Source organism: Rhodanobacter lindaniclasticus (genome assembly GCF_004799035.1).
GTDB classification, from domain to species: domain Bacteria; phylum Pseudomonadota; class Gammaproteobacteria; order Xanthomonadales; family Rhodanobacteraceae; genus Rhodanobacter; species Rhodanobacter lindaniclasticus.
The window spans coordinates 1-57,118 of the sequence record NZ_MWIO01000014.1; the positions used below are offsets into that span (position 1 = coordinate 1).

Annotated in this window: 50 protein-coding genes, 1 pseudogene and 2 riboswitches (1 of these 53 cut by a window edge); of the genes and pseudogenes, 36 read left to right on the plus strand and 15 right to left on the minus strand. The window is 67.3% G+C overall.

Annotated elements, in window-relative coordinates:
- Window positions 1-203: 203 nt before the first annotated feature.
- From B1991_RS04440 to B1991_RS04455, 4 genes are all read right to left on the minus strand, one after another.
- A complete protein-coding gene (locus B1991_RS04440) occupies window positions 204-815 on the minus strand; it encodes a peroxiredoxin (RefSeq protein WP_136257507.1) in 612 nt (203 codons plus the stop codon).
- Between the two features lie 255 nt (window positions 816-1,070).
- Window positions 1,071-1,580, minus strand: coding sequence for a single-stranded DNA-binding protein (gene ssb / locus B1991_RS04445; protein WP_136257508.1), 510 nt, complete (start codon window positions 1,578-1,580; stop codon window positions 1,071-1,073).
- 163 nt (window positions 1,581-1,743) lie between these two features.
- Window positions 1,744-2,733 carry a DedA family protein/thiosulfate sulfurtransferase GlpE gene (locus B1991_RS04450; RefSeq protein ID WP_136257509.1) on the minus strand — a complete coding sequence of 330 codons (990 nt, stop codon included), beginning with the start codon at window positions 2,731-2,733 and terminating at the stop codon, window positions 1,744-1,746.
- 149 nt (window positions 2,734-2,882) lie between these two features.
- Window positions 2,883-4,085 carry an MFS transporter gene (locus tag B1991_RS04455; RefSeq protein WP_136257510.1) on the minus strand — a complete coding sequence of 401 codons (1,203 nt, stop codon included), beginning with the start codon at window positions 4,083-4,085 and terminating at the stop codon, window positions 2,883-2,885.
- Window positions 4,086-4,217: 132 nt separating this feature from the next.
- On the opposite strand from B1991_RS04455, the gene B1991_RS04460 reads away from it, so the two are divergent.
- The 5 genes from B1991_RS04460 (at window position 4,218) to B1991_RS04480 (ending at window position 8,504) form a co-directional block, all read left to right on the plus strand.
- Window positions 4,218-5,219: a polyprenyl synthetase family protein gene (locus B1991_RS04460; protein WP_136257511.1), complete on the plus strand. Its 1,002-nt coding sequence runs from the start codon at window positions 4,218-4,220 to the stop codon at window positions 5,217-5,219.
- Between the two features lie 184 nt (window positions 5,220-5,403).
- Window positions 5,404-6,015: a YceI family protein gene (locus tag B1991_RS04465; protein WP_136257512.1), complete on the plus strand. Its 612-nt coding sequence runs from the start codon at window positions 5,404-5,406 to the stop codon at window positions 6,013-6,015.
- Entirely contained in the window at window positions 6,012-6,590 is a 579-nt protein-coding gene (locus tag B1991_RS04470; RefSeq protein WP_136257513.1) for a cytochrome b, read from the plus strand. The genes B1991_RS04465 and B1991_RS04470 overlap by 4 nt, the downstream gene beginning before the upstream one ends.
- Window positions 6,587-7,135, plus strand: coding sequence for a YceI family protein (locus tag B1991_RS04475; RefSeq protein WP_136257514.1), 549 nt, complete (start codon window positions 6,587-6,589; stop codon window positions 7,133-7,135). The genes B1991_RS04470 and B1991_RS04475 overlap by 4 nt, the downstream gene beginning before the upstream one ends.
- A gap of 7 nt (window positions 7,136-7,142) precedes the next feature.
- Window positions 7,143-8,504 carry a GTP-binding protein gene (locus B1991_RS04480; RefSeq protein ID WP_136257515.1) on the plus strand — a complete coding sequence of 454 codons (1,362 nt, stop codon included), beginning with the start codon at window positions 7,143-7,145 and terminating at the stop codon, window positions 8,502-8,504.
- Window positions 8,505-8,647: 143 nt separating this feature from the next.
- Here B1991_RS04480 and B1991_RS04485 read toward each other — a convergent pair whose 3' ends face one another.
- Window positions 8,648-8,878 carry a glutaredoxin family protein gene (locus B1991_RS04485; protein WP_136257516.1) on the minus strand — a complete coding sequence of 77 codons (231 nt, stop codon included), beginning with the start codon at window positions 8,876-8,878 and terminating at the stop codon, window positions 8,648-8,650.
- A 67-nt stretch (window positions 8,879-8,945) separates the two neighbouring features.
- On the opposite strand from B1991_RS04485, the gene B1991_RS04490 reads away from it, so the two are divergent.
- From B1991_RS04490 to B1991_RS04530, 9 genes are all read left to right on the plus strand, one after another.
- Entirely contained in the window at window positions 8,946-10,328 is a 1,383-nt protein-coding gene (locus tag B1991_RS04490; RefSeq protein ID WP_136257517.1) for an L-serine ammonia-lyase, read from the plus strand.
- 122 nt (window positions 10,329-10,450) lie between these two features.
- The gene (locus B1991_RS04495) at window positions 10,451-13,546 is read left to right on the plus strand and encodes a type I restriction endonuclease subunit R (RefSeq protein ID WP_246031052.1); all 3,096 of its coding nucleotides are present in this window, start codon (window positions 10,451-10,453) and stop codon (window positions 13,544-13,546) included.
- 73 nt (window positions 13,547-13,619) lie between these two features.
- Window positions 13,620-13,889: a YlcI/YnfO family protein gene (locus B1991_RS04500; RefSeq protein WP_136257518.1), complete on the plus strand. Its 270-nt coding sequence runs from the start codon at window positions 13,620-13,622 to the stop codon at window positions 13,887-13,889.
- On the plus strand, window positions 13,886-14,185 hold the full coding sequence (locus B1991_RS04505; protein WP_008213279.1) for a type II toxin-antitoxin system RelE/ParE family toxin: 300 nt from the start codon (window positions 13,886-13,888) through the stop codon (window positions 14,183-14,185). Before B1991_RS04500 ends, B1991_RS04505 begins: the two co-directional genes overlap by 4 nt.
- A gap of 41 nt (window positions 14,186-14,226) precedes the next feature.
- On the plus strand, window positions 14,227-15,882 hold the full coding sequence (locus B1991_RS04510) for an HsdM family class I SAM-dependent methyltransferase (protein ID WP_246031053.1): 1,656 nt from the start codon (window positions 14,227-14,229) through the stop codon (window positions 15,880-15,882).
- Window positions 15,869-17,116 carry a restriction endonuclease subunit S gene (locus B1991_RS04515; RefSeq protein ID WP_136257520.1) on the plus strand — a complete coding sequence of 416 codons (1,248 nt, stop codon included), beginning with the start codon at window positions 15,869-15,871 and terminating at the stop codon, window positions 17,114-17,116. The genes B1991_RS04510 and B1991_RS04515 overlap by 14 nt, the downstream gene beginning before the upstream one ends.
- The gene (locus tag B1991_RS04520; RefSeq protein ID WP_136257521.1) at window positions 17,113-17,670 is read left to right on the plus strand and encodes a DUF6933 domain-containing protein; all 558 of its coding nucleotides are present in this window, start codon (window positions 17,113-17,115) and stop codon (window positions 17,668-17,670) included. Before B1991_RS04515 ends, B1991_RS04520 begins: the two co-directional genes overlap by 4 nt.
- A gap of 122 nt (window positions 17,671-17,792) precedes the next feature.
- The gene (locus B1991_RS04525; RefSeq protein ID WP_136257522.1) at window positions 17,793-19,457 is read left to right on the plus strand and encodes an APC family permease; all 1,665 of its coding nucleotides are present in this window, start codon (window positions 17,793-17,795) and stop codon (window positions 19,455-19,457) included.
- 141 nt (window positions 19,458-19,598) lie between these two features.
- Window positions 19,599-20,186: a YceI family protein gene (locus tag B1991_RS04530; protein WP_136257523.1), complete on the plus strand. Its 588-nt coding sequence runs from the start codon at window positions 19,599-19,601 to the stop codon at window positions 20,184-20,186.
- 9 nt (window positions 20,187-20,195) lie between these two features.
- Here the strand turns inward: B1991_RS04530 and B1991_RS04535 are convergent, their stop codons facing one another.
- From B1991_RS04535 to metX, 3 genes are all read right to left on the minus strand, one after another.
- Complete coding sequence (locus B1991_RS04535; protein WP_136257524.1) at window positions 20,196-21,278, minus strand: homoserine dehydrogenase family protein; 1,083 nt, start codon at window positions 21,276-21,278, stop codon at window positions 20,196-20,198.
- Window positions 21,275-22,465, minus strand: coding sequence for a cystathionine gamma-synthase (gene metB, locus B1991_RS04540; RefSeq protein WP_136257525.1), 1,191 nt, complete (start codon window positions 22,463-22,465; stop codon window positions 21,275-21,277). The genes B1991_RS04535 and metB overlap by 4 nt, the downstream gene beginning before the upstream one ends.
- 92 nt (window positions 22,466-22,557) lie before the next feature.
- Entirely contained in the window at window positions 22,558-23,568 is a 1,011-nt protein-coding gene (metX, locus tag B1991_RS04545; RefSeq protein ID WP_136257526.1) for a homoserine O-succinyltransferase MetX, read from the minus strand.
- Between the two features lie 86 nt (window positions 23,569-23,654).
- A riboswitch (SAM riboswitch) is annotated at window positions 23,655-23,771 on the minus strand.
- 178 nt (window positions 23,772-23,949) lie between these two features.
- Here metX and B1991_RS04550 point away from each other — a divergent pair.
- The 9 genes and pseudogenes from B1991_RS04550 (at window position 23,950) to B1991_RS04590 (ending at window position 34,593) form a co-directional block, all read left to right on the plus strand.
- Complete coding sequence (locus tag B1991_RS04550) at window positions 23,950-24,699, plus strand: 2OG-Fe dioxygenase family protein (RefSeq protein ID WP_136257527.1); 750 nt, start codon at window positions 23,950-23,952, stop codon at window positions 24,697-24,699.
- Window positions 24,700-24,787: 88 nt separating this feature from the next.
- Window positions 24,788-25,141, plus strand: coding sequence for a DUF1304 domain-containing protein (locus B1991_RS04555; protein ID WP_136257528.1), 354 nt, complete (start codon window positions 24,788-24,790; stop codon window positions 25,139-25,141).
- A complete protein-coding gene (locus tag B1991_RS04560; RefSeq protein ID WP_246031054.1) occupies window positions 25,138-25,821 on the plus strand; it encodes a M24 family metallopeptidase in 684 nt (227 codons plus the stop codon). Before B1991_RS04555 ends, B1991_RS04560 begins: the two co-directional genes overlap by 4 nt.
- A gap of 217 nt (window positions 25,822-26,038) precedes the next feature.
- Window positions 26,039-26,485, plus strand: a complete 447-nt coding sequence (locus B1991_RS04565; RefSeq protein ID WP_136257529.1) for a hypothetical protein — start codon at window positions 26,039-26,041, stop codon at window positions 26,483-26,485.
- A gap of 176 nt (window positions 26,486-26,661) precedes the next feature.
- Window positions 26,662-28,791 (plus strand): elongation factor G, encoded by a 2,130-nt coding sequence (gene fusA, locus B1991_RS04570; RefSeq protein ID WP_136257530.1) that lies wholly within the window; start codon window positions 26,662-26,664, stop codon window positions 28,789-28,791.
- A gap of 267 nt (window positions 28,792-29,058) precedes the next feature.
- Window positions 29,059-30,936, plus strand: a complete 1,878-nt coding sequence (locus B1991_RS04575) for a potassium transporter Kup (RefSeq protein WP_136257531.1) — start codon at window positions 29,059-29,061, stop codon at window positions 30,934-30,936.
- Between the two features lie 87 nt (window positions 30,937-31,023).
- A pseudogene (locus B1991_RS04580) lies at window positions 31,024-32,409 on the plus strand (sensor histidine kinase); the annotation flags it as partial.
- The gene (locus tag B1991_RS04585) at window positions 32,406-33,128 is read left to right on the plus strand and encodes a response regulator (RefSeq protein WP_136257533.1); all 723 of its coding nucleotides are present in this window, start codon (window positions 32,406-32,408) and stop codon (window positions 33,126-33,128) included. The pseudogene B1991_RS04580 and the gene B1991_RS04585, both read left to right, overlap by 4 nt.
- A 76-nt stretch (window positions 33,129-33,204) precedes the next feature.
- Window positions 33,205-34,593 carry a M20/M25/M40 family metallo-hydrolase gene (locus B1991_RS04590; protein ID WP_246031055.1) on the plus strand — a complete coding sequence of 463 codons (1,389 nt, stop codon included), beginning with the start codon at window positions 33,205-33,207 and terminating at the stop codon, window positions 34,591-34,593.
- A gap of 39 nt (window positions 34,594-34,632) precedes the next feature.
- Here the strand turns inward: B1991_RS04590 and B1991_RS04595 are convergent, their stop codons facing one another.
- A complete protein-coding gene (locus B1991_RS04595) occupies window positions 34,633-35,199 on the minus strand; it encodes a manganese efflux pump MntP (RefSeq protein ID WP_136257534.1) in 567 nt (188 codons plus the stop codon).
- Between the two features lie 4 nt (window positions 35,200-35,203).
- A riboswitch (yybP-ykoY riboswitch) is annotated at window positions 35,204-35,372 on the minus strand.
- Between the two features lie 130 nt (window positions 35,373-35,502).
- Here B1991_RS04595 and B1991_RS04600 point away from each other — a divergent pair.
- The 4 genes from B1991_RS04600 to B1991_RS04615 all read left to right on the plus strand — a co-directional run bounded on the left by B1991_RS04600 (window position 35,503) and on the right by B1991_RS04615 (window position 40,460).
- Entirely contained in the window at window positions 35,503-36,900 is a 1,398-nt protein-coding gene (locus B1991_RS04600) for a M20/M25/M40 family metallo-hydrolase (RefSeq protein WP_136257535.1), read from the plus strand.
- A 13-nt stretch (window positions 36,901-36,913) separates the two neighbouring features.
- Window positions 36,914-37,759: a GIY-YIG nuclease family protein gene (locus B1991_RS04605; RefSeq protein WP_136257536.1), complete on the plus strand. Its 846-nt coding sequence runs from the start codon at window positions 36,914-36,916 to the stop codon at window positions 37,757-37,759.
- A gap of 116 nt (window positions 37,760-37,875) precedes the next feature.
- Window positions 37,876-39,477, plus strand: a complete 1,602-nt coding sequence (locus B1991_RS04610) for a peptide chain release factor 3 (protein ID WP_136257537.1) — start codon at window positions 37,876-37,878, stop codon at window positions 39,475-39,477.
- 77 nt (window positions 39,478-39,554) lie between these two features.
- Complete coding sequence (locus B1991_RS04615) at window positions 39,555-40,460, plus strand: CPBP family intramembrane glutamic endopeptidase (protein WP_136257538.1); 906 nt, start codon at window positions 39,555-39,557, stop codon at window positions 40,458-40,460.
- A gap of 3 nt (window positions 40,461-40,463) precedes the next feature.
- Here the strand turns inward: B1991_RS04615 and B1991_RS04620 are convergent, their stop codons facing one another.
- From B1991_RS04620 to B1991_RS04630, 3 genes are read right to left on the minus strand one after another with little or no spacing between them, the layout of a single operon-like run.
- Entirely contained in the window at window positions 40,464-40,937 is a 474-nt protein-coding gene (locus tag B1991_RS04620) for a hotdog fold domain-containing protein (protein ID WP_136257539.1), read from the minus strand.
- Between the two features lie 35 nt (window positions 40,938-40,972).
- Window positions 40,973-43,423 (minus strand): acyl-CoA dehydrogenase, encoded by a 2,451-nt coding sequence (locus B1991_RS04625; protein ID WP_136257540.1) that lies wholly within the window; start codon window positions 43,421-43,423, stop codon window positions 40,973-40,975.
- Window positions 43,424-43,440: 17 nt separating this feature from the next.
- Window positions 43,441-44,340: an alpha/beta fold hydrolase gene (locus B1991_RS04630; protein WP_136257541.1), complete on the minus strand. Its 900-nt coding sequence runs from the start codon at window positions 44,338-44,340 to the stop codon at window positions 43,441-43,443.
- Window positions 44,341-44,458: 118 nt separating this feature from the next.
- Between B1991_RS04630 and B1991_RS04635 the strand changes: the two genes are divergently transcribed.
- The 5 genes from B1991_RS04635 (at window position 44,459) to B1991_RS04655 (ending at window position 48,955) form a co-directional block, all read left to right on the plus strand.
- Window positions 44,459-45,037 (plus strand): TetR/AcrR family transcriptional regulator, encoded by a 579-nt coding sequence (locus B1991_RS04635; protein ID WP_136257542.1) that lies wholly within the window; start codon window positions 44,459-44,461, stop codon window positions 45,035-45,037.
- A 122-nt stretch (window positions 45,038-45,159) separates the two neighbouring features.
- Window positions 45,160-46,947 carry a phosphoenolpyruvate carboxykinase (GTP) gene (locus B1991_RS04640; protein ID WP_136257543.1) on the plus strand — a complete coding sequence of 596 codons (1,788 nt, stop codon included), beginning with the start codon at window positions 45,160-45,162 and terminating at the stop codon, window positions 46,945-46,947.
- A 108-nt stretch (window positions 46,948-47,055) separates the two neighbouring features.
- The gene (locus B1991_RS04645; protein WP_136257544.1) at window positions 47,056-47,601 is read left to right on the plus strand and encodes an RNA polymerase sigma factor; all 546 of its coding nucleotides are present in this window, start codon (window positions 47,056-47,058) and stop codon (window positions 47,599-47,601) included.
- A complete protein-coding gene (locus B1991_RS04650; RefSeq protein WP_136257545.1) occupies window positions 47,598-48,026 on the plus strand; it encodes a hypothetical protein in 429 nt (142 codons plus the stop codon). Before B1991_RS04645 ends, B1991_RS04650 begins: the two co-directional genes overlap by 4 nt.
- A gap of 20 nt (window positions 48,027-48,046) precedes the next feature.
- Window positions 48,047-48,955 carry a DUF4097 family beta strand repeat-containing protein gene (locus B1991_RS04655; protein WP_136257546.1) on the plus strand — a complete coding sequence of 303 codons (909 nt, stop codon included), beginning with the start codon at window positions 48,047-48,049 and terminating at the stop codon, window positions 48,953-48,955.
- Between the two features lie 100 nt (window positions 48,956-49,055).
- On the opposite strand, the gene B1991_RS04660 is transcribed toward B1991_RS04655, so the two are convergent.
- Window positions 49,056-49,949, minus strand: coding sequence for a hypothetical protein (locus tag B1991_RS04660; protein WP_425466648.1), 894 nt, complete (start codon window positions 49,947-49,949; stop codon window positions 49,056-49,058).
- A gap of 290 nt (window positions 49,950-50,239) precedes the next feature.
- Between B1991_RS04660 and B1991_RS04665 the strand changes: the two genes are divergently transcribed.
- Entirely contained in the window at window positions 50,240-53,143 is a 2,904-nt protein-coding gene (locus B1991_RS04665; RefSeq protein ID WP_136257548.1) for a bifunctional diguanylate cyclase/phosphodiesterase, read from the plus strand.
- 99 nt (window positions 53,144-53,242) lie between these two features.
- Here B1991_RS04665 and hslO read toward each other — a convergent pair whose 3' ends face one another.
- On the minus strand, window positions 53,243-54,130 hold the full coding sequence (gene hslO, locus B1991_RS04670; RefSeq protein ID WP_425466650.1) for an Hsp33 family molecular chaperone HslO: 888 nt from the start codon (window positions 54,128-54,130) through the stop codon (window positions 53,243-53,245).
- Window positions 54,131-54,223: 93 nt separating this feature from the next.
- On the opposite strand from hslO, the gene mtgA reads away from it, so the two are divergent.
- Window positions 54,224-54,952: a monofunctional biosynthetic peptidoglycan transglycosylase gene (mtgA, locus tag B1991_RS04675; RefSeq protein WP_136257550.1), complete on the plus strand. Its 729-nt coding sequence runs from the start codon at window positions 54,224-54,226 to the stop codon at window positions 54,950-54,952.
- Window positions 54,953-55,037: 85 nt separating this feature from the next.
- Window positions 55,038-55,466, plus strand: coding sequence for a CBS domain-containing protein (locus tag B1991_RS04680; protein ID WP_136257551.1), 429 nt, complete (start codon window positions 55,038-55,040; stop codon window positions 55,464-55,466).
- A gap of 19 nt (window positions 55,467-55,485) precedes the next feature.
- Here the strand turns inward: B1991_RS04680 and B1991_RS04685 are convergent, their stop codons facing one another.
- Window positions 55,486-56,748 (minus strand): NTP/NDP exchange transporter, encoded by a 1,263-nt coding sequence (locus B1991_RS04685; RefSeq protein WP_136257673.1) that lies wholly within the window; start codon window positions 56,746-56,748, stop codon window positions 55,486-55,488.
- A 79-nt stretch (window positions 56,749-56,827) separates the two neighbouring features.
- Between B1991_RS04685 and B1991_RS04690 the strand changes: the two genes are divergently transcribed.
- On the plus strand, window positions 56,828-57,118 hold the start of the coding sequence (locus tag B1991_RS04690) for a GMC family oxidoreductase (RefSeq protein WP_210772089.1). The gene runs 1,341 nt beyond the window's last position; 291 of the gene's 1,632 nt are visible here — the first part of the coding sequence; it begins with the start codon at window positions 56,828-56,830; its stop codon lies beyond the right edge, outside the window.

Genomic DNA, 57,118 nt, shown 5'->3' on the forward strand with positions numbered 1-57,118 from the left:
TTGTATACTCGACAGCGTCAGATGGTTATAAGAGACAGGCTGGATCTCCACTCGCTCGTTCAGGGTCAATTCGTTGTACGTTCTCATCGCAACAGCCTATGTCAGATGCGGCATGGTGTTGCACGTGGAGTTTGAGTCGGCCAAGCATTAATTGCCTCCGTCCCCTTATTTGCCGGGTCAGACCCGGCGTGATGCCGCGCTGATCACGGCGCCTTGCCGGCGTGCAGCTTCTGCACGATGGCCAGTGCCTGTTTCACGTGTTCGTCGGGACGCAGATGATCGGTCTCCGAGGAAAGCGTGGCGACGATCTTGCCGTCGCCGGCGATGACGAAGGTCGTGCGCGGGATGAACGCGTGGTCGATCGCCACGCCGCGCACGTCCTTCATGCCCGGACGTGCCTTCATCGCCTCCAGGCCGTAGGAAAGCGCAACCTTGACCTCGGCATCCGACGCGACCGGGAACTTGCCGGCGCAGTAGTCCGGGTCCGCCGAGAACACGTCGAGCCGATCGATGCTGTCGGCGGACACGCCGATGATGGTCGCACCGGCGGCATCGAACTTGTCCCGGTTGACCGCAAACGTGTGGGCTTCGAGGTCGCAGCCGCTGGTATAGGCCGAGGGATAGAAATACACCACCACTGGCCCTTTCTTCAGCGCGTCGGCCAGCGAGAAGGTGAACTGCTTGCCGGCCTGGCTGGCCTGGGCGGTGAAGGTCGGCGCGGTGGTGCCGGGGGTGAGCGCGGCGGCGGTCGCCGTCGCCGAAGCCAGCGCGAACAGCGCGCCCAATGCCATGGATCCCGCGAAATGCATTTTCATTGCCGTGACTCTCGTGAGGGAGCATTGTTCCGGCCCGGAACCATCCGGACCGATCGTGCCCGTTGGACGAAGAACGTGAAACCGGTGAAGCCACAGCTTACTTCGCCTGCGCCACAAGGGGGGTTACCTCTGGCCCGGTCATGCCTCACCCGCAATCCCGGCAACGCCGCCGCGCGCGGAACCGCACCCCAAAAGAAAACAGCCCGCCGGATGGCGGGCTGTCGGGGAACGCGATCACCGTTCGCCGGGTGTTCGCTAGAACGGAATCTCGTCGTCGGTGAAGCCGTTGTCGGCCGGGGCCGGCGAGGACGGACGCGAGGAGCCGCGGTCGTCGTTGCCGCGCGAGGAACCGCCGTAGTTGCCGCCACCCTGGCGCTGGCCGCTCTGCGGGCGCTCGCGCTGGTAACCGCCGCCGCCACCGCCGCCCTCGTTGCTGCCGAGCATCTGCATCTCGTTGGCGATGATGTCGGTGAAGTACTTTTCCACGCCATCCTTGCCGGTGAACTTGTCGGTGCGGATGGAACCCTCGATGTAGACCTGGCGACCCTTCTTCAGGTACTCGCCGGCGATCTCGCCGAGGCGGCCGAAGATCTTGATCCGGTGCCACTCGGTGCGTTCCTGCTTTTCGCCGCTCTGCTTGTCGGTCCACGACTCGGAGGTGGCCAGGCTGAAGCTGCACACGGTGGTGCCGCTGCCGGTGCTGCGCACCTCGGGGTCCGAGCCCAGGTTGCCGATCAGGATGACTTTGTTGACGCCACGTGCCATGGATGTGTCCTCGGTTGAGCCGGCCGCAAATTCTTCGTCGGGTTGCGGCCGGAGTGGTGAAACTGGCTGGCTATCATAACCGCCAGCGGGCCCCCGTCGAGCGGCCGGCAACCGACGCGGGCGTGGGCGCCGGCCCCGGCGCCCGTGCGTCCCGGGTGACGCCTCAGGCCAGCGTGGTGCCCGCCGTTTGGGGGTCGTCCTGGTCACCGGCGGACGGCAGGCGTTCGGTGCCGTAGCCAGCCGCGTCCCATGCCTCCAGCCCGCCCAGCAGCGGGCGCACCCGGCGATAGCCCTGCGCCATCAGCACCTTGGCCGCGCGGGCGGCGGATACCTCGTTCGGGCAGTTGCAGTAGAGCACCAGCTCGCGGTCGAACGGGATGTCGTGAACGGTGCGGTCGATGCCCTGCGCATCGATCAGCAGCGCGCCGGGCACGACGCGCGTATCGAGCTGGCGCGTGGCTTCCGGCCGCACGTCGACCACCACGGGGGCGCGCTCGGCGCGCATCGCCTGATGCAGTTCGTCGACCGTGATGCGCGCCATCCGCAGCGTGCGCAGCAGGCGGCGGCGTTGCCACCAGCGCGCCAGCACGTACAAGGCGAGCAACCCCAGCAGCAGCTGGATCGCCATCGTGCCGGCGCTGGCGATGGTGGACAGCACGCGGTCGACGCTCCTGGCGAAGGTGTAGCCCAGCCCGGTCCACAGCGCGGCCCACAGCAGCGAACCCATCCCGTCGAACAGAACGAATACCGGCCAGCGCAGTCCCATCGCCCCCACCAGCGAGGAGCCCACGGTGGACAGTCCCGGCACGAACTTGGCGATCAGCAGCACCTGCCCGCGCCAGCGCTGGAAACGCAATTCCGAGCGTTGCACGCAGGAGTCGGGCGACAGCGAGATGCGGCACAACAGGCGCATCACCCCGGCGCCGTAGCGCCGGCCGGCCACGTACCAGAACGAGTCGCCGAGCAGGCAGCCGGCCACCACCGCGGCCATCGTGCCGGCCAGCACCGGCGGGCCGCCGGCCGCTGCCAGTGACCCTGCCACCACCAGCGTGGGCACGGCCGGCAGCGGCGCGCCCAATTGGGTCACCAGCACGTTGAGGAACACCAGCAGCACGCCGTACTGCGCCATCAGCGCGATGATTTCGTGAGCCATCGGAGCAGTACTCGATGCAGCGAAGCCGCCGAGACTCCATCATTGGTCCGCCGATCGGCCAATGCAAACCCCGGCGAGAGCCCATCGCGCACCGCGGGCACGGCCCGCCGGCCCTTCGCGGTCCCGACAAACGGCGGGCAGTGCCCGCCCTATGCCGGCTGGGCTTCGCCGGCGGCCTGGCGACCGATCCGGCGCGAGCCGACGATCACCAGCGGCAACCACAACAGGGTGAACGCGGCGGCACACGCAAACACGCCATCCGGGCCGAGCCGCCCCAGCGCAATGCCGCCGAGCGCGCCGCCGACGAAGGCGCCGATGAACTGGCTGGTCGAATACGCGCCCATCGCCGCGCCGCGCAGATGCCCCGGCGCCAGCCGCGAGACCAGGCTGGGCAGCGCGGCCTCCAGCAGGTTGAAGGCGGAGAAGAACACCGCCGCGGCCACGCCGAACGCGGCCAGGTGGCTGCCGGACAGCGCAAAGCCGAGCAGCGCCAGCCCGATCGCCACCACGCAGACCGTCACGATGCGCAGGCTCTGCGCCACCTCGCGCATGTGGTGCAGGCTCGCGCCCATCACGAACGCGGCGACCGTCATCACCGGCAGGTACAGCTCCCAGTGCCGGTTCACCGGCAGGTGCAAGGTGTTCGCCAGCAGCAGCGGCAGGCCGACGAAGCTGGCGGTGAGCAGCGCGTGCAGGAAGAACACCGAACCGTTCAACACCAGCATGCGGCCGTCGCGCAGCATGGCCAGCACGGCCCCGAAACCCGCCGCCGCCGGCGCCTGGGCGCGCGCCGGCGTGGGCACGATCAGCCACAACAGCGCCAGCGAAACCAGCGCCAGGATCGAGGTGGCGCCGAACAGCCCGGGCAAGCCGGCGACCGCCTCCAGCGGCGGCCCCAGGATCAGCGCCAGCAGGAACGCCAGCCCGATCGACACGCCGATGATGCCCATCGCCTTGCCGCGGTTTTCCTCGGCGGTGAGATCCGCCGCCAGCGCGATGCCGGCACCGGCCACCGCGCCCATGCCCTGCACCGCGCGGCCGACCACGATGCCGGCCAGCGTATGCGACATGGCCGCGATCAGTCCGCCGATGGCGAACAGGATCAAGCCGATGGTGATCGCCGGCTTGCGCCCGATCCGGTCCGACAGCAGCCCCAGCGGAATCTGCAGCAGCACCTGGCCGATGCCGTACACGCCCAGCGCCAGCCCGATCATCAGGCCGGTCGCGTCGGGCATCGCTTTCGCGTACAGCGAAAACACCGGCATGATCAGGAACAGCCCGAACAGGCGCAGGCTGATCACGCAGGCCAGCGTCAACGCACTGCGTCGTTCGAGGCTGGAGAGTTTGCTCACCGGGAAAGAGGTGTCGGGACGGGCATGGCCCGCATTATAGGGGCGAGTCCCGCGCCGCCGTTTGCGGCGACATGTCGCGGCGCAAGTTCCTGCAGACCCTATAATCGCGCCTTACGCCGCTGCGATGCACCCATGAATTCGATGCCTGCCGACGCCACCCGCCCCGCCGACTTCGCCCAGGTGCGCGACCTCGCCGCCGCCGACATGCAGCGCGTCGACGCACTGATCCGCCGCCGGCTGTCCTCCGACGTGGTGCTGATCAACCAGATCGCCGACCACATCATCGCCTCCGGCGGCAAGCGGCTGCGCCCGATGCTGCACGTGCTGGCCGCCGGTGCCGCCGGCTACCGCGGCGAGCACCACATCAAGCTCGCCGCAATCATCGAGTTCATCCACACCTCCACCTTGCTGCACGACGACGTGGTCGACGAGTCCGACCTGCGCCGCGGCCGCAAGACCGCCAACGCGCTGTGGGGCAACGCCGCCAGCGTGCTGGTCGGCGACTTCCTCTACTCGCGCTCGTTCCAGCTGATGGTGGAACTGGACGACATGCGCATCATGCGCATCCTTGCCGACACCACCAACACCATCGCCGAAGGCGAAGTGCTGCAGCTGCTCAACATCGGCAACGCCGACGTCAGCGAGGCGGCCTATCTCGCCGTGATCGAACGCAAGACCGCCGTGCTGTTCGCTGCCGCCACCGAACTGGGCGGCATCCTCGGCGGCCTGCCCGAGGACCAGGTGGCCGCGCTGCGCCACTACGGCATGGAGCTGGGCTACGCGTTCCAGATCGCCGACGACCTGCTCGACTACACCAGCGACGCCGGCACCCTGGGCAAGAACATCGGCGACGACCTCGCCGAGGGCAAGCCGACTTTGCCGCTGATCTATGCGCTGGAAAAGGCGAGCCCGGAACAGGCGCAGTCGCTGCGCCACGCGATCGAACACGGCGGACTCGACTCGCTGGAACGCATCATCGCCTCGATCCGCGACTCCGGCGCCCTGGAACGCACCCGCGACCGCGCCCTGCGCCACGCCCGTGCTGCGCGCGAGGCCCTCGCCACCCTGCCGCCTTCGGCGCATCGCGACGCACTGGCCACGCTGGCCGATTACTCGGTGCAGCGCACGTTCTGAACGTTTTGCCCTTGGCGCGGACGTGGCCGTCCGCGCGTATGTGCAGGAGCGGGCGAGCAAAAGCCCAAGCTCAAAAGGGAGCAGAGGTCGAGATCAACCGCTCCCTCATTGAATCAACCACGGAAACCCACCGTTCAGCCCCCGGCGCTGGCAGTCGGGCCGTCGATCGGCCAGACTTCGGTGCATGTTCCGTCTGCGTCCAACCCGCTGGCTGTGGAGCCTCGCGGCAATGCTGTTGCCGCTGGCAGCGGCGCATGCGGCCGAGAACACCTGGCGCTACGACACCGTGCACAGCCAGATCGTCTTCAGCATCAGCCACAACGGCTACTCGCGGCCGTTCGGGCGGCTGCACATCGCGCGTGGCTGGTTGCGCTTCGACCCCGATGACTGGAGCACGGCGGCGACCGAACTGGACATCGACCTGGCCAGCCTGGACATGGGCGACGCCGACTGGAACAAGGCCGTATGCAAGCCGGCGCTGCTCGACTGCGCGACGCATCGCTACGCGCACTTCCGCAGCACCGGCGTGACGGGCAAGGACGAGCACCACGGCGTGCTGCACGGCGAGCTGACCCTGCGCGGTGTCACCCGCCCGCTGGACCTGGCCTTCACTTTCAACCGCGCCGCCCGGACCATCTACGAACTGCATGAGGTAGCCGGTTTCTCGGCCACGGCCAGCCTGGATCGCAACGACTTCGGCATCAGCGCCAACCCCAACTCCATCGGCGCCCACGCAAGCGTCTGGCTGGAGCTGGAAGCCACCCGCGAGCAACCGTCGACAAAGGATCAGCCATGAGCCTGCGCAACAACGATCGCCAATGGGGCGCGGTCAGCAAGTTCTTCCACTGGATCATCGCGCTGGCGATCATCGGCAACGGCATCTTCGGCCTGATGATGGACCTGGCCGGCTCGCCGATGCGCAAGCTCAACTGGCTGGCGCTGCACAAGTCGATCGGACTCACCGTGCTGGCGCTGGTGCTGTTGCGCATCGTGTGGCGCGCGTTCGATCGCCGCCCGCCGGACGCACCGATGCCACGCTGGCAGGCGCTGGCGGCGCACGCGATGCATGCCGTGCTGTACGTGGTGATCCTGGCAATCCCGCTCAGCGGCTGGTGGTTCAACTCGGTTACCGGCAAGCCGCTGCAATGGTTCAAGCAGTTCAACCTGCCAGCGCTGGCGGAGAAGAACGACGCGCTGCGCCACTTCGCGCACGGCGTGCACGAGTACCTGTTCTGGTTTCTCGTCCTGCTGCTGCTGGCCCACGTCGGCGGCGCGCTGAAGCATCATGTGTTCGACCAGGACAACGTGCTGCGCCGGATGCTTCCGTTCGGCCGACTGCGCGCGAACCCGCCCGAAGGAGACCGCCGATGAAACGCCTCGCCACTCTTCTGCTTGCCCTCGCCCTGCCCGGCCTGGCCGCCGCGGCGGACTACACCGTGCAGCCGGCGTCGAGCACGCTCGGCTTCAGCAGCACCTTCCAGGGCGAAACATTCCAGGGCCATTTCGGCCAGTGGAGCGCCGCGATCAGCTACGACCCGGCCAACCTGGCCGCATCGAAATTCGACGTGACCGTGCACACGGCCAGCGTGCAGACCGGCGACAGCGACCGCGATTCGGCGCTGCCCGGCGAGGCGTTTTTCGACGTGGCGAAGTATCCCGATGCCCATTTCGTCACCACCGGCTTCCGCAAGAGCGGCAACCAGGTAGTCGCCGACGGCACGCTCACCCTGCGCGGCGTGAGCAAGCCGGTGAGCCTGCAGGTGAACTTCGCCCCGCAAGGGAGCGGCGCCACGCTGGACGTGAGCGGCACGGTGCAGCGGCTTGATTTCGGCGTGGGCTCGGGCGAGTACGCCGACACCTCGGTGATCGGTGCCGAGGTGAAGATCACCGCGCACCTGCAGTTGGCCGCGAAGTAGACCCTCGATGAGCGACGCGTCCTGGTGGCGGCGCCTGCGCAGCCGGCTCCGGCACGAACCGGCGCGCGGGACCGCACCCACCGCGCGCGTCGATGACGGTTCCAGCCGCGTCGCCGACAGCCTGCGCAGCCTGCTCGACGACCCGGCGATCCCGCCTTCGGTGCGCAGCGAGCTGGCCGGCGAATTCCGCCGCATCGAAAGCATGCTGGCCCGGCTCGAACGCGGCGAGCTGCACGTGGCGGTGTTCGGTCGCGTCTCCGCCGGCAAGTCGGCGCTGGGCAACGCCCTGCTCGGGCGCGAGGCGTTCCGCGTCGGCGTCCTGCACGGCACCACCACGGACGCCGAACACGCCGTGCTCGACGAGGCGCAGCACGACGGCCTGGTGCTGATCGACACGCCCGGCATCAACGAGCTCGACGGCGAGGCGCGCGAGAAGCTGGCGTTCGACGTCGCCGAGGTCAGCGACCTGGTGATCTTCGTCTGCGACGGCGACCTCACCCGCGAGGAACTCGACGCGCTGAAGACGCTGGCCGCCACCCAGCGTCCGCTGCTGCTGGCGCTGAACAAGGCCGATCGCTACGGCGCCGACGAACGCGACGGCCTGCTCGACCACCTGCGCCAGCGCACCGCCGGCCTCGTCCGCACCGAGGACGTGCTGGCCGTCGCCGCGCACCCGACCCCGCAGCGCGTGGTGGAAGTCGACGCGCGCGGCCAGGAGCACGTCCACGAACAGCCGCGCGCGGCCGATGTCGCGGCGCTGCGCGAACGCCTGCTGGCGATCGCCGCGCGCGAAGGCAAGGCGCTGTCGGCGATCAACGCCGGCCTCTACGCCGGCCGCCTCACCGACCAGGTCAGCGCGCGCATCGCGCAAAACCGCAGGGCCGTGGCGGCGAAACTGATCCACAACTACTGCATCGCCAAGGGCGTCGCCGTGGCGCTCAACCCGATTCCGGTGGCCGACCTGCTCGCCGCCGCCGGGCTGGACGCGGCGATGGTGGTGCAGCTGTCGCGCGTCTACGGCCTGCCGCTGACCCGCGCCGAATCCGGTCGGCTGGTAGCGGTGATCTCGGCGCAGCTGGCTGCGCTGATGGGCGCGATCTGGGGCATGCAGCTGGTCGCCTCGGCACTGAAAGGCGTCAGCGCCGGCCTGTCGGTTGTGGTCACCGCCGCGGCGCAAGGCGCGCTGGGCTGGTACGCCACCGTGCTGATCGGCCGCGCTGCCGAACGCTACCTGGTCGGCGGCAAGTCCTGGGGCGAAGCCGGCGCCAAGCGCGCCGTCGCCGACGTCGTCGCCAGCCTGGACCGCGATTCGATCCTGCGCGAGGCACGCGAGGAAATCCTCAAGCGGCTGAAATCGCGCCGCGTCTAGTCCCGTGTCCCTCCCCCTGCTTGCAGGGGGAGGTCAGGAGGGGGTGAGCTTTTGACTTTGAGCCAAGATCAAGAGCGAACCCCGCCCTCCCAAAAGGGATTCCCTACGGTCACAACCCTCCCCTGCTGCGCAGGGGAGGGAGCTCACTTCGCGAGGAACGCGCGCACCGCCGCAGCGTCGAACGGCCAATCCAGCTCGCGCCCGTCGCGCGCATCGCGCAGCACCGGCACGCGGGTGCCGTAGCGCTGTTCCAGCTCGGGTGAATCGTCGACCCACTCGCTGTCGAAATCCGGCGCGCGCGCCTCGGCCATGATGGCGAGGGCCTTGTCGCACAGGTGGCAGTAATCGCGCTGGTAGAGGATGAGGTCGGACATGCTGCTGCGAATGGCTCGGGGCGCCGCGTAGAATAGCCGGTCAACCCCCAGCGCAGTCGCACAATCCATGGCCGTCAGCGTATTCGACCTGTTCAAGATCGGCATCGGGCCGTCCTCCTCGCACACCGTGGGGCCGATGCGCGCCACCGCGCGCTTCGCCGAGCGCTGGCTGGAGGAGAAGGGCGTGCTGGACCGCGTCGCCCGCGTGCGCGCCGAGCTGTACGGCTCGCTGGCCATGACCGGCCGCGGCCACGGCACCGACAAGGCCGTGCTGTTGGGTTTCGAGGGCCAACATCCGGACACGGTCGATCCCGACCAGATCCCCGCCACGCTCGGACGCATCCGCGGCACGGGCCGCATCCGCCTGCTCGGCAAGCGCGAGATCGCGTTCGACGAGAAGGCCGACCTGGTCTTCAACAAGCGCCAGAAGCTGCCATTCCACACCAACGGCATGCGCTTTTCCGCCTATGACGCCGACGGCAACGAACTGGCCACGCGCGACTACTACTCGGTCGGCGGCGGCTTCGTGGTCAACACCGACGAGGCGGCCGAAGACCGCATCGTCGCCGACACCACTGCCCAGCCCTACCCGTTCGGCACGGGCGACGAGATGCTGGCGCTGTGCAAGCAGCACCACCTGACCATCGCGCAGTTGATGATGGCCAACGAAAGCGTGTGGCGTCCCGAGGCGGAAACCCGCGCCGGCCTGCTCACCATCTGGCAGGCGATGAAGGACTGCGTCGAACGCGGCCTGCGTTCACCCGGCACCCTGCCCGGCGGACTGAAAGTGACGCGTCGCGCCCCCGCAATGCTGGACGACCTGCGCAACCAGCCCGAGGCCGCACTCAAGGATCCGCTGACCATCCTCGACTGGGTCAACCTCTACGCGCTGGCCGTGAACGAGGAAAACGCCGCTGGCGGCCGCGTGGTCACCGCACCCACCAACGGCGCGGCCGGCATCATCCCCGCCGTCGGCCACTACTACCTGCGCTTCTGTCCCAAGGCCGACGACGAAGGCATCATCGAGTACCTGCTCACCGCCGCCGCCATCGGCATCCTGTACAAGGAAAACGCCTCGATCTCCGGCGCCGAAGTCGGCTGCCAGGGCGAAGTCGGCGTGGCCTGCTCGATGGCCGCAGGCGGCCTCACCGCCGCGCTGGGCGGCAACGTGATGCAGGTGGAGAACGCCGCCGAGATCGGCATGGAACACAACCTCGGCCTCACCTGCGACCCCATCGGCGGCCTGGTGCAGATCCCCTGCATCGAACGCAACGCGATGGGCTCGGTCAAGGCCATCAACGCCAGCCGCATGGCGCTGAAGAGCGACGGCAAGCACCGCGTGTCGCTGGACAAGGTCATCAAGACCATGCGCGACACCGGCCGCGACATGAAGGACAAGTACAAGGAAACCTCGCGCGGCGGTTTGGCGGTGAACGTCATCGAGTGCTGAGCACGGGTGGCGGAATTTGCACTGATGAAAGCACCTGATGCATAAATGCGTCAGGGAGGCGCACGCCGCGACGACATCTCCGCCGATCTTTGCGACGATCCGGCCCAGGGCAGGGAGCGTTTTTGATCACGTTCAACGAAGATTCGCGAGTCAAGATCCCGGCACTGCTGCATCTGTCGCGGCTGGGCTACGACTACCTGTCGCTGAAGCAGGCACGTCGCGATGAGCGCAGCAATATTTTTCCGGAGATTCTCGAAGCAGCCCTGCTGCGCATCAACCCCGACCTGCACCGCCAGGACCTGTCCAGCCTGCTCGATGAAATCCGGCTGGACCTGCAGAACGAAGACCTCGGCAAGGCCTTCCACAAGCGCCTCACCGCACGCTCGGGCGTACGCCTGATCGACTTCGACGATCTCGACAACAACAGCTGGCATGCCGTCACCGAACTGCCGTTCGAAAACGGCGAGGACAACTTCCGCCCTGACATCACCCTGCTGGTCAACGGCCTGCCGCTGGCGATCATCGAGGTGAAGAAGCGCATGAATCGCGGCGGCGTGCTCGAAGAGCGCAGGCGCATGGATCGCCGCCACGCCAACCGCAAGTTCCGCCACTTCTTCAACCTGATCCAGCTGCAGGTGTTCTCCAACAACATGGAGTACGACGAAGCGGCCATCGACCCCGTGCAGGGCGCGTTCTACGCCGCGTCCACCTACGGCGAAGCGCACTTCAATTACTTCCGCGAAGAGCGTCAGGCCGAGCTTGCCGGCCTCATCGCGCCGCTGTCCGAAGCCACCGAAAACGCCATCCTCACCGACACCAACCTGGTCAGCATCAAGGGCACGCCGGAGTTCGAGCGCAACAAGGCCGCCGACACGCCGACCCACCGTCTGCTCACCTCGCTGTTCAGTCGCCAGCGGCTCGCCTTCATCCTGCAATACGCGTTCGCCTGGCTGGACGAGGAAGAGGGCATCCAGAAGCACGTGATGCGCTACCCGCAGCTGTTCGCCACGCTGGCCATCGCCGAGCGCCTGGCGGCGGGCGTGCGCAAGGGCATCATCTGGCACACCCAGGGCAGCGGCAAGACTGCGCTGGCCTACTACAACGTGCGCTTCCTCACCGACTGGTTCCGGCAGACCGGGCAGGTGCCGCGCTTCTATTTCATCGTCGACCGGCTGGACCTGCTCAAGCAGGCGCGCGACGAATTCCGCCTGCGCGGCCTCACCGTGCACGTGATCGACAGTCGCGACGCGTTCGCCCGCGACATCAAACAGGGCGGAGCCGCCCGCAACGACCGGGGCGCGGCCGAGATCACCGTGGTCAACATCCAGAAGTTCAAGGACGACCCGGATGTCGCCGCCGCGCAGGATTACAACCTTGCCGTGCAGCGCGTGTATTTCCTCGACGAGGTGCACCGAAGCTACAACCCGAAAGGCAGCTTCCTCGCCAACCTGGAACAGTCCGATCGCAGCGCGATCAAGATCGGCCTCACCGGCACGCCGCTGATCGGCGAGCAGTTGCAGTCCAAGGCGCTGTTCGGCGACTACATCCACAAGTACTACTACAACGCTTCGATCGCCGATGGCTACACCCTGCGCCTGATCCGCGAGGAAATCGCCACCCGCTACAGGATGCAGCTGCAGCAGGCACTGGCAGCGATCGAAGTGCAACAGGGCGGCATCGAGCGCAAGGCGCTGTACGCCCACAAGCACTTCGTCGGCGCCATGCTCGACTACATCCTGCGCGATTTCGTGCAGTCCCGTATTACCTTCGGCGACGACAGCATCGGCGGCATGGTGATCTGCGACAGCGCCGAGCAGGCACGCGAGCTGCACCGCCAGTTCCAGCAGCTCATGCAACAGGAGGCGCGGCCCATCGTGGCCGAGCCGGCCAACGACGCCACCTACCGGCAGGATCGCGTGGCCGAGGATGCCGCCCATTACGCCAGGCAGCCGCTCAGCGCCGCGCTGATCCTGCACGACGAGGGCGACAAGCAGTCGCGCGAGGACCAGGTCAAGGCCTACAAGAAGGGCCGGATCGACCTGCTGTTCGTCTACAACATGCTGCTCACCGGCTTCGACGCGCCGCGGCTCAAGAAGCTCTACTTCGGCCGCGTCATCAAGAACCACAACCTGCTGCAGGCGCTCACCCGGGTCAACCGCCGCTACGGCAGGTTCCGCTACGGCTACGTGGTGGATTTTGCGGACATCCAGGCCGAGTTCGACAGGGCCAATCGCGACTACTACGACGAGCTCACCGCCGAACTGGGCGACGAGATCGAGCACTACAGCCAGCTGTTCATGAGCGAGGCGGAGATCCGCGCCAGCGTCGAGGCCATCCGCGAGGCGCTGTTCGCCTTTTCGCTGGACGACGCCGAGCTGTTCTCGCAGCAGGTCGGCCAGATCCAGGATCGCCAGCAACTGCTTGCCATCGTCAAGGCGCTCACCCAGGCACGCGAGCTGTACAACCTGATCCGCCTCGGCGGCTACAAGGAACTGGCTGGCCAGTTGGATTTCCGCAAGCTGCGCGTACTGCACATCGAAGCCCAGAACGCGCTGGCCGCACTCAACCTCAAGCACCAGCTGGAACACGCCGACGACACCTCCGGCCTGCTCAACCAGGCGCTGGAAGACGTGATCTTCAAGTTCGAGAAAGTTGGCGAGGCCGAACTGAAGCTGGCCGACGAGCTGAAGGACATCCTGCGCCGCACCCGCGAAACCCTGGCTTCTACCCAGGACCCGCAAGACCCGGCCTGGATCAGCCTCAAGGACGAACTGGAGCGCCTGTTCAAGGCCAAGAAACTCAGCGAAGTGAGCCAGCAGGAGATGCAGGCGAACATCACCGCGCTGCGCGACATCGAACAGCACGCCCGCGCACTCAACCAGGCCAACGCCAACCTCGCCACCCGCTACGGCGGCGACACCAAGCTGATGCGCGTGCACAAGCGCCTGCTGGGCTCGCACCGCCTGGGCGACAACCAGACCCGCCTGCACGCCGCGCTGGTCGGCATCAAGCGCGACATGGACGGCGCCGTGCTCGGCAACCGCGAGCTGCTGGGCAACCCGGCGTTCTTCGAGCGCAGCGTGATGCCCATCGTGATGCGTCACTTCCTGGACAAGCCGCCCGAGCCAGACGCCGAAACTCGCCGCCTGATCCAGCGGCTGCTGGTGGGCGAATACCTGGGCGAATCCCAGGGGCGCCTGCCGTTCGAGCGGGGATGAACCCCCGTTTCTGGCAGCCCGGCGTCGACCGTGCTAGGGTTGCATCGCAAATGCTATGCAAGAGGATGCCGCCATGAAAACCGCCACCTTGCCGCCCCTGCGTGTCGCTCCCGAGCTGCGCCAGGCGGCCGAATCCGTGCTGCGCGAGGGCGAGACCTTGTCCAGTTTCATGGAACAGTCCCTGCGCGACGAGGTGAATCGCCGCCACATGCAAGCCGAGTTCATCGCCCGCGGTCTGGCGGCGCGGGAAGACGCCAAGCGCACAGGTGGGTACTTCACGGTCAATGAATCGCTCGCGGGCCTGGACGCCATTCTCGCCAAGCACAAGCCCGACGCCCAGTGAGTTTCCGGGTCCGGATCAGTCAGGCCGCGCAGCACGATCTCGAGCGCCTGCTGGATTTCCTCGCACCCGTGGACTACCCCGCGGCCTTGCGCGCACGCGCGGCGATCGAGCGCGGCTACGCGTTTCTGGCGGACATGCCATTTTCCTGCCGCAAGGTGGACGACGCCAACCCCTTCCTGCGCGAGCTGGTCATCCCTTTCGGCCACGCCGGCTACGTCGCCTTGTTCGACATCGAAGACGAGCACACCCTCACCATCCTCGCCGTCCGCCACCAGCGCGAAGACGACTACCACTGATGGGCGGCAACCGACCCCATCCCACCCCCACACAGACCGCCATGAACCCCAGCTACCAGCAACAGACTCGCGACCTGATCGACGGCCTCAAGGCCGTGTGCGCCAGCGCCGGCCTCGGCAACGACGGCAACGAATACAAGATCATCGTGCAGACCTTTCTGTACAAGCTGCTGTGCGACAAGTTCGCCTACGAAATGAAGCGCGCTTGCCCGGCGCTGGCCGGCGTGGATGACTGGATCGTCGGTTGGCAGGCACTACCCGAAGAGGCGCAGCAAGACCTGCAAGACATGCTGCCTGCGGAAACCCCGCGCCTCACCGCCGACCAGCTGATCCCCAGCCTGTTCAACCGCCAGAGCGAACCGGGCTTCGCCAAACTGTGGGACGACACCCTGATCGCCATCGCCGTGGCCAACAACGACATCTTCGCGGTGCAGACCGATGACGGCGAGAAGGTGGCGCTGTTCGACCGCCTCAGCGAATACGTCACCGGCAGCGCCGACAAGCGCGACGGCTTCGTGCGCGCGCTGTTCAACAAGCTGGTGGGGGTGAGCTTCGAGCGCCTGTTCGAGCAGAAGTACGACTTCTACGCCGCCCTGTTCGAATACCTGATCAAGGACTACAACAAGGACAACGGCGGCAAGTACGCCGAGTACTACACCCCGCACGCGGTGGCCACCATCATGGCCGACATCCTGGTGCCCCAAGCCGAGCGCGGCACCGTGAAAAACGTCACCTGCTACGACCCGGCGTCGGGCTCCGGCACCTTGCTGATGGCGCTGGCGCACGCGCTGGGCGAGGACCACTGCAGCATCTTCTCGCAGGACATCTCGCAGAAATCCTCCAGCCTGCTGCGCCTGAACCTGGTGCTCAACAAGCTGGTGCACTCCATCCCGCACATCACCCAGGGCAACACCATCCTGCATCCGGTGCACAAGGAGGGCAAAGCGCTGCGGCGCTTCGACTACATCGTCTCCAATCCGCCGTTCAAGATGGATTTCAGCGATTTCCGCGACGACCTGGAGTCCGACGCCAATACCAGCCGCTTCTTCGCCGGCATCCCCAAGGTGCCGGCCAAGGCGAAGGACAAGATGGCGATCTACCTCTTGTTCATCCAGCACATCATCGCCAGCCTCAAACCCGGCGGCAAAGCCGCCGTGGTCGTGCCGACCGGCTTCATCACCGCCGCCAGCGGCATCGAGCTGCGCATCCGCCAGAAGCTGGTGGACGAGAAGATGATTGCCGGCGTGGTCTCCATGCCCAGCAACATCTTCGCCACCACCGGTACCAACGTGTCGATCCTGTTTCTGGACAGGCCCGCACTCGACACCACGAACCGCGACGGCGTGGTGCTGATCGACGCCTCCGCGCTGGGCGAGAAGGTCAAGGAGGGAAAGAACCAGAAGACCCTGCTCAGCCACGCCGAAGAACAACGCATCGTGGCCACCTTCAACGCCCGCGAGGCCGTGGAGGATTTCTCGGTGGTGGTCGATCACGCGGCGATCGCGGCGAAGAATTATTCGCTGAGCGCGGGGCAGTATTTCGAGGTGAAGATCGAGTACTCCGACCTGTCTCCATCTGAATTTTCCAAGCGGATAGCCGGATTTAACGCAAGCCTGGGCGAGCTTTTTCAGCAGTCCAAGGCACTCGAGAAGGACATCGAAGAAAATATGTCGAAGTTGACCTATGAAGCTCAATAGCACCAACTTCAACGGCGACTGGAGCAACAAGACCCTCTCCGAACTCGGGACATTCGCCCGAGGAAAGTCCAGACATCGGCCTCGTAATGATCCAGCGTTGTACGCAGGTGGATTTCACCCGCTGATCCAGACTGGCGATGTCACCCAAGCCACATTTAAAATCACGAGCCATTCTGCGGCTTACAACGACGTGGGGCTTGCGCAAAGCAAGCTGTGGCCCGAAGGCACGTTGTGCATCACCATCGCTGCGAACATCGCTGAAACAGCGCTTTTGGGCTATCCAATGTGCTTTCCTGACAGCGTGGTCGGGTTTTCTGCCGATCCGGATGAAACAAGCGAAGTGTTCATGCACTACGTGTTCACCTACATCCGAAAAGCTATACAAAACTCCGTTACAGGCAGTATCCAAGACAACATCAATATCGAGTACCTGACCAATCTCAGTTTCAAAATTCCGAGCCTGGACGAGCAGGACAGAATCGCCGCCGTCCTCTCCGCCCTCGACGCCAAAATCGACCTCAATCACCGCATCAACGCGGAGCTGGAGGCGCTGGCGAAGACGATCTACGACTACTGGTTCGTGCAGTTCGACTTCCCCGACGTCCACGGCCGCCCGTACAAGTCCAGCGGCGGCGCGATGATCTGGAACGACACCCTCAAGCGCGAGATTCCGGCAGGGTGGGAGGCCGGTGTTCTCTCGGATATCGCCAAGATCACCATGGGCCAGTCACCCGCGGGGGACTCCTACAATGAGGATGGGCGAGGTGAGGTCTTCTTCCAGGGAAGTACGGATTTCGGAGCGCGATCGCCCGACGTCCGCATGTACACGACCGCTCCCGGGCGCATGGCGCGAGAAGGTGACATCCTCATGAGCGTTCGCGCACCTGTTGGCACGCTGAATATTGCCGATCGACCCTGCTGCATCGGGCGGGGTTTGGCAGCGCTCCGCGGTAAGGACGGTTCCGGCGGTTACCTGTATCGCGTGCTGATGGATCTGAAACAGGTCTTTGACCGCAGGAGCTCCGAAGGAACGACATTTGGTTCGATCAACAAAAACGACCTTTTCGGTTTGAGAGTGCTGATTCCGAAGCCAGAGGTGCGCCGGGCCTATGAAGAGATGGCACACAACTGGTTTCAGTTAGACGCGCTGAGAGACAAGGAAAGTCGAGAACTCACCCAACTCCGCGACTGGCTGCTCCCCCTGCTGATGAACGGCCAGGTGCGCGTGGCATGACCGTGCTGCGCTGTACCGCCAAGCTGCTCAAGCGCCTGAAGCAACCGACCAAACCACCGGAACCCGCGCCCGAGGCGAACCCGCTGGGCGAGTGGTATGCGGACATCGACTTCTGGCGCCGGCAGCCTTTCGTGGTGCTGCTCAACGCCGCCACCGGCGCGCTGCTGGTGCTGCCGGGCAACGCGGCGAACCTGCGCGTGCTGCACGAGCGCGCGCTGCTGCAATTCGCCGCGATCGCCGAGCACCACGGCCTGCGCGGGCCGGGCGTGGATGCGGAGCTGCACGGCTTCGACGCCGGCTTCGCCTTCGCCGCCACCCGCGACCGCAGCCTGCTGGCCTCGCTCAACCAGCGCAAGTTCGAGCTGTGGATGACGCTGGAACACAGCGAACGCTCGCTGCCGGAAGCGGCGGCGCGCGAATGGGATGGCTTGTTCAAGCACCCCGCGCTGGGCCGCAACACCCGCCACAACATGGAATACCACCGCCCGCTCGACCTGTTGCGCCAGCATCTGCTGCCGGCCGCGCAAGTCCTTCCGTTCGGCCGCACGTCGTGATCGGCACGCGAGGAAGAGCCAACCGCAGCGGCTCCATGCACTCCGACAGGTGACATCCGCCGCCAAATTCTGCAACCATCGGCCCCTTCACGGCGCGCTTCGCGTCGATATGGGAACCCCGCATGACCCAGGAACGCGCGATTCGCCGCGACGTAGGCCCGTTCGCCCTGATGCTTACCGGCCTGGGCTCGATCATCGGTTCGGGCTGGTTGTTCGGCGCGTGGCGCGCCGCGCAGATTGCCGGGCCCGGAGCGATCTGGGCGTGGGTGATCGGCGCGGCGGTGATCATGGCGATCGCGCTGACCTACGCCGAGCTGGGCGCGATGTTCCCCGAGTCCGGCGGCATGGTGCGCTACGGCCACTACTCGCACGGTTCGCTGGTCGGCTTCATCGCCGCGTGGGCGAACTGGATCGCGATCGTCTCGGTGATCTCGGTCGAGGCGGAAGCGTCGGCGCAATACATGTCGTCGTGGAAGTGGGACTGGGCGAAGGATCTGTACCACCAGGTGCCCGGCGGTCATGGCGAGCTGAGCACCGCCGGCCTGCTGATCGCCGCGGCGCTGGTGATCGTGTACTTCCTGTTCAACTTCTGGAGCGTGAAGCTGTTCGCGCGCTCCAACACCGCGATCACGCTGTTCAAGCTGGTGATCCCCGCGCTCACCGCGGTGCTGCTGATGATGAGCGGTTTCCATCCGGAAAACTTCAGCGTCGGCATCCACGGCGAGCTGCACAAGACCGATTTCGCCTCGATCCTCACCGCGGTGGCGATCGCCGGCATCGTGTTCAGCTTCAACGGTTTCCAGAGCCCGGTGAATCTGGCCGGCGAAGCACGCAACCCGGGCCGCAGCATCCCGTTCGCGATCGTCTGCGCGATCGCGCTGGCCACCATCGTCTACGTGCTGCTGCAGGTCGCGTTCATCGGCGCGGTGCCGCGCGAGATGCTGGCCAACGTGGGCTGGCACGGCATCGACTTCTCCTCGCCGTTCGCCGACCTGGCGATCATCCTGGGACTGCAATGGCTGGCGACCTTGCTGTTCATCGACGCGGTGATCAGCCCCAGCGGCACCGGCATGACCTACACCGCCACCACCGCACGCATGCTGTACGGCATGGAGCGCAACGGCACCTTGCCGAAGATCCTCGGCACCGTGCATCCGAAATGGGGCGTGCCGCGGCCGGCGATGTGGGTGAACCTGGCGGTGTCGTTCCTGTTCCTGTTCTTCTTCCGCGGCTGGGGCGCGCTGGCGGCGGTGATCTCGGTCGCCACGATCATTTCCTACCTCACCGGCCCGGTCAGCGTGATGACGTTGCGGCGGACAGCGCCTGAATTGAACCGGCCGTTCCGCCTTGCCGGCCTGCCGATCCTGGCCGGCGTCGCCTTCATCATGTCCACCGAACTGCTGTACTGGGCCAGGTGGCCGCTGACCGGCGAGATCATCGTGCTGATGGTGGTCGCGTTGCCGGTGTACTTCTATTACCAGGCCAAGGCCGGCTGGCACGATTTCGGGCGGCAGATGAAGGGCGCCTGGTGGCTGGTCTGCTACCTGCCCACGCTGGCGCTGGTGTCGTGGGCGGGCAGCCCGATGTTCGGCGGCAAGGGTTACCTGTCCTACGGCTGGGACCTGGCGCTGGTGGCGGTGATCGGCCTGGTGTTCTACCTGTGGGGCGTGAAATCCGGCTGGCGCACGCCGTCGGTGGAGGCGATACGGATCGAGGCGCACGAGCATCCGGGCGAGCTGCAGGTACCGCCGGACGAAGAGAGCGCCGAGCGCATCACCGGCCGCTGAACCCGGCCCCTTCGATCACGAGACGCACGGCACACGCCGTGCGTTTTCGTTGTTGCGCCCTGGAAGTGTCGAAATGGCGGTGGCCGGTTCGTCGTCCGGACATGCATCCACTTTCGGCTGCACATCGAACGGGAGTCGCCCATGTTGTCCATCCGCACCGCCGTCGTCACCACCGCTCTCCTGCTTGCCGCCAGCGGCAGCGCCCTCGCCGCCGCCGCGACGTACCGCATCGATCCGGATCACACCTATCCCAGCTTCGAGGCCGATCACATGGGCGGGCTGTCGGTGTGGCGCGGCAAGTTCAACCACAGTCGCGGCACGGTGACGCTGGACAAGGCTGCCGGCACCGGCACGGTGGATGTCACCGACGACATGAAGAGTGCCGACTTCGGTCAGGATCAGCTCAACCAGGGCACGCAGGGCAAGGAACTGTTCGAGACGGCGAAGTATCCGCAGGCCACCTACACCGGCAAGCTCGTCGATTTCGTCGACGGCGCGCCGACGCGGGTCAGCGGCACATTGACCCTGCACGGCATCACCCATCCGCTGGACCTGAAGATCAACAGCTTCAAGTGCATGCCGCATCCGGTGTTCAAGCGCGAAGTCTGCGGCGCCGATGCACTGGCCACGTTCCGACGCGACGCGTTCGGCATGGATGCGGGCAAGGATTACGGCTTCAGCATGGACGTGACGCTGCGCATCCAGGTCGAGGCGATTGCGGTCAAGTAAGGCGCGCCCTCACCCGAGCGCCAGCACATCGCCGAGCAGCGCCTGCGCGGTCACCTCCGGCCCGGCGCCCGGACCCTGGATCACCAGCGGCTGGGTGTTGTAGCGGGTGGTGGTGAGGGCGAACTGGTTGTCGGTGCCATACAGGCGCGCGGCCGGATGGGTCAGCGGCACTTCGGCCAGGCCCACACGGGCCAGGCCGCGCTGGTTGAGGCGGGCGAGGAAGCGCAGCACGCAACCGCGCGAGGCGGCCTCGGCGTGACGCGCGGCAAGCGGCGCGTCCAGTTCGCCCAGTCGCGCCAGGAACGTGTCGGCATCGAGCGAGCGCAGCGCCTCGGGCACCAGGCCTTCCACCTGCACCTCGTCGCTGCCCAGCGAGAAGCCGGCGTTGCGCGCGAGGATCAACAGCTTGCGCGCCACGTCCTCGCCGGACAGGTCCGAGCGCGGGTCGGGCTCGGTATAGCCCAGCCGACGCGCCTCGCGCAGCAGCTCGGAGAACGGCCGGCTGCCGTCGTACTGGTTGAACAGCCACGACAGCGAGCCGGAGAACACCCCCTCCAGGGCGAGCAGGTGATCGCCGCACGCGCGCAGCCTGCGCAAGGTGGACAGCACCGGCAGACCGGCGCCGACCGTCGCCGAATCACCATAACGGCCGCTGCCATTCAGCGCCGCCTGCAGCGCACGCCAACCCGAGAGTTCGCCGCCAGCCAGTGCCTTGTTCGCGGTGACCACGTGATAGCCGTGCGCCAGCCACTCCGCATGGCGCGCGGCCAGCATCGCGCTGGCGGTGGCGTCGACGATCACCTTCGTCGGCGCTTCGCTGGCATCCAGCGCCGCGAGCAGGCTGGCGTTGTCACGCGGCGCGCCGTGCTGGTTGAGCTGGTCGCGCAGGCCGCGCCGGGCGAGTCGCTGCGGATCGGTCTGCTGGCGCCGCGAATTCGCCGCGCCGACCAGGCGCAGCGAACGCGCCGCGTCGGTGTTGAGCAGCTTGAGCAGGGCGCCGCCCACCACGCCGGTGCCGAGCAGCACGATCGCCGTGGCCGATGTCGCTGCACCGCGCGCGTGGATCGTATGCTCGGCCAGCACCGCGTTCATGCGGGCACCCGGCGTTTGGACGTCCGTACCGCTTCGGCCCGGGCCAGCGCGGCGTCGACGTCGCGCAGCAGGTCGTCGCCATCCTCGATGCCCACCGACACGCGCAGCAGGCTGTCGGAGATGCCGGCCGTGCGCCGCGCCTCCGGCGCCATCGAGGCGTGCGTCATGGTCGCCGGGTGGGCGATCAGGCTTTCCACGCCGCCCAGCGATTCGGCCAGCGAGAAGTAGTCCAGTCCATCGACGAAAGCCTCGATCTGCGGGACCTCGCCGTCCAGTTCGAAACTGAGCATGGCGCCGAAACCGAGTTGCTGGCGCGCCGCCAGCACGTGACCGGCGTGGCCGGACAATCCCGGGTAGTAGACCTTGCGCACGGCCGCGTGGCCGTCCAGCCGCTCGGCCAGGCGCGCTGCGTTCTCCTGGTGCTGGCGCAGGCGCACGCCCAGCGTGCGCAGGCCGCGCAGGGTGAGGTAGCTGTCGAACGGCGCGCCGGTGAGCCCGGTGCAGTTGGCCCACCACTTCAGCTGCTCGGCCACCGCCGCGTCGCGCGCCACCACCGCGCCGCCGACCACGTCGCTGTGGCCGTTGATGTACTTGGTGGTCGAGTGCACCACCACGTCCGCGCCGAGCAGCAGGGGCTGCTGCAGCGCCGGCGACAGGAAGGTGTTGTCCACCACCAGCAGCGCGCCGGCCGCGTGCGCGGCTTGCGCGACATGGCGGATGTCGGTGATCCGCAACAGCGGATTGGATGGCGTCTCCGCCCACACCAGCGCCGGCTTGCGCGCCAGCGCCGCGGCCAGCGCCACGTTGTCGGTGAGGTCGGCGAACTCGACCGCGAAGCGGCCCTTCTTCGCCCACGCATCGAGCAGGCGCCAGCTGCCGCCGTAGCAGTCGTGCGCGGCCAGCACGGTGGCACCGGGCGGCACCAGCTCCAGCACCAGCGCCACCGCTGACATGCCGCTGGAAGTGACCACCGCGCCGGCACCCTGCTCCAGCTCCGCCAGCGCCTCGGCCAGCAGGTCACGGGTGGGATTGCCGCTGCGCGAATAGTCGTAGGCACGCTTGCGGCCGAAGCCCTCGAAGCTGTAGTTGGTCGACAGGTGCAAGGCAGGCACCACGGCGCCGTGCTGGGTGTCGCTTTCGATGCCGGCGCGCACGGCGCGGGTACAGGGGGCGGGGGTGGCGCTCATGTCAATCTCCAGATCGTATGCGTCGTGCGTTTGTTGTAGGGCGGGCACTGCCCGCCAACGTCTTGACGGGCGCGCGGCGGGCAATGCCCGCCCTACAGACCCAATGCTTCGCGCAGCAGCGGGGTGAGTTGTTCGGGTTCTTTGAGGAAGGCGTCATGGCCGTACGGGGACTCCACCACTTCCAGCGTGGCCGGGCCGCGCAGGCGACGCTGCAGTTCGCAGAGATCGGCCAGCGGCACGAGCCGGTCGGAGGGGAAGCCAATCAGCGTCGCCGGCACCGCCACTTGTTCGGGCTCGACCTGATGCAGGTCGATCGACTCGGACAGGGCGAGGAAGCGATCGGCATCGAAGCGCTCGACGAAACGCCGGCCCTGGTGCTCCAGGTAATCCTCGACCGGGAAATGGAAGCGCTCCCCACGCTGCTCGGGCGCGCCGGCGAAGCGGCGGCCGAATTCGGCGCTGCCGCGATAGGTGGTGATCGCCAGCTGCCGCGCCAGCGCCAGCGCCTCGTCGACACGGTCGCTGGCCTGGCCCAGCCGCACGATGCCGCGCTGCACGCTGCGCTGGGCGGTGCTGAGCGGGTGCGGCCGGTGCGCGCCGGCCAGCAGCACCAGCCGCTCCACGGCGCCCGGATGGCGGGCGGCGAAGGCCAGCGCCACCATCGCCCCATAGGACGAACCGACGAAGGCATGCGCGCGGGTGATGCCCAGGGCGCGCAGCAGGCCAGCCAGCGCGTCGGCCTGGTCCTCGCTGGAGACCGCGTCGGCGCCAAGTTGCGCGCGGTCCAGCCAGTCGATCGACAGCACCCGGCAGCGCGCGAGGTCGATCGCCGCGCCGTCGTCGGCCAGCTCCCGCCACCAGCCTGCCGCTCCGCTGACATCGCGATCGGCCGAGATGCCGCCTTGCACGATCACCGTGGGCGCACCCGCCGCACCATGCCAGGCGTAAGCGACCTCGACCTCGCGCGCACCGTTGCCGTACTTCGGCGCCAGGGTCACACGGCGACTGCCGCGCCGGGCGGTCAGGCGCAGGGACGGTTCCGCCGACGGCAGGAACGCGTCATGCAGGGTGTCGATACATCGGGCTGGGGACTGCAAGGTCATGCCAGTGACTCCGGTCGGCATCGCCCCGCGGGGGACCGGAGTGGCCATCACCCCTTGCTCGGCGGCACGGGCCGCGAAACGGGTGACGCCCATCTACCGGCAGGTGCACCGCGCACCTCCGCAGGAGTTGGCACCTTGACGGAAACGCTCCGCAGGTTGCCCCGGCTTCAAAGGGCCTGTCCCTCAGCCGGTCTCGATGAGTGGGCGGATGGTGGCTCCTCGAACGCCTCATGTCAATAGACGTCTAAACATCTAAACGTTTATATGGGTGCATGACATTTTTTCGATACTTCGGGCATCGGCGGCGGACAGTGCTCGCACTGCGTATTGCCGGGGTGGCGCACTGTCGGGCTGCGGGGGATGCTGCTACCGTGTCGCTCCATGACTCCCCCTCTCGACCGCCCCGCCTTGCAGGCCCGCCTGCATCGCGACGGCTTCGCCTTCGTCACCGCCGAGCACATGCGCCAGTTGCTGCCGATGCCGGAGATGGACGACTGGCCGGCCTTTCGCGCCAGCTGGAACGATCTGGCACCGGATACCTATCTGGCGGCGGTCGGCCGGCATCGCAGCCGGCGCCACGCCACCTTCGCGATCGAGCCGGACGGCACGCTGCAGCGCCAGCCGCACCAGCCGCACTGGCAGAGCGCGCGCTACAACTCGCTGCAAGGCGACATCCAGCGCTGGTTCCTGCCGATCCGGCCGGCGCTGGCCGGTGGCGCCAGCATGCGCAGCATCCTGCAGTTCGCGCACGCGCTGTTCGCCCCGATGGCGGCCGGCGTGCCGCACCACTGGCATGTCGAGACGCACCAGTTCCGCATCGAGGCGCGCGCCGACGAACCGGGCGAGCCCACCCCCGAGGGCGTCCATCACGACGGCGTCGACTACGTGCTGGTGCTGCTGATCGACCGCCAGAACATCGAGAGCGGCACCACCACCATCCACGCCGACGACGGCGCGTTGCTGGGCAGCTTCACCCTCGCCCATCCGCTGGACGCGGCGATGGTCATCGACGCCCGCGTCAGCCATGGCGTCACCGCGGTGACCCCGATCGACCCGGCGCAACCCGCCCACCGCGACGTACTGGTGGTGACCTTTCGCGCCACCCCGCCTGCGGCGACATCGCCCGCCTGAAGGCTTCGCCGGCGGCGATTTGCGCGGCGCGATCGGCGGCTGCAACAATCGCCCTTCGACCGCGCCAGCAGCCTCCAGCGAGCACGCCATGTCCCTCGTCGCCAACGTCCTGATCGTCCTGATCGCGCTGCTGCACCTCTGGTTCCTGGTCCTGGAGATGTTCCTGTGGACGCGACCTTCCGGTCGCCGCGCGTTCGGCCTCAGCGAAGAGTTCGCCGAACAGTCGCGGGCGCTGGCTGCCAACCAGGGGCTGTACAACGGCTTTCTTGCCGCCGGACTGATCTGGGGCGCATGGCTGGGCCCGGCCGGGTTCGCCATCAAGGTGTTCTTCCTCGGTTGCGTACTGGCCGCAGGCGTGTTCGGCGGGCTCACCGCGGCGCGCAAGATCCTCTGGTTCCAGGCGCTGCCGGCTGCGGTCGCGCTGTTGCTGGTGCTCGCTTGAGCCGCGCGCAGGGCGCCGCCCGCGAAGCGGTGGGGGCGCGTTTCGACCCGGTGCTGATGCTGCGTGCCCGCGAGCGCAGCTGGGCAGCGCTGCACGCGATCCGCGCACGCATGTTGCCGGGGATCAGCGAGGCCGAGGCGGTGGCGATGGCCGCCAAGGTGTTTGCCGAACAGGGCTGCGAACGCCTTTGGCACCGACCACTGATCCGCATCGGCCGGAACACGACCAAGGCATTCCGCGAGCCGTCGGAACCGGACGTGCGCCTGGGCGAGCATGACAGCTACTTCATCGACCTCGGGCTGGTCTTCGACGGCCACGAGGGCGACGTGGGCGACACCTTCGTGGTCGGCCACGCGCCGCAACGCCAGGCCTGCGCCGACGCGGCGCGCGCCCTGTTCGCGCAGGTGGCCGATGCCTGGCGCCACGACGGCCTGAGCGGCCAGGCCCTGTATGCCTTCGCCACGCAGCGCGCCGCGGCGATGGGCTGGCGTTTCAACCAGGCGATCAAGGGCCACCGGGTCAGCGATTTTCCGCATGCGATCCACCGCGGCGGCGACCTCGGCGACCTCGACCACGTGCCGGCCAGCGGCCTGTGGATCCTGGAGATCCAGATCGCCCATCCGAGCGAGCCGTTCGGCGCCTTCTACGAAGATCTGCTCGAGGGCAGCGCGCGAGCCTGACGGCCGCGCCGGTCACAAGCTGACGCATCGCGTCGCTGCCCGGCAGCGGCGCAGCCCGCCGCTGCGCGCGCGGCGGCAGCCATCGCCGCCCGTGCTGGCGGGGCTGCCAGCCCCGGCAAGGCCATTGGCATCCCTCGTGCATGAACCCGGACGACGCGACGATATTCATCGGGTTCGTGGAACCCGGTCGTCGCCACTTCGGGACGAGGACAAGCACATGCTGGCCATCACGGGCGACTCCGCCGGAACATCCGATCGACACGACCAGACCGTGCGCCGCTTCATGGAGCACGCCCGCGCGGTCGCCGCCGGCGAGGCCGAGGGCGACGTGTTCACCTGGTTCCTGGCCAGCGAGTACCAGTGGGAGATGGAGGCCGCCGGCACCTGGCTGGTGGAGTCGCCGGCGAGTCGGCTCTCCGCCACGGAGAAGGACACCATGCGCCACTTCATGTCGTGCATGCCGGCGATCCGCGACGCCATCATCGACGGCCGCAAGGCCGCCGCACACCGGGCCGATCGCTCGCTTTCGCCGGAATGGACCGACTGGCTGGAACTGGCCGCGCTGCCGAGCTGGAACGACTTCACCATCCGCACGGCAATCCTGCTCAGCCAGCTGGGCGAGCCGGCGCGCAACGACCCGCACTACGGCATCGTCGCGCGCTAGCGCCGACGCCCGCGCCGCGAGCGGCGCGAACCATGCGTCCCGCCAGCTGCGAGCCGGGCCGCACATGCCGGCACCGGCCGCACCACCCTGCCCTGATCCCCGCACGCGCTCCCCGCTACAATGGGCGGATCGCCGGTCGCATCCTGCGCTGCCGGCTTCCCCAATGGACGCGCGTCATGGCTCGCAGCAAACCCCTCCAACGTTTCCGCAACATCGGCATCATCGCGCACATCGACGCGGGCAAGACCACCACGACCGAGCGCGTGCTGTACTACACCGGCCGCAAGCACCAGATCGTCAACACGCACGAGACCAAGGACGGCAAGGGCTCCACCACCACCGACTACATGGAGCAGGAGCGCAAGCGCGGCATCACGATCCAGTCGGCGGCGGTGACCACGGAGTGGAAAGGCCATCAGATCAACCTGATCGACACCCCCGGCCACGTCGATTTCACCATCGAGGTGAACCGTTCGCTGCGCGTGCTGGACGGCGCCGTGGTGGTGTTCGACGGCGTCGCCGGCGTGGAGCCGCAGACCGAGACCAACTGGCGCCTGGCCGACCAGTACCACGTGCCGCGGCTGTGCTACGTCAACAAGATGGACCGCATCGGCGCCAACTTCGCGCACTGCGTGAAGGGCATCCGCGAGCGCCTGAATGCACCGGCGCTGCTGTGCCAGGTGCCGCTGGGCAGCAGCGACGAGTTCTGCGGCATGGCCGACCTGGTCGCCGGCGTCGCGCTCATCTGGCAGTCCGACGACAAGGACAGCAAGTGGGAAACCGTCTCCTTCGAGGAGGCGCAGCAGCGCCTGAAATTCGCCGCGTCCGCCGACAACGAGTGGCTTTCGCAACTGCCCGCGCTGCGCCAGGAGATGCTCGAACACGCGCTGGCGATGGACGATGACGCCTTCGAACGCCTGATCGAAACCGGCGAGCACGACCCGGAAGTGCTGAAGAAGTGCATCCGCATCGGCTGCGTCAGCGGCAAGCTGGTGCCGGTGCTGTGCGGCTCCTCGTACAAGAACAAGGGCGTGCAGCAATTGCTGGACGCGGTGGTCGACTACATGCCCTACCCGGGCGAGAACGGCGGCATCTCCATCGTCGACGAGGACGGCCACGTGATCGGCGAGCAGCCGGTCACCGACGACGCGCCCGCCCGCGCGCTGGCGTTCAAGGTGATCAACGACCAGTTCGGCACGCTGACCTTCTGCCGCATCTACTCCGGCGTGATCCGGAAGGGCGACACCCTGCTCAACGTCACCCGCGGCAGGAAGGAGCGCATCGGCCGCATCGTCGAGGTGCAGGCCGACCACACCCGCGAGATCGACGAAACCCGCGCCGGCGACATCTGCGCCTTCGTTTCGCTGAAGGAGACCGAGACCGGCGACTCGCTGAGCGACCCGGCACACCCGGCCCTGCTCGAACGCATGCGCTTCCCCGACCCGGTGATCAGCGTGTCGGTGGAACCGAAGAGCCGCAACGACGTCGACAAGCTCTCCACCGCGCTCTACAAGATGGTCAAGGCCGATCCCTCGCTGCGCATGGAGGTGGACCAGGAAACCGGCCAGACCGTGCTCAAGGGCATGGGCGAGCTGCACCTGGAAATCACCATCGACCGCATGCGCACCGAGCTGGGCGTGGAAGCGAACATGGGCAAGCCCAAGGTCAGCTTCCGCGAGGCGTTCGGGCAGACGGTGGAGCACACCTACACGCACAAGAAGCAGTCCGGCGGCTCGGGCCAGTTCGCCGAGGTGACGATCATCTTCGAGCCGGGCGAACCGGGCTCCGGCGTGATCTTCTCCGACGAGGTGGTCGGCGGCCGCGTGCCGCGCGAATACATCCCGGCGGTGCAGCACGCGATCGAGGTCGAGTCGCGCCAGGGCCAGGTGGCCGGCTACGAGGTGGTGGATTTCAAGGCACGCCTGATCGACGGCAAGTTCCACGACGTCGACTCCTCCGCGCTGGCCTTCGAGATCGCCGCGCGCGCCTGCTTCCGCGAGGCGCAGAAGCTCAGCAAGCCCAAGCTGCTCGAACCGATCATGAGCCTGGAGGTGGTCACCGAGGCGAGTTACCTCGGCGACATCATCGGCGACATCAACCGCCGCCGCGGCAGCATCTCCGACCAGGGCCAGAAAGGCACGTCGGCCTTCGTGCAGGGCTTCGTGCCGCTGTCGGAAATGTTCGGCTACATCAACTTCCTGCGCTCGGCCACCAGCGGCCGCGGCAACTTCTCGATGATCTTCGACCACTACCAGGAAGTGCCCGCCAGCATGGTGGAGAAGCTGATGGAGAAGGAAGCGAAGTAAGCCCGACAGGCGCTGCGACGACGATCGCCGCGACGCATGGAACAGGCCCGCGAACTGGTATTCCGGGCCTGTTCGTTCGGGCTGGCCACGTCGCCCACGGCAATTTTTACGCGGATTTTATGCCGTCGCCGCCGGACGCTATGCCGTTGTTACGGCCCAACGCCCAGACTGCGCGCCTGATCCATTCCAGGCAGTGCAGATGTTTCACATCGTCGTTCTTCCCATCGCGCCGGCATCTGTCGAGGTTCTCGCCACCGGCCGTGGCCCATGAGCGCCGCCCCGCAGAAGCGCCGCCTCGCCGCGCTGGCACTCGGCGCCGTGGGCGTGGTCTACGGTGACATCGGCACCAGCCCGCTGTACACGCTGAAGGAAGTGTTCGGCGCCCATGGCGTGCCGGCCTCTGCGGCAAATGTGCTGGGCGCGCTGAGCCTGGTGTTCTGGTCGCTGATCATCGTGGTGTCGATCAAGTACCTACTGTTCATCATGCGCGCCGACAACCGCGGCGAGGGCGGCATCATGGCCTTGCTGGCGCTGGCCCAGCGCAGCGCGCGCCATGTGCCACGCCTGCGCATGAGCCTGATTGCGCTGGGCCTGTTCGGCGCTGCGCTGTTCTACGGCGACGGCGTGATTACCCCGGCGATCTCGGTGCTGTCCGCGGTCGAGGGACTGAAGGTGGCCGCGCCCGCGCTTGAACGCTGGGTGGTACCGATCACCATCGGCGTCATCGTCGGCCTGTTCTGGCTGCAGAAGCACGGCACCCACCGCATCGGCGCCGTGTTCGGTCCGGTCTGCGCGGTCTGGTTCCTCAGCATCGCCGGGCTCGGCGTGCTGGGTATCGCCCGCAACCCGGAAGTCCTGCTGGCGCTCAGCCCGCGCTACGGCGTCGACTTCTTTCTGCGCAATCAGGCCGAAGCCTTCTTCGCGCTGGGAGCGGTGGTGCTGGCGGTCACCGGCACGGAGGCGCTGTATGCGGACATGGGCCATTTCGGCAAGCGGCCGATCCAGCTGGCCTGGTTCAACTTCGTGTTGCCGGCGCTGGTGCTGAACTACTTCGGCCAGGGCGCGCTGATCCTGCACGACCCCGCTGCGGTGGCCAACCCGTTCTACCACCTGGTACCGCGGTTCATGCTGTACCCGATGATCGCGCTGGCGACCGCGGCCACCGTGATCGCCTCGCAGGCGGTGATCTCCGGTGCATTCTCGATGACGCGCGAGGCGATGCAGCTGGGCTACATGCCACGCATGCCCGTGGTGCACACGTCACGCGAGATGGCGGGGCAGATCTTCGTGCCGTGGATCAACCGGGTCCTGCTGGTCCTGATTGTCGCGGCCGTGCTCGGCTTCCGCTCGTCGGACAACCTGGGCGCCGCCTACGGCATCGCGGTCACCGGCACCATGGTCATCACCACCCTGCTGGCCCTGGTGGTGGCGCGATACCAGTGGCGCTGGCGTCTTCCCGCGGTACTCGCCACCGGCGCCTGCCTGCTCACCGTGGACCTTGGCTTCTTCAGCGCCAACCTGGTCAAGGTCGAGCACGGCGGCTGGTTTCCACTGGCGCTGGGCCTGGGCGTTTTCGTGGCGATGACCACCTGGCGCCGCGGGCGCGAGCTGGTGGTGCGCGAAATCCGGCAAGGCGGCCTGGCGCTGGCGCCGTTCATCCGCAACCTGGCTGATCACCCGGCGACACGGGTGCCCGGCACGGCCGTGTTCCTTACCGCCAACCCCGAGTCGATCCCCAGCTCACTGCTGCACAACCTCAAGCACAACAAGGTATTGCACGAACGCAACGTGCTGCTCACGGTGGAGACCCTGGATACGCCCCGGGCCGAGCCCGCCGAATGGTTCGAATGGACGGCGCTGGGCGAAGGATTCATTCGATTGCGCCTGCGCTTCGGCTTCGGCGAGGACCCGGATGTACCGCTTCGACTGGCACAATGCGGCCATGACGGCCTGCCGTTCGACATGATGGATACCACCTTCTTCCTGTCCCGCGAGACCGTGGTGCCCGGTCGGCACGCCCACGGCATGGCGGCATGGCGTGATCGCCTGTTCGCCTTCATGGCGCACAATGCGCTGTCCGCGACCGCGTTCTTCCGGATTCCCGGCAATCGGCGTATCGAGCTGGGATCGGAGGTGGAGATATGACACGACATCGACCACCGCCCCACCGCCGGGAACACCTGCCGCATGCATGAGCCGGCACCACGCCACCCGCACGGCGCTGTCGCGGCCGACTACCTTTTCGCCACGACAGTCACCCTGGCGGCTTTCGCGCTGACTTTCGTCGCCGACCGCTACCTGTCGATCGCCAATCTCTCGCTGATCCTGCTGACCGGCGTGCTCGCCGTCGCGGTGCGAAAGCGCATGGCGGTAGCCGTCTATACAGCCGTATTGTGTTTCCTCGGCTACAACTTCTTCTTCACCCGTCCGCGGTATACGCTGGCCATCGCCAACGGCGACGACGTGCTGGCGATCGTGCTGTTCCTGATCGTCGCCCTCGTCTGCAGCCGCATGGCCACCCGGCTCTCCGACCAGGTCACTTCCCTGCGGACCGCGCAGCAGCGCGCGCGCACACTGTTGCAGCTGGGCAGGGAACTCGCCACCGCCGCCGGTGCCACGGCGATTCGCGAAGTCGGTGCTCGCGCTCTGACGAAGGCCGTCGGTGCAACCGCTCATATCAACCCAGCCGAGGAAGCATCCGCCGTCGATCGGAACGATGATCCTGGCTGCGGGTGGCTGGTTCCGCTGACCGTCGGCGCGCACGGGCACGGCACGGTGGTGTTTGCCACGCGGGGCCCGGACGAACCCGATGCCGAGCGGCGCGAGCTGGCCCTCGCGATGAGCCAGGACATTGCACTGGCACTGGAACGTGCCAGACTGGCGCACGAGCTCGAGCAGGCCCGCGTGCAGGGCGAAACCGAGCGGCTGCGCAACGCCCTGCTTTCCTCCGTCTCGCACGACCTGCGCTCGCCGCTGGCTTCGATGATCGGTGCCGCCGACACCCTTGCCATGTACGAAACGCAACTGCCGCGGGCCGAACGGCAGGAGTTGCTGCAGTCGATCGTGCATGAGGGCCAGCGGCTGGACCGCTATATCCAGAACCTGCTGGACATGACCCGGCTCGGCCATGGCACGCTCAAGCTGCATCGCGACTGGATCGATGCGACCGAAGTGGTGGTGACCGCCACCGACAGGCTTCGCCGGTTCTTCCCGGGACTGTCCATGCAGACCGCGTTGCCGCAGGAGACCGTACTGCTCTACGTGCACCCGGCGCTGATCGAGCAGGCGCTGTTCAACGTGCTGGAAAATGCCGCGCACTTCTCTCCGCCCGGCGAGGCCGTGCGCGTGGAGGCGGCCGTGACCGGCGAACAGCTGCAGATCGAAGTGATCGATCACGGCCCGGGCATTCCGCCGGATGAGCGGGCGCGCATCTTCGACATGTTCCATTCGGTATCGCGCGGCGATCGCGGCAACAACGGCACCGGACTGGGGCTGTCGATCTGTCGCGGCATGATCGGCGCGCATGGCGGCAACGTGGAAGCGCTGGCCACCGCGGGCGGCGGCACCACCATCCGCATCACCCTGCCCCTGCCACCCGCACCGGAGAGCAACGCTTGAACACTGCTGCGCCACGCGTGCTGGTGATCGATGACGAGAGGCAGATCCGTCGCTTCCTCGACATCGGCCTGCGCGCCGGGGGATATCAGGTGCTGCTGGCGGCCAACGCCGCGGAAGGTCTTGCACTCGCCACCACGCAAGCGCCCGACCTGGTCATCCTCGACTTGGGCCTGCCTGATCGCGAGGGCCACGAAGTGCTGGCCGAGTTGCGCCAATGGAGCTCGGTGCCGGTGCTGATGCTGTCCGTGCGCAACGCCGAGAGCGAGAAGGTGCGCGCGCTGGACAACGGCGCCAACGACTATGTGACCAAGCCGTTCGGCATGCAGGAACTGATGGCCAGGCTGCGTGCCCTGCTGCGCCACCATCCCGCAACCGCCGCGGCCGACGTGCCGCCGCGGTACGACGACGGCCACCTGGCGATCGACCTGGCTCGGCGTGAAGTCAGCCTCGATGGCCACGGGGTCGCGTTGACGCGCAAGGAATACGCCGTGCTCGCGCTGCTGCTGCGCCATGCCGGCCGCGTGGTCAGTCAGCAGCAGTTGCTGCGCGAGGTATGGGGTGCCAGCCACGTGCAGGACACGCACTATCTGCGCATCGTGCTGGGCCGCCTGCGCCAGAAGCTGGGCGATGATCCCGCCGCGCCACGCTGGCTGAAGACCGAGCCGGGCATAGGCTACCGTTTCCTGGAAGGTAGCGGCGACGAATCCACACCTGGCTGAAATCCTTGTCGCCACTGGTTGACGGGCGCGCACAGGCAGATACTCGGCGTTCAACGCCACTGCCTGGAATGCTCCCATGTCGATGCGCCACTTGTTGCTTTGTGCCGGCCTCGTGCTGGCGCTTGCGAAGACTTCCAGCGCGGGTGCCGAAACCACCGCGCAGCTGATGCCTGAAACCATGGCCATGCTGCGCCACGCCATCGCCATGCAGACGGTGAAAGGCGAGGGCCAGGTGCCGGCGTTCGCGCGTTATCTCGCCGGCAGACTGGAATCGGCCGGCTTCGCCAGATCGGACATCGAGGTCATCCCGGTCGGCGAGACCGCTGCGCTGGTCGCGCACTACCGCGGCAGCGGCAGGGGCAAGCCGATCCTGCTCTCGGCGCACATGGACGTGGTCGCGGCCGATCCGAAGGACTGGAGCCGCGACCCGTTCACGCTGATCGAGGAGAACGGCTATATCTACGGTCGCGGCACCGCCGACATGAAGACCAACCTGGTCACCCTGGTCGCCACCATGATGCGCTTCAAGCGCGAGGGCTTCGTGCCCGGCCACGAGATGATCCTGGTGTTCTCCGGCGACGAGGAGACCGAGATGGCCTCCACCCGCGAACTGGCCCAGCGCTACCACGACGCGGACTTCCTGCTCAACGCGGACGCCGGCGGCGGCACCTTCGACGACAAGCTCAAGCCGGTGGATTACGAGATCCAGGCGGCCGAGAAGACCTATGCGGACTTCCTGCTCACCGTCACCTCGCCCGGCGGCCACTCCAGTGAACCGACGCCGGACAACGCGATCTATCGGCTGGCCCATGCGCTCGATCGCGTCGCCGGCTACGCCTTCCCGGTGCAGCACAACGACATCACCCTCGCCTCGCTGAAAGCGGTGGGCGAACACAGTCACGGTCCACTGGCGCAGGCCATGCTGCAATTCAGCGCCCATCCTGACGACGCCCGCGCCGCCGCCGTCATCTCCGCCGACCCCGCCTACGTCGGCCAGCTGCGCACCACCTGCGTGGCGACCATGCTCGACGGCGGCCACGCACTCAACGCCTTGCCGCAACGCGCCAGCGCCAACATCAACTGCCGCATCTTCCCCGACACCAGCATCACCGCCGTCGAGGCCACGCTCAACAAGGTCGTGGCCGACCCCGGCGTGAAGATCACCGTGCAGGAACCTCCGCCCGTGCAAAGCCCGACTTCGCCGCTGCGCAAGGACATCGTGGCCGCCGTCACCGCCACCGTGCACGAACGCTTCCCGGGGCTGGAGGTGGTGCCCGGCATGTCCGCCGGTGCCTCCGACAGCATGTATTTCCGCAACGCGGGCGTGCCCAGCTACGGCGTCTCGCCCAACTTCGGCAAACCCGACGACAGCTTCGCGCACGGCCTCAACGAGAAGCTGCTCGCTTCCGAAGTGCCCGCCGCGCTTGATTTCTGGCACAGCCTGCTCACGAAGCTGGCGAAATAAACCGCGCGGTGCGGCCGTGCCAGGGGCGTGGACGTCGCCTCAACCGGCCAGATGCTCGTACAGGATCACCGCGCCGACGCCGATCAGGATGAAGCCGCCGATCATCTCCGCCCGCTTGCCCACCACCTCGCCCAGCACGCGACCGAGCATGATGCCGAGCGTGACCATGGCGAACGTGCACAGACCGATCACCACCGCGACCACGACAATCGGCGTATCGACAAAGGCCAGTCCCACGCCCACCGCCAGCGCGTCGATGCTGGTGGACAGCCCGGTGATGGCCAGCGCGGCGAAGCCGTGCCGCTTCGCTTCATCAACCGGCTCGTCCGGCTCGGGCTTGAGCCCGTTCCAGATCATGTGCAGGCCCAACGCCAGCAGCAGACCGAACGCGATCCAGTGGTCCCACACCTCGATGTAGCGCGAGGCGCCCTTGCCCAGCAGCCAGCCGACCACCGGCGTGATCGCCTCGATCACGCCGAAGATCGCGCCGGCGCGCAGCGCCTGGATCAGCCGTGGACGCGTCATCGCCGCGCCCTTGCCGATCGCCGCGGCGAACGCGTCGGTGGACATGGCGAAGCCGAGCAGCAGGATGGAAACGGGATTCATGGGTAGCCATTCGGTCGGGCCAGGCGCAACGGCACGACGGCGCGCCCCACCGCTGTGGCGCCGTCAGCCGTTGGTCTCGCCAACCAGGATCGGTGTCTTCGCCACGGCGGATGGACGCCGAGCATGTTGACGAAGACGCCTCGCGGAACGAGGCAGGCTACTCCCCAAGGGGTGTCGCGCCGCCGGCACAGCCTTCAGCGCGGCGGCAAGGTTAGCACAACGGCGCAGCGGGCCCGGCACAGGCAGACGGGCATGCCGTCGCGCATACTGGGGCTTCGTTCAAGGCATGCAAGGGGATTTCGAATGAGAGCAGCACGAGCGCTTGGCCCCGCCGCGGTGGCCGCCCTGATCTTCTGCACCGGCATCGGTCCGGCCCGCGCCAACACCGCCACCGAGGCACTGCCTGAAGCGATGGCGATGCTGAAACATGCGGTCGGCATCCGCACGGTCGAGGGCGAACGCCAGGTGCCGGTGCTGGCCGCATACCTGGCCGGCAAGCTCAAGGCTGCCGGCTTTGCCGACGGCGACGTCGAAATCATTCCGGTGGACGACACCGCCGCGCTCGTGGCGCGCTACCGCGGCACCGGCGGAGGCCGGCCGATCCTGCTGTCCGGGCACATGGACGTGGTGGCGGCGAAGCGCGAAGACTGGACCCGCGACCCGTTCACCCTGGTCGAGGAAAACGGCTATCTCTACGGCCGCGGCGTGGCAGACATGAAAGCCGCTGCGGTGGTGCTGGTCGAAACGTTGATCCGGTTCAAGCGCGAAGGCTTCACGCCGCGCCACGACCTGATCCTGCTGTTGTCCGGCGACGAGGAGACCGCGATGGCCTCGACCCGCGAGCTGGCGAAGCGCTACCACGACGCCGAATTCCTGCTCAACGCGGACGCCGGCGGCGGTACCCTCGACGCCGAGACCGGCAAGCCCTTGCTGTACCAGATCCAGGCCGCCGAGAAGACTTATGCGGACTTCCAGATCGCCCTGACCTCGCCCGGCGGGCACTCCAGCGAACCCGGCGCGGACAACGCGATCTACCGGCTGGCGCGCATCATCGACCGCGTCGCCGCCCACCAGTTTCCGACGGAAAGCAACGAGATCACGCTCGCCTCGCTGCGTGCGCTCGGCGCCCACATCCCCGGCCCATTGGGCGCGGCGATGACCCGCTTCGCCGCCCACCCCGACGATGCCGCCGCGGCGGCCACCATCTCCGCCGACCCCGCCTACGTCGGCCAGATCCGCACCACCTGCGTGGCAACCATGCTCAACGGCGGCCACGCGGTCAACGCGCTGCCGCAGCGCGCCAGCGTCAACATCAACTGCCGCATCTTCCCGGGCACGTCGGTCGACAGCGTGCGCGACACCCTGGTCAAGGTGATCGACGACAAGTCCGCCAGCGTGACCCTGCAGTCGACCCCGCCGGTGGCCAACGCCGCCTCGCCGCTGCGCCCGGACGTGATCGCCGCCGTCACCGCCGCCGTGCACCAGCGCTTCCCCGGCGTGGACGTGGTGCCGAGCATGTCCGCCGGCGCCACCGACAGCAAGCACTTCCGCAACGCCGGCGTCCCCAGCTACGGCATCGATGCGGCGTTCATCAAGCCTGACGACACCTTTGCCCACGGCCTCAATGAAAAACTGCCGGCCTCGGAAGTTGAAGCAGGTCTGGAGTTCTGGCATCGGGTGCTGACGCAGCTGGCGAAGTGAAGGAAGAACGAAAATGGCAAGCGCAACGATCAAGATCTTTCTAGTTCATGGCGACCCCAAAAGGCTCCGCACAGCTGAAATATCAAATTGGACGGGCAAAGCAGTCGCCGGCCCACGAACCGAGTTCGATACAGTTTTGCTACGGGACGAGTCAGCTAGTTCTGGCATCTATTTCCTTACCGGTAATGATCCTGATACGGGGCAGCTAGCCGTCTATGTCGGCGAGGCCGAGTCAATTCGGGACAGAGTCAGGAGTCACCTGGAAAAGGATTTTTGGAACCATATCGTTTTCTTTACAAGCAAGGACGAGAACCTGACGAAATCGCACATTCGCTACCTGGAAGGCCGGCTCATCGAACAAATCAAAGCCGCCAGCAGGGCAGCCATAAAGAACAATCAAGGCAGCGGCTCACGCCTTCCCGAGTCAGACCGTGAAGATATGGAAATCTTCTTGGAAAAGATCCACCAATTGCTCCCCGCCTTAGGCGTCGAGGTGCTGGTACCCCTCTCTTCACGTCCCGAAGTCAAATCCGAGCAAGAAATGCTTCTCTGTGAAATCCACAGTCTTCGCGCGATTGGGCACCTCACACCAAATGGAATCGTCGTGCTTGCTGGATCACAGGCCGTCCTGGAAGAACGCGCGTCCGCTCAGCAATACCCATGGGTTGTGAATGCACGTAGGCGCCTCATTGAAGAAGGAACCTTGGCGGTGAGCAATGACCACTACACCTTCGTGCGAGATACCGAATTCTCTAGTCCCAGTGCGGCAGCCGCCGTTATTCACGGCGGGACCGCTAACGGAAGAACAGCATGGAAAAATAAGCATGGGCGCACTCTGAAAGAGTTGGAGGCCGCATGACTTAGCCCCCCATACTCGTTTTGGGGCGATTGCAAATGCCCATCGAATACTTGCACTGAGGCCATCGACCGATTCACGCTATAATTGCCGGTTCGCGCTCCAGCCGACCCGCCTACATGTCCTCGCATCTCCAAGAAACCCGCCGCCGCCGCACCTTCGCCATCGTCAGCCATCCTGACGCGGGCAAGACCACGCTGACCGAGAAGCTGCTGCTGTTCGGCGGGGCGATCCAGATGGCCGGCTCGGTGAAGAGTCGCAAGACGTCGCGCAGCGCCACTTCGGACTGGATGGCGCTGGAGAAGGAGCGCGGCATCTCGGTGACTTCGTCGGTGATGCAGTTCCCGTACGAGGGCAAGATCGTCAACCTGCTCGACACGCCGGGACACGCGGATTTCTCCGAGGACACCTACCGCGTGCTGACCGCGGTGGACTCGGCGCTGATGGTGATCGACTGCGCCAAGGGCGTGGAGGAGCGCACGATCAAGCTGATGGAGGTGTGCCGCCTGCGCGACACGCCGATCATGACCTTCATCAACAAGCTCGACCGCGAAGGCCGCTCGCCGATCGAGCTGCTGGACGAGGTGGAGTCGGTGCTGGGCATCGCCTGCGCGCCGCTGACCTGGCCGATCGGCATGGGCAAGCGGCTGAAGGGCGTGTACCACCTGGCGCTGGACGAGGTGCACATCTTCGAGCCGGGCAAGAATTTCGCCCGGCAGGATTCGACCATCTTCCAGGGCCTCGATGCGCCCGGCCTGGCCGAGAAGATCGGCGCCGAGGCGATGCGCGAGCTGCGCGAGGAACTGGAACTGGTGCAGGGCGCCGCGCCCTCGTTCGACCTCGACGAATACCTGGCCGGCCGGCAGACGCCGGTGTTCTTCGGTTCGGCGGTGAACAACTTCGGCGTGCAGCTGCTGCTGGACTTCTTCGTCGAGCACGCGCCCAGCCCGCGCCCGCGCGCCACCACCACGCGCGAGATCCAGCCGGAGGAGGAGAAGCTCTCCGGCTTCGTGTTCAAGATCCAGGCGAACATGGACCCGGCGCACCGCGACCGCGTGGCCTTCATGCGCGTGTGCTCGGGCACCTACTCGGCCGGCATGAAGATGATCCAGACGCGCACCAACAAGGAGGTGCGCATCGCCAATGCGCTGACCTTCATGGCCTCGGACCGCGAGATCGTCGAGACCGCCTACCCCGGCGACGTGATCGGCCTGCACAACCACGGCACCATCACCATCGGCGACACCTTCACCGAGGGCGAGCTGGTCACCTTCACCGGCATCCCCAACTTCGCCCCCGAGTTGTTCCGTCGCGCGCGGCTGCGCGACCCGCTGAAGATGAAAGCGCTGCAGAAGGGTTTGGCGCAGCTTTCCGAGGAAGGCGCCACCCAGTTCTTCCGCCCGCTGATGTCCAACGACCTGATCCTGGGCGCGGTCGGCGTGCTGCAGTTCGAGGTGGTCGCCTACCGGCTGAAGGACGAGTACAACGTGGACGCCAGCTTCGAGCCGGTGACGGTGACCACCGCGCGCTGGGTGCACTGCGACGACCCGAAGAAGCTGGAGGAGTTCCGCGAGAAGAACGCGATGAACCTGGCGCTGGACGCGGCCGGCGAGCTGGTCTACATCGCGCCCACCCGAGTCAACCTGCAACTGGCGCAGGAGCGCTGGCCGCAGGTGCGCTTCGCCGCCACGCGCGAGCATGCCGCTTCCGTGGAAGCCTGAGAAAACCGGACGCCCAGCCCCGCTGGCCAGCACATCGGCGCGCCGTTAACTTGGGTGCCCACACAAGGGGATGCTGCATGCAACAACAGAGGTTGGCGTTTTCCACACCGGCCACGGCGCCTCGATGGCAGCGCTGGCTGCTGTTCTCTCCGCCGGCGCGGATCGCGATCTTCGTGGCGTGGCTGGTGGGCCTCATGGTGGCCATGCAGTTCGTCTTCTTCGCACTGGGCCTGGGCAAGGACACGCCGGTGTTGCTGCGCCACCTGGCACAGTTCGTCGTGCGGGCGCTGGTGCCGCTGGCGGCGTACCTGATCCTGGTGAGGCTGATCGAACGCCGGCCGCTCGCCGAGCTGGCGCCACGCACGCTGCTGCCGCAGGGTTTGCGGGGCATGCTGGTCGGGCTGGTCCTGTTCAGCGCCGTGGTGGCGGCCTTGTGGCTGGCCGGCAGCTACCACGTGGAGGCCATCCGCGCGGATGCGCCCTGGCTGGGTGCGTTGCTGGTGGTGGGGCTGGGCGCCGGCATCGGCGAGGAGATCATGTTCCGCGGCGTGATGTTCCGCATCGTCGAGGAAGGCCTGGGCACCTGGTGGGCGCTGGCCCTGTCGGCCCTGCTGTTCGGCGCGGTGCACATCGCCAACCCCGGCGCCACGCTGTGGAGCTCGGCGGAGATCGCGATCGAGGCGGGCCTGCTGTTCGGCCTGCTCTATCACGTGACGCGCTCGCTGCCGGTATGCATGGGCGTGCACGCGGCATGGAACTTCGCCCAGGGCACGATCTACGGCATTCCGGTGTCGGGCTCGCCGGCGGAAGGCTGGCTGGTTTCCAGCCGCAGCGGCCCGGACTGGCTGAGCGGAGGCGTGTTCGGCGCCGAGGCGTCGGTGGTCGCGCTGACGTTGTGCACGCTTTGTTCGCTGGGCCTGCTGGTGTTTGCCCTGCGTCGCGGCAGCATCGTGCCGCCGTGCTGGCGGCGTCGGAATCCGTAAAGCTCAGCTGCGCTTGCGCGGCGACAGCCACATCAGCACGCGCGCCCGGAACACCGTCTCGCCCGCGTCATCGACCACCTCGACCTTGACCGGCCACTCCTGGCTCGCGCCGCTGGCAGGCGCGGCCGCCTCCGGCGTTGCCGTGCCGTGCATCGTGCCGACTGCCTTCTTCAGGTACTCGACGTTCATGCCCTTGGGTATCCAGCGCATGTCCGCCGGCACGGTTGCCTCGGCCATCATCCCGGCGCTGAGCTCGGCCAGATTGCACAGCGCTATCGCATGCACCGTGCCGATGTGGTTGTGTACGCGCCGGCGATCGCGGATACGCACCTCGCAGCGGCCCGGCTGCAGCATCACGAAGCGCGGCGCGATGGTGGTGAAGTACGGCGCCTTCAGGCAGATCAGTCGCGAGAAGAGCCAGTGGCCGGCGGGCCAGCGCGTGATGCGCCGATACAGCGACAGTACCGAGGCGCTCATCGGTCACCCTCCGAACTGGAACCGGCCGGCACGATTCACTCGGCGTCGGCGCGCGTCTTGAACGCACGCATCTCGTCGGTATCGAAATCGTCCACCGAGATGAACTCGAACACGCCCTCGCGCACGCGCTTGAGCAGATCGGCCTCGGCCTGGGAGATCACTCCAGCCTGCAGCGCCTCGGCGAGCTGGTCCAGGTAATCGTGCGAGCTGAACTGGCCGGCTTTCTGCGCCTTGCCGAACTTGCGATCGACCGGCTCGGCGGCGATCACGTCCGGCAACAGCGCCTTCATGCGGCCGACGGTGTTGTTCGGCGTGGGCGTGGTGTAGACCCAGGCGGTGAGTCGGTCGAGCGCCTCGTTCGGCGCGGTGAGCAGCGCCGCCACGCGACGCCCCAACCGGTCGGACGGCGGCACTTCGCGCCGCCCCAACGGGAACACCAGGGCGCGCAGCAACCACGCCACCGGGCGCACCGGGAAGTTGCGGATCGCGCCGTCCAGCGCGTTCTGGGTAAGCCACATGCACTGGTGGAAGGCCCAGGCCAGCATCGGGCGGTCGGCCTGCGGGCGACCGTTGTCCTCGTACTGCTTGAGCATGGCACTGGCGATGTACAGGTAGCTCAGCACGTCGCCCAGGCGCGCGGACAACTTCTCCTTGAACTTCAGCTTGCCGCCGAGCACGCCCATGAAGACGTCGGCGCACAGCGCCAGCGCGGCCGAGTAGCGATCCAGCTTGCGGTAATAGCGCCGCGTGTACGCATCGCCCGCCGCCTCGCCGAGTTGCGCACCGCTCAAGGCCATCGCAAAGCTGCGCACGGCGTTGGAGATGCCGAAGCCGATGTGGCTGAACAACAGGCGGTCGAACACCTTCAGCTGCTCGCCGCGGTCGGCGATCGACAGCGCCTGCATTTCCTTCAGCACGTAGGGATGGCAGCGGATCGCGCCCTGGCCGAAGATCATCAGGCTGCGCGTCATGATGTTGGCGCCCTCCACCGTGATCGCGATCGGCACCGCGGACCAGCCGCGGCCGGCGTAGTTCTTCGGACCGAGCTGCACCGCCTTGCCGCCGTGCACGTCCATCGTGTCGGCCGCCACCTGGCGTGCCCATTCGGTGGCGTGGTACTTGGCGATCGCCGAGGTGACCGCCGGCTTCTCGCCGCGATCGACCGCCGCCGCAGTGGCCCGCGACAACGCGGTAGTGGCGTAGGCCAGCCCGCCGATGCGCGCCAATGCCTCCTCGACGCCCTCGAAGCGGGCGACCGCCAGCCCGAACTGCTTGCGCATGCGCGCATAGGTGCCGGTGGCCAGCGCCGAGGCGCGCATGCCGCCGGTGGCGTTGGACGGCAACGAAATCGCGCGGCCCACCGAGAGCACCTCGACCAGCATGCGCCAGCCGTGGCCGGCCATCTTCGGGCCGCCGATCAACACCGACAGCGGCGCGAACACGTCCTTGCCCTGCACCGGGCCGTTCTGGAACGGGATGTTCAGCGGGAAATGGCGGCGGCCGATCTGCAGCCCCGGCGTCGAACGCGGCAGCAGCGCCAGGCTGATGCCCAGGTCCTCTTCTTCGCCCAGCAGGTGCTCGGGGTCGTACATGCGGAACGCGAGGCCCACCACGGTGGCGATCGGCGCCAGCGTGATGTAGCGCTTGTCGAAGGTGAGCTTGAGCCCCAGCGTCTCCACGCCGTCGACCATCTGCTTGCACACGATGCCCACGTCCGGAATCGAGGTGGCATCGGAGCCGGCGTAGGGTCCGGTCAGCGCGAAACAGGGGATTTCCTCGCCCACCGCCAGGCGCGGCAGGTAGTGGTTCTTCTGCTCGTCGGTGCCGTAGTGCAGCAGCAGTTCGGCCGGGCCCAGCGAGTTGGGCACCGCCACGGTCGAGGACACCGTGGCCGACATCGTGGACAGCTTCTGCAGCACCGCCGAATGCGCCAGCGCGGAGAACTGCAGGCCGCCGTACTGCTTGGGAATGATCATGCCGAAGAACTTGTTCTTCTTGATGAACTCCCACACGTTCGGCGGCAGGTCGGCCAGTTCGTGGGTGATCTGCCAGTCGTCGATCATCGCGCACAACTCTTCCACCGGGCCGTCCATGAAGGCCTGTTCCTCCACGGAGAGCTCGGGCTTGGGCTGCTTCAGCAGTTCATGCCAGTCCGGCTTGCCGGAGAACAGCTCGCCCTCGAAACCCACCGTGCCGGCTTCCAGCGCGGTCTGCTCGGTTTCGGAAAGCTTCGGCGTGACGTTCGCGAACATCTTCAGCAGCGGCGCGCTGATCTGTTTGCGGCGGAAGTCCACCATCAGCAACGGCAGCGCGATCGCCAGCTCGATGATCAGCAGGATCACCATCGAGGCCGGCGCGCGCGCCAGCAGGCCCACCACGATGGTGGCGACGACGGTGACGATGGCCCAGGTACGCAGGCTGGTGCGGTGGTAGGCGCAGACACCGGAGGCAAGCAACGCCGCCAGCAAGGTCAGCAACACGGACATCTCAACACCTCTTCGGGTCAGGGGGCGGCGCCGGCGGTACGCGGCGTCGCGGGGGTTTCAAGGCTGCGCACGTAGTGGATCACTTCATGCGTAAAGGCGTCATTGGCGTCGCCGGCCACCATGTGCGTGGCGTGCGTCAGCTCGACATGGCGCGCTTGCGGCACCAGTTGCAGGAACTCGTCCACGGTGCCGCGCGAGACGACGTCGCTGCGGCCACCGGACAGCAGCAGCACCGGCACGTCGATCTTCGCCGCCGCCGCCAGCAGGCGCGGCTGGTAGCGCTCGCTCTCCTGCACCAGGTCGCCAGCCAGCAGGGCCGGGTCCCAGTGCCAGCGCAGCCGGCCATCGGTGCCCTCGCGCAGCAGCGGGCGCAGCTGTTCGGCGCTCTTGCGTTCGCGTCGCTGCGGCAGGTAGGCGGCGACCTGCTCGGCGGCGTCGGCGTAGTTGGCGAAGCCGTCGGGGTGCGCCTGCATGAAGGCGAGGATGCGTTGCACGCCGGCGGTTTCCCAGCGCGGCGTGATGTCGACCAGCACCAGCGCACGAAACGGCGAAGGTCGTCGCTCGCCGGCCAGGACGATGCCCAGCAGACCGCCCATCGAAGCGCCGACCAGGATCGGCGGCTGCGGCTGCGCCGCGGCCAGCTGCAGCAAATCGTCGGCGAACTGGTCCATGTGATAACCGGCGGTGGCCACCACCCGATCGCTCTCGCCATGGCCGCGCGCGTCGAAGGTGACGCAGCGACAGCCGCCGCGGGCCAGCGCCGCGGCGCTGGCCTTCCACGCGCCGCGGGTCTGGCCGAAACCGTGCGCGAACAGCAGGCTCGGCGCCCCCTGCGGGTTCCACGTTTCCACCGCGAGCCGCAGATCGCCCATGGCAACGCGCTCGACGGTATGCGGCTTCGGAATCTGACTGACCATACGGATGAGTATGGATTGCTGGCGCGACGGCCGTCAACCGTCCGGGCACGCGCGCCCACCGTCGCCAGGTCGACGCGGCCCCCATTACAAATGCCCGACGTGTGGCTACCATACGGACATGAATGTCAGCAGCAAGCCGGAACGCACGCGCCTGTCGGCCGAGGATTGGGAACTGGCCGCCCTGCAGATGATCGCCGACCAGGGCGTGGGAGCCTTGGCAGTGGAAGCCCTGGCGCGCCACCTCGGCGTGACCAAGGGCAGCTTCTACTGGCATTTCCGCACCCGTGAGGCGCTGCTCAATGCGGCGATGGAGCGCTGGGAACAGTACGGCGAGCGGGAAATCATCGGCCAGATCGAACAGATCGCCGACCCGCGCCAGCGCCTGCCCGAGCTGTTCCGCCGGGTCGCACACGAATTGCAGCCGCATCGCGTCTACGCCGCACTGCTCAAGGCGCTGGATCACCCGCAGGTGGTGCCGGTGATGGCACGCGTCTCGCAGCGGCGCATGGAATTCCTCACCACCGTGTATCGCGAGGCCGGCCTCCCGCCAGCGCAGGCACTGAACCGCGCGCGGCTGACCTATGCCGCCTACGTCGGCTTCCTGCAACTGAACTTCACCCTGGGTCTGCCGCGCCTGAGCCACGAGGAGTTCGACGCCTACGTCGAACACATGATCGCCACGCTCACCCCGGCGTAATCCCCCTCCGATGGCCACCCGGCGCCATCCGGCGCCGTTCTTGCTGCGCCGTTCCTTGCAATACCAGTGCACGCAAACTACCGTGCCGCTTCCATTTTTCCACAAGCCTTTCGAGGGACATGATGACCAGCAAGCTGGAAGCGCTCACTCAATGGGTCGACCAGGCGGCGGCGTTGACCCGCCCTGCCCGCATTCATTGGTGTGACGGGTCGCAGGACGAGTATCAGTCGCTGGTGCAGCAGATGCTGGCCGACGGCACCCTGATCGAACTGAACCAGACCACCCACCCGGGTTGCTATCTGCATCGCTCCGATCCGAAGGACGTGGCCCGCGTCGAGCACCTCACCCTGGTCTGCCATCCGAACCGGGAAGACGCCGGCCCGAACAACCACTGGATGGATCCGGCCGAGGCACACGCCAAGATCGACGCGCTGTTCGACGGCTGCATGGAAGGCCGCACCATGTACGTGATCCCGTACTGCATGGGCCCGATCGACTCGCCGCTGGCACGCTGCGGGGTGGAGATCACCGACAGCCCGTACGTGGTCGCCAACATGCGGATCATGACCCGCATGGGCGCCGCCGCGCAGGCACGCATCGAGCGCGAAGGCACGTTCGTCAAGGGCCTGCACTCCATCGGCGAGCTCGATCCCGAGCGCCGCTGGATCATGCACTTCCCGGCCGAACTCAGCATCAAGTCCTACGGCTCCGGCTACGGCGGCAACGCACTGCTGGGCAAGAAGTGCCACGCGCTGCGCATCGCCAGCAACCAGGCGCGCACGGAAGGCTGGCTGGCCGAACACATGCTGATCGTCGGCATCGAGAACCCGCGCGGCGAGACGCACTACGTCGCCGCCGCGTTCCCCTCCGCCTGCGGCAAGACCAACCTGTCGATGCTGATTCCGCCGGAAGGCTACCGGCGCGACGGCTGGAAGGTGTGGACGATCGGCGACGACATCTGCTGGATGCACCCCGGTGCGGACGGACGGCTGTACGCGATCAACCCGGAGGCCGGCTTCTTCGGCGTGGCGCCGGGCACCAGCGACGCCACCAACCACAATGCGATGCAGAGCATCTCGCACGACACCATCTTCACCAACGTCGCCGTCACCGCCGACAACCAGCCGTGGTGGGAAGGCCTGCCCGGCACGCCCGTCACCGACTGGCAGGGGCGTCCGTACGACCCGGCCAACGGCCCGGCCGCGCACCCCAATTCCCGCTTCACGGTCAGCGCGAAGCAGTGCCCGACCTGGTCGGCGCAGTCCGAAGCGGCGCAAGGCGTGCCGATCAGCGCGATCGTGTTCGGCGGACGCCGGCCCTCGCTGCTGCCGCTGGTGATGGAGGCGCGCGACTGGAACCACGGCGTGCTGATGGGCGCGGCGATGGGCTCGGAAACCACCGCCGCCGCCACCGGTGCGGTCGGCGTGCTGCGCCGCGACTCGATGGCAATGAAGCCGTTCTGCGGCTACCACTACGGCGACTACTTCGCGCACTGGCTGTCGTTCGACCGGCCGGGCGCGAAGCTGCCGAAGGTCTTCCACGTCAACTGGTTCCGCAAGGGTGCCGACGGCAAGTTCCTGTGGCCGGGCTTCGGCGACAACCTGCGCGTGCTGGAGTGGATGATCGACCGCGTCGAGGGCCGCGTGGGCGGCGTCGAGACTCCGATCGGCATCCTGCCGGGCGAGGGCGAGCTCAAGCTGGACGGGCTCAAGCTGGAGCCCGCCAAGCTGGATGAACTGCTCGACGTGGACCAGGCCGGCTGGCAGGCCGAACTGGCCGCCATCGGCGAGTACCTGGCCAGCTTCACCCCGCGCCTGCCGGAGCAACTGGCCCGCGAGCAACAGCGCGTAGCGCAGGCACTGCAAGGCGAAGCGGCCAGGCTGCCGGCACGCCGCGCCGCGGCGTCCTGACGCGGGTGGCGGGTGGGCCTGCACGGCCCACCCGCTTCAAACCCTTTCGCACCCCGCGGCATCCAAGCTGGCAAGATGATCGCCGCCTGCCCTGCCTCCGGAAGCCTGATGCCGCCTGTCTCCAGCGCCGCGCATGACGGCGACGACGTGCGCGCCGCAGCCGCGGGCGACCGTCGTGCCTTCCAGCGCCTGTACGCACTGCATGTCGGCCGCGTCTACGGCGCGCTGCACCGGCTGGCCGGCTACGACCACGCGCGGGCCGAGGACCTCACCCAGGACGCCTTCATCCGCGCCTGGCAGAAGTTGCCCGGCTTCCGTCACGAGAGCTCCTTCGGCACCTGGCTGTATCGCCTGGCGGTCAACGTGGCGCTGATGGACATCCGCGCACGCGGTGCCGATCCGGTGCGCGTGGTGGACGACGAGCACCTGCCGGACAACGGCGAGACGCCGTTCTGCGCGGCCGAGCGACAGGAACTGGAACAAGCCATCGGCAAGCTGCCGCCGCGCGCCCGCGCCGTGCTGGTGTTGCACGACATCGAAGGCTGGCGGCACGAGGACATCGGCGACGAACTGGGCATGGCCGTGGGCACTTCGAAGGCACAACTGCATCGCGCGCGCCAGTTGCTGCGCAAGACGCTGGGAGACAACGCATGAACGAATTCGAATGGCGACGCCGGATGCGCGAGCTGCAGCAAGCGCAGGCACCGCGCCGTGACCTGTGGCCGGCAATCGACGCCGCACTGGACCAGGTTGCCACCCGGTCGCCGACTCGGGCGACGCGGCGGCGCACTTTGGCAGGCGTTGCCCTGGCCGCGTCGCTGCTGCTGGTGGCAGGCGTGAGCTGGCATGCGTGGTTCGCGCCAAGCGCACCGGTCGAGTCGGCCGACGCGGCACACGACACGCACTGGAAGCCCGCCGATCCGCGTCTGGCCGGCGCCGCCCTCGAACTGGACGCCGCACGTCTCGAACTGCAGCTGGCGATCGAACAGGCACCGGATTCCGCGGCGCTGCAGCGCCTGCTGCGTCACACCGAACGACAACAGGCGCAATTGCGCCAGCTGGCCGACCGCGCCAGCTGATGACCACCCGAGGAGAAGCCATGAAAACCGCACATTGCCTGCCCCTGCTGTTGTGCCTGTGCATCGGCGATGCGCTGGCCGGCACCCCGATCCAGCTGCAACACGCCGCAAGCGCCAACGCGCGAGTCAGCATCAGCAACATCGCCGGTTCGGTGAACGTCACCGCCTGGGACCGCAACGAGGTCCAGGTCGGCGGCGAGCTCGGCGACGGCGCCAAGCCGCTGCAGATCACCGGCGACAACGACCGGCTCTCGATCAAGGTCGAGCCGCAAAACGGCTCCGGCTCCGGCCGGTTCAATTTCGGCAGCGACAGCCGCATGGCACCGACCACGCTGGAACTGCACGTGCCGCGCGGCACTACGCTGGACGTCAAGGTGATCAGTGCACCGCTGGTGGTCGACGGGCTCGATGGCGGCGACATCAAGGTCAACACGATCAGCGGCAACGCCCGCATCCACGCGCGTACTCCCCAGCTGGACATCGACAGCGTCAGCGGCGGCATCGAGCTTTCCGGGCAGGTCGACAAGGCCTCGCTGCAAACCGTGAGCGGCGAAATCCTCGCCCCGGCGCTGGGCCACACGGCCAGGCTGGAAACCATCTCCGGCCGCATCCAGGTGGGTGGCGGTCCGTGGCAAGCGCTTACCGTGAGCACCGTGTCCGGCGACGTGCAGCTGTCCGGCAAGCTCGCCGCCGGCGGCAACATCGACGTCGACAGCATGAGCGGCGACGTCCAGTTGCGCCTGCCGGCGGACACCTCGGCCAAACTGCATGCGAGCAGCTTCAGCGGCGACCTGCGCAGCGACTTCGGCAAACCGATCGAAGCCGACCGCGGCCCCGGCAGCTCGCTCGACACGAGCATCGGCGCCGGCGACGGCAAGATCCACCTCGAGACCTTCAGCGGCGACCTCCGCGTACGCAGACAGGATTGATCCGGCGCCACGGCGGACTCCTCGCATGGCGACCGCCGATGCAAAAACGCCACCGCGGAGGCGGTGGCGTCAGAGGTTTCGCGAGAAGCGCGAACCTGCCTCAGAGATCCTGGTGGTACTGCACGTAAGGTGTGCGCGACTGGTCCGGCTCCGGGCCGACCGGCGTGTTCGCCGGCGTGCCGGACGACCACAGGTTCTGCGCGCCGACGCTCAACGAGCCGCGCCACGGCAGACGCCAGGTCACGCCCAGGTCGATGCTGTTCCAGCGCCGGTCGCCGTACAGGCTGCCGGGCACGCCGGCTTCGGGCTGCATGGTGCGGCCGGTGAGCATGCCGCTCAACGGACCGTGATCGACGCCGAAGCTCAGTGCCTTCTGGTCGAGCACGTTGATGCCGAGCAGGTTGCCTGGCAACAGATGCACGCGGCCCACGCTGGCGCCGAGATCGATGCCGGTCTGCTTGCCCAAGGCCAGGCGGCCCCGGGCATTGAGCTGGTTGCTGCTGTCGAAACTGTACAGGCCACCCGGCGCCGCACCTGGCAGCACGCGCGGCAGCGGCACGTTGCGATGCGGCGTGCTGGTGGTACCCACGCTCAGGCCCACGCTGTAATCGCCGGCGTCGTAGGTGGCGCCCACTTCGCTGCCGAGCACGCGCATGCCATGGTTGAGCCACGAGCGCTGGCTGACCCGTGCGTGCGCCTGCAACGGGCCGACGCCGTACTGCAGGCCGGCCGCCATCGAATTGTCGGCGTCCGGCTGCATCAGCAGCGGCGAATACAAGGATGTGGCGGAATCGTCCGACGGGTTCCGATCGGCCTTGAGAATCAGCATGCGGCCATGGTCGTCACGCCACAGCGGGACGCTCGAGGCTGCCTGATCGACATTGGCCAGACCCGCGCCGTTCTGCGGCTGCGACAGCAGCTGCGCAGCCTGCGCCGCATCACCAGCCACGGACTGCCCGGCCGCCGCAAGCGGCAGCAGCAGAATCGAGAGCATGGCAGACAGGCGACGCATGGTTTGGGGCGGAACTCCAAGTCGGTGGAACGGCAATCACCCATGACTCCCCGCAGGGAGCGTCGTGTGACGGGATTGTAGCGCGTTTTACGTTTTGCTAACAGCCCAAAACCCGCCCCAGCGCACAGTTGCATGAGCTGCTGTGTCAAGCTTTGACACATTCGGCCAGGCCAGGTTCCCGCTATGATCCCGCTGGCAGGAGCGGCAATCCACCCTGTATAAAGGCCATTTGACGTCGCCCCGTCAAATCGTTCCGGAACCGACCACCAGCCATGAGCGCCAGCCCGACGATCCGATCATCCCAGCCGCCCGTTGCGGCCCGGGATGTCGTGACCCTGAACGGCGCTGTCGAACGACTGTTCGAGGCGGCCGATGCAGCCGCGGTGATGGATATCTGCGAGCTGATACTGGATCAGCTCGGTATTTGCGGCCGCCTGCACTGGCGCCGCCCCGACGACATCGGCGACGGCCCGGGCGAAAAATGGCTGGATCTGGCCGAAGACCCCCAGGTCCCGCACACCTTGTCGCTGGCATGGGACGAGGTGCCGCTGACTCCCGCAGCGCGGGAATCGCTGCAGTGGCTGGGGCGCCTGGCCGACATCCGCCTGCGCCAGCTGGCCGAGACTAGCCGGCTGTACGAGGCGATCTCCCGCCTGGCGCTGGCCGAGCGCCTGCAGCGCGCGCTGTACGCGATTGCCGACCAGGCCAGCGCCGAGCACGACATGCCGCAGATGATGCGCTCGCTGCACGCGATCGTCAGCAGCCTGATGTATGCGGAGAATTTCTACATCGTGCTGTACGACCCGGCCACCGACCAGGTCCGCTTCACCTATTGCGTGGACATCGTCGACACCGACCTGCCCGTGCTCAACCAGCCAATGCCGCTGCAGGACATGGAGTACAGCCTGACCTGGAACCTGCTGCGCGGAGGGCGCCCGATGATGGGTTCGCTCGATGACCTGGTGCTGCAGCTGGGTGAACGCTTCCGCCTGTTCGGCGCGCGCTGCGAGGACTGGCTGGGCGTGCCGATGCTGCGCGACGGCCAGGTGGCCGGCGGCATCGTGGTGCAGAGCTATCGCCCGGACACGCATTACTCGCGCCACGACATGGAGCTGCTCAACTACGTGGCGCAGCACGTGCAGACGGCGCTGGAGCGGCGCGAGGCGCACCTGGAACTCGGCCGCCGCGTCACCGACCGCACCGCGGCCTTGCGCGAGGCCAACCGGGTGCTGCGCCAGCAGGTGTTGCAGCGCCAGCGCGGCGAGCGCCTGCAGGCGGCACTGTTCCGGATCGCCGAACTGGCCAGCACCTCGGAAAGCCTCGACAAGTTCTACGCCGCCGTGCACCAGGTGATCAGCGGCCTGTTGTATGCGCGCAACTTCTACATCGCCTTGCTGGACGAGGACACCGGCCAGCTGACGTTCCCCTACTCGGTCGACGAGGTCGACCGCGTGCGCCCGGCCCGCATGCACGGCCGCGGCGCGACCGAGTACGTGTTGCGCACCGCCCGGCCCCTGCTGGCCACGCCCGAGCTGATCGACAAGCTGCACGCCGCGGGCGAGATCGCCCACTTTGGCGCGCCGTCGGTCTGCTGGCTTGGCGTGCCGCTGATCTGTGCCGGCAAGGCCATCGGCGTGCTGACCCTGCAAAGCTATTCGCCGGCGCACAACTACAGCGAGCGCGACCAGGAGCTGCTGACCTTCGTCAGCTACCACGTGGCCAACGCCCTGCAACGCAAGCAGGCGGCCCATTCGCTCAAGCAGGCCAACGCCGGGCTGGAGCGCCGGGTCACCGAACGCACCCGCGCACTGGCGCTGGCCAACCGCGACCTGCGCGAGCAGATCGCCGAGCGCGAGCGGGTGGAGCGCCGGCTGAAGTACGAGACCCTGCACGACTCGCTCACCGGCCTGCCCAACCGCACGCTGCTGCTGCAGCGGCTGGAGCAGGCGATGCAGCGCTACGCGGCGAACCGCGAGGAACAGTTCGCCGTGCTGTTCATCGATCTGGATCGCTTCAAGGTGATCAACGATTCCGTCGGTCACCTGATCGGCGATGACCTGCTGTTCCAGGTCGGCGGCCGCATCCGCGCCTGCCTCAAGACCCGCGACGTGGTCGCGCGCCTGGGCGGCGACGAGTTCGCCGTGCTGCTGGAGGGCATCACCAACACCGACAAGGCCTCGTTGATCGCCGAACGCATCATCCACGAGTTGCAGACGCCGTTCCGGCTGGGTACCAAGGAGATCTTCACCTCCGCCTCGATCGGCATCGCACTGTCCGCGCCGCATTATCGCCAGCCGGAGGAACTGCTGCGCGACGCCGATGCGGCGATGTACAACGCCAAGGATGGCGGCCGCCATCGCGCGGCGATGTTCGACGACCGCCTGCGCCGCGAGGCGCTGTCCCTGCTGGATATGGAAAGCGACCTGCGCCACGCGCTGAGCCGCAACGAATTCGAACCGTACTACCAGCCCATCGTCGACCTCTCCGACGGCCGCATCGTCGGCTACGAGGCGCTGCTGCGCTGGCACCACCCGCAACGCGGCCTGCTGCCGCCGCATGACTTCCTGCTGATCGCGGAGGAATGCGGCTGCGCCGAGGCGATCGACTGGCAGATCTTCGAACAGGTCTGCATCCAGGCCGTGCGCCTGATCGGTACCGAGGGTTTCATCAGCATCAACGTGTCCGGGCGGCATTTCCGCTCGGTCGATCTCGACCAGCGCCTGCTCGCCCTGCTAGACCAGTACGCCGTGCCCACCCATTGCATCCGCATCGAGGTGACCGAGCACGCGCTGCTGGAAAATCCCACCCAGGTGAAGCGGATTCTGAAGAATCTGCGCAACCACGGCGTCGGCATCGCGCTGGACGATTTCGGCACCGGTTATTCCTCGCTCAGCTATCTCCACCAGTATCCGTTCGAGAGCCTGAAGATCGACCGCTCCTTCATCGTCGAACTGCCGCCGGACGACAGCGACACCCAGGGCCTGGCCCTGGTGCGCGCCATCCAGGTGCTGGCCGATTCGCTGCACATGAAGGTGATCGCCGAAGGCATCGAGCAGGAGTCGCAGCGGCAGGCCCTGCTGCGGGTCGGTTGCCGCTTCGGCCAGGGGTTCCTGTTCGCCTCGCCGCAGCCGGCCAGCACCTGGCTGGCCGCCAACAGCCCGCTGCTGCCGGCCTGACGTCCCGCCCCCCAATAGATGCAGGAGCCCGCTGGCGGGCGATGCCTTTGAGCCGGGACAGGGAACAGGGGAGCAAGAGCATCGCCCGCGAGCGGGCTCCTACTGCGTTTCCGCCGTGCCGGGGGCGGCACTGTCGCTCAGCAGGTGCTCCGCATCGATGCGGTCGAACGCGTAGCGTTGCGCGCAGAATTCGCAGACCACCTCGATCTCGCCGTCACGCGCAGCCAGCGCGGCTTCCACCTCGTCACGCCCCAGCGAGCGCAGCATTGCGCTGACCCGTTCGCGGCTGCAGCTGCAGCCGAAGGCCAGCACGCGCGTCTCGAGCAGGCGCACGGACTCCTCGTGGTACAGGCGAAACAGCAACTGCTCGGCCGGGGTAGCGAGCAATTCGTCCACACCCAGCGTCGCGGTCAGCTGCAGCACGCGGTTCCAGGCATCGTGATCGACATCCGTGGCATGGCCACCCTCGTCGGGCATCTTCTGCAACATCAGGCCGACCGCTTGTCCGGCGCCGGTCGCCAGCAGGAAACGCGCCGGCAACTGCTCCGACTGCCGGAAGTAATTCTCCAGCGACGCGGCCAGGCCGGGCTCGCGCAGCTCGACCAGGCCCTGGTAGCGCTGGCCACGTTCGACGTTGCCCATGGTGATCGCCATGACCGCCCCGGCCAGGTCGTTCAGCGCCAGCGGCTCGGGCAGCGGCTCGTGCCAGCGCGCCAGGCCACGCAGGCGTCCGCAGTCGTCGCACTCGGCGAACAGCAGGCGCAGCGCGGACGCGCTCTTCAGCTCGATCGACAATGCGCCGTCGAGCTTGATGTTGCCCGTGAGCAACGCGCTGGCCACCAGCGTCTCGCCCAGCAGCGCGCGCAGCGTCGGCGGATAGTCGGCGCGACCGGCCACCTCGCGCCACGAACCGCCCAGGCGCACCAGCGCGCCGCGCACGCCGGCACGCGGCAGCAGGAAGCGGTACATCACGTCATCGTCGGACAGCACGGGCATGGGCGGTTCTCGCGGAAACAGGCAGGGGAACCCGCTCAGATGGGGTCGACACGACCTCGGCACAACGCCTCGTATACTGCGGCGATGTCTTCATCCTCACGTCGAACCCGATGGCGCAAGCTGCTTCGCTGGCTGGGTATCCTCGCCCTGGCCTGGCTGGGATCGACCTGGCTGGCGGTGCTGATCCTGCGCTTCGTGCCGCCGCTGACCTCGGCGGTGATGGTCGAGCGCCAGCTCGGCGCGTGGCTGCACGGAGAGAAGAACTTCCGCCTGCGCCAGCACTGGGTACCGTGGAAGCGGGTCTCGTCCTGGGTGCCGCTGGCGATGGTGGCCGGCGAGGACCAGAAGTTTCCCTACCACCACGGTTTCGATTTCGACTCCATCAACCAGGCGATCGACGCAGCCGACGACGGCAAGCGCCTGCGCGGCGCCAGCACGATCAGCCAGCAGACTGCCAAGAACCTGTTCCTGTGGAACGGCCGCAGCTTCGTGCGCAAGGGACTGGAGGCCTATTTCACCGTGCTGATCGAGCTGACCTGGCCGAAGCGGCGCATCCTCGAGGTGTACATGAACATCGCCGAGCTGGGCAACGGCATCTACGGCGTGGGCGCCGCCAGCGAAGCGTACTTCCACACCACGCCGGCGAACCTGGGGCCGGCCCAGGCCGCGCGCCTCGCCGCGGTGCTGCCCAGCCCGCGCCGGCTGCACGTCGACCGCCCCAGCGCCTACGTGCAGCGCCGCACCGCATGGATCGAGCAGCAGATGCAGCAACTGGGCGGCCCGGGCTACCTCGATGTGCCGTCGCCGAAATAGGCGGCGCCACCCGTCACTACACGCCAACGCCTCCGCGCGATAGACTCGAACCGGACAACCGACGGCCACCGCCAGGAGACCCGAGATGAGTCAAGTCAAGCACCTGCTGCAAGCCAAGGGCAGCACCATCTTCAGCGTGGCACCCGATGCTCCCGTGCTGGAGGCGATCAAGCGAATGGCCGAACACCGCATCGGCGCGCTGCTGGTGCTGGCGAACGGCGAGCTGGTCGGCGTGGTCTCCGAGCGCGATTACGCGCGCAAGGTGATCCTGCAGGGCAAATCCTCCTCGCAGACCGCCGTGTCGGACATCATGTCCGGCACGCCGATCACGGTCGGCCCGGATACCGACGTGTTCGACTGCATGCGCTTGTGCACCGACAGCCGTATCCGCCACCTGCCGGTGGTCGAGGACGGCAAGCTGGTCGGCGTGATCTCGATCGGCGACCTGGTCAAGGCGGTGATCGACGCCCAGGCCGAGCAGATCGAGCACCTGCAGCGTTACATCACGAGTTGAGATTCGGGAAAGCACCGACTCAAGCCAGTGCTTTCACCTCTCCGTCCGCGGACGCGTGTTCGTCCGGCGCCAGATCCGGCGACCAGCCGGCACGCCTGGCCACCACCGCCGCCAGCGTGGCGACGCCGACGCCGGCCAGAGCCAGGCCGCTGACGCCCCAGCCCAGCATGCGCAAGCCGCTCACCGCGCTGGTCACCACCACGTCACCGAAGCGCCACACCGCCGTCTCGACGAAGTTCTTGCCCTTGTAGCGCGTCTCGCGCGGCACACGCGTATACAACGCATCCACCGCGGGCTTGGTCATGCCATAGGCGAAACCGCGCGTGATCACCTGCATCAGCCCCAGCACGGGCATGCCATAACCGAACACGGCCAGCTCGCCGCCGCCGACGAGTGCCACCGCGCCCAGAAGCGCCACATTCACCAGGGCGGGCAGCAGCAGGCCCCAGCCCGCGCCATGGCGAATCAACAGCCAGCGGGTCAAGCTCAGTTGCATGACCGCACCGAACAAGTTCGTGGCCAGGTCGAGGTTGCTGTAGAACGCCGTGCGCGCCACCGCGTCGACGAAATGCGCCTTGGCGTAGTCGGCCATCAGCGCATAGACCAGCGTGCCGATGCCATCGCCGAACAACATCAGCAAGGCCATGTAACGCAGGAACGGACGCGACCACAACTCCTTGAGCCCGGCCCACAACGAACCGCCGATCGCTGCCTCACCAGCGCTGCCCAACCGCTGATCGTGTTGCGCGGAAAGCCGCAGCAAAAACGCCAGCGAAAGAGCCAGCGCGCACGCGGAAACCACCAACAACGGCGCTACCCCGATCAGCCTTACCAGCAGCTTGGTCAACAGCGGACCGAAGATCGCACCAGCCATGCCACCCAAGGCGATCAGCGAAAACACCCGCCGTGCCTGGCCGCTGGAGAAGATGTCGGCCATGAAGCTCCAGAACAGCGACACGACGAACAGGTTGAACACGCTGGCCCAGACGAAGAACACCACGCCCAGCTCGCGCGCCCCGATGCGATCCTGCGCCATGAACGCCGGCACGAACGCGAGCAGGCACAAGATGAAAAAGCTGTAGCTCCAGCCCAGCAATTGCCTGCGCGGGAAGCGCGCCACCAGCATGCCAAACACCGGCGTCAGCAGCAGCATCACCACGAACACCGCACCGTAGAACAGCGGCAGCGACTGCGAGCCGACCGCACCGCTCAGCTGGCCCATGACCGGCCGGATGATGTAATACGACGTCATCACGAAGAAGAACGCCAGCGCGGACAGCAGCGGCGCGGCAGCTTGTTCCTCAACGGCTTGGCGGGGCAAACTCACGGGCACATCCGGCGTGGGGCGCGGCAAGCCTAGCATGCGATCGCGCCTCGTCAGGCTGGCGCAGGGGGAAGACTTGGACCATTACGACTTCATCATCGTCGGCGCCGGTTCGGCCGGTTGCGTGCTGGCCAACCGGCTCAGCGCCGCCCCGGGCAGGCGCGTGCTGCTGCTGGAAGCCGGGCCGACGGACTGGCACCCGCTGGTCCACATGCCGGCGGGCATCGCCCGGCTGGCCAACAACCGCGCATTGAACTGGAACTACCGCACCGAGCCGGAGCCCGCGCTCAACCAGCGCCGCTTGTGGTGGCCGCGCGGCAAGACCCTG

Bases quoted from the DNA above. Each gene is read 5' to 3' on its own strand.
- B1991_RS04440 (WP_136257507.1), bottom strand. From the start codon at position 815: ATGAAAATGCATTTCGCGGGATCCATGGCATTGGGCGCGCTGTTCGCG.
- ssb (WP_136257508.1), bottom strand. From the start codon at position 1,580: ATGGCACGTGGCGTCAACAAAGTCATCCTGATCGGCAACCTGGGCTCG.
- B1991_RS04450 (WP_136257509.1), bottom strand. From the start codon at position 2,733: ATGGCTCACGAAATCATCGCGCTGATGGCGCAGTACGGCGTGCTGCTG.
- B1991_RS04460 (WP_136257511.1), top strand. From the start codon at position 4,218: ATGAATTCGATGCCTGCCGACGCCACCCGCCCCGCCGACTTCGCCCAG.
- B1991_RS04465 (WP_136257512.1), top strand. From the start codon at position 5,404: ATGTTCCGTCTGCGTCCAACCCGCTGGCTGTGGAGCCTCGCGGCAATG.
- B1991_RS04470 (WP_136257513.1), top strand. From the start codon at position 6,012: ATGAGCCTGCGCAACAACGATCGCCAATGGGGCGCGGTCAGCAAGTTC.
- B1991_RS04475 (WP_136257514.1), top strand. From the start codon at position 6,587: ATGAAACGCCTCGCCACTCTTCTGCTTGCCCTCGCCCTGCCCGGCCTG.
- B1991_RS04480 (WP_136257515.1), top strand. From the start codon at position 7,143: ATGAGCGACGCGTCCTGGTGGCGGCGCCTGCGCAGCCGGCTCCGGCAC.
- B1991_RS04485 (WP_136257516.1), bottom strand. From the start codon at position 8,878: ATGTCCGACCTCATCCTCTACCAGCGCGATTACTGCCACCTGTGCGAC.
- B1991_RS04490 (WP_136257517.1), top strand. From the start codon at position 8,946: ATGGCCGTCAGCGTATTCGACCTGTTCAAGATCGGCATCGGGCCGTCC.
- B1991_RS04500 (WP_136257518.1), top strand. From the start codon at position 13,620: ATGAAAACCGCCACCTTGCCGCCCCTGCGTGTCGCTCCCGAGCTGCGC.
- B1991_RS04510 (WP_246031053.1), top strand. From the start codon at position 14,227: ATGAACCCCAGCTACCAGCAACAGACTCGCGACCTGATCGACGGCCTC.
- B1991_RS04515 (WP_136257520.1), top strand. From the start codon at position 15,869: ATGAAGCTCAATAGCACCAACTTCAACGGCGACTGGAGCAACAAGACC.
- B1991_RS04520 (WP_136257521.1), top strand. From the start codon at position 17,113: ATGACCGTGCTGCGCTGTACCGCCAAGCTGCTCAAGCGCCTGAAGCAA.
- B1991_RS04525 (WP_136257522.1), top strand. From the start codon at position 17,793: ATGACCCAGGAACGCGCGATTCGCCGCGACGTAGGCCCGTTCGCCCTG.
- B1991_RS04530 (WP_136257523.1), top strand. From the start codon at position 19,599: ATGTTGTCCATCCGCACCGCCGTCGTCACCACCGCTCTCCTGCTTGCC.
- B1991_RS04535 (WP_136257524.1), bottom strand. From the start codon at position 21,278: ATGAACGCGGTGCTGGCCGAGCATACGATCCACGCGCGCGGTGCAGCG.
- metB (WP_136257525.1), bottom strand. From the start codon at position 22,465: ATGAGCGCCACCCCCGCCCCCTGTACCCGCGCCGTGCGCGCCGGCATC.
- metX (WP_136257526.1), bottom strand. From the start codon at position 23,568: ATGACCTTGCAGTCCCCAGCCCGATGTATCGACACCCTGCATGACGCG.
- B1991_RS04550 (WP_136257527.1), top strand. From the start codon at position 23,950: ATGACTCCCCCTCTCGACCGCCCCGCCTTGCAGGCCCGCCTGCATCGC.
- B1991_RS04555 (WP_136257528.1), top strand. From the start codon at position 24,788: ATGTCCCTCGTCGCCAACGTCCTGATCGTCCTGATCGCGCTGCTGCAC.
- B1991_RS04565 (WP_136257529.1), top strand. From the start codon at position 26,039: ATGCTGGCCATCACGGGCGACTCCGCCGGAACATCCGATCGACACGAC.
- fusA (WP_136257530.1), top strand. From the start codon at position 26,662: ATGGCTCGCAGCAAACCCCTCCAACGTTTCCGCAACATCGGCATCATC.
- B1991_RS04575 (WP_136257531.1), top strand. From the start codon at position 29,059: ATGAGCGCCGCCCCGCAGAAGCGCCGCCTCGCCGCGCTGGCACTCGGC.
- B1991_RS04590 (WP_246031055.1), top strand. From the start codon at position 33,205: ATGTCGATGCGCCACTTGTTGCTTTGTGCCGGCCTCGTGCTGGCGCTT.
- B1991_RS04595 (WP_136257534.1), bottom strand. From the start codon at position 35,199: ATGAATCCCGTTTCCATCCTGCTGCTCGGCTTCGCCATGTCCACCGAC.
- B1991_RS04600 (WP_136257535.1), top strand. From the start codon at position 35,503: ATGAGAGCAGCACGAGCGCTTGGCCCCGCCGCGGTGGCCGCCCTGATC.
- B1991_RS04605 (WP_136257536.1), top strand. From the start codon at position 36,914: ATGGCAAGCGCAACGATCAAGATCTTTCTAGTTCATGGCGACCCCAAA.
- B1991_RS04610 (WP_136257537.1), top strand. From the start codon at position 37,876: ATGTCCTCGCATCTCCAAGAAACCCGCCGCCGCCGCACCTTCGCCATC.
- B1991_RS04615 (WP_136257538.1), top strand. From the start codon at position 39,555: ATGCAACAACAGAGGTTGGCGTTTTCCACACCGGCCACGGCGCCTCGA.
- B1991_RS04620 (WP_136257539.1), bottom strand. From the start codon at position 40,937: ATGAGCGCCTCGGTACTGTCGCTGTATCGGCGCATCACGCGCTGGCCC.
- B1991_RS04625 (WP_136257540.1), bottom strand. From the start codon at position 43,423: ATGTCCGTGTTGCTGACCTTGCTGGCGGCGTTGCTTGCCTCCGGTGTC.
- B1991_RS04630 (WP_136257541.1), bottom strand. From the start codon at position 44,340: ATGGTCAGTCAGATTCCGAAGCCGCATACCGTCGAGCGCGTTGCCATG.
- B1991_RS04635 (WP_136257542.1), top strand. From the start codon at position 44,459: ATGAATGTCAGCAGCAAGCCGGAACGCACGCGCCTGTCGGCCGAGGAT.
- B1991_RS04640 (WP_136257543.1), top strand. From the start codon at position 45,160: ATGACCAGCAAGCTGGAAGCGCTCACTCAATGGGTCGACCAGGCGGCG.
- B1991_RS04645 (WP_136257544.1), top strand. From the start codon at position 47,056: ATGCCGCCTGTCTCCAGCGCCGCGCATGACGGCGACGACGTGCGCGCC.
- B1991_RS04650 (WP_136257545.1), top strand. From the start codon at position 47,598: ATGAACGAATTCGAATGGCGACGCCGGATGCGCGAGCTGCAGCAAGCG.
- B1991_RS04655 (WP_136257546.1), top strand. From the start codon at position 48,047: ATGAAAACCGCACATTGCCTGCCCCTGCTGTTGTGCCTGTGCATCGGC.
- B1991_RS04660 (WP_425466648.1), bottom strand. From the start codon at position 49,949: ATGCTCTCGATTCTGCTGCTGCCGCTTGCGGCGGCCGGGCAGTCCGTG.
- B1991_RS04665 (WP_136257548.1), top strand. From the start codon at position 50,240: ATGAGCGCCAGCCCGACGATCCGATCATCCCAGCCGCCCGTTGCGGCC.
- mtgA (WP_136257550.1), top strand. From the start codon at position 54,224: ATGTCTTCATCCTCACGTCGAACCCGATGGCGCAAGCTGCTTCGCTGG.
- B1991_RS04680 (WP_136257551.1), top strand. From the start codon at position 55,038: ATGAGTCAAGTCAAGCACCTGCTGCAAGCCAAGGGCAGCACCATCTTC.